Source organism: Samsonia erythrinae (assembly GCF_004342665.1).
Lineage (GTDB): Bacteria > Pseudomonadota > Gammaproteobacteria > Enterobacterales > Enterobacteriaceae > Samsonia > Samsonia erythrinae.
Window position 1 is genome coordinate 472,950 of the sequence record NZ_SMBY01000001.1, and the last position, 57,671, is coordinate 530,620.

At 47.8% G+C, this 57,671-nt stretch carries 52 protein-coding genes, 1 tRNA gene and 1 other RNA gene (2 of these 54 cut by a window edge); 34 read left to right on the plus strand and 20 right to left on the minus strand.

Features of this window, described 5'->3' with window-relative positions:
- Both EDC54_RS02140 and EDC54_RS02145 read left to right on the plus strand, forming a co-directional pair.
- A non-coding RNA gene (locus EDC54_RS02140) (RtT sRNA) lies at positions 1-75 on the plus strand; it begins 7 nt to the left of the window's first position.
- A gap of 267 nt (positions 76-342) precedes the next feature.
- A complete protein-coding gene (locus tag EDC54_RS02145) occupies positions 343-1,059 on the plus strand; it encodes a DUF554 domain-containing protein (RefSeq protein ID WP_132452769.1) in 717 nt (238 codons plus the stop codon).
- Positions 1,060-1,073: 14 nt separating this feature from the next.
- On the opposite strand, the gene EDC54_RS02150 is transcribed toward EDC54_RS02145, so the two are convergent.
- On the minus strand, positions 1,074-1,472 hold the full coding sequence (locus tag EDC54_RS02150) for a YjaA family stress response protein (RefSeq protein WP_132452771.1): 399 nt from the start codon (positions 1,470-1,472) through the stop codon (positions 1,074-1,076).
- Between the two features lie 216 nt (positions 1,473-1,688).
- Between EDC54_RS02150 and nadA the strand changes: the two genes are divergently transcribed.
- Entirely contained in the window at positions 1,689-2,750 is a 1,062-nt protein-coding gene (gene nadA, locus EDC54_RS02155; protein ID WP_132452773.1) for a quinolinate synthase NadA, read from the plus strand.
- 50 nt (positions 2,751-2,800) lie between these two features.
- Positions 2,801-3,526 (plus strand): nicotinamide riboside transporter PnuC, encoded by a 726-nt coding sequence (gene pnuC, locus EDC54_RS02160; protein WP_132452775.1) that lies wholly within the window; start codon positions 2,801-2,803, stop codon positions 3,524-3,526.
- A 10-nt stretch (positions 3,527-3,536) separates the two neighbouring features.
- On the opposite strand, the gene zitB is transcribed toward pnuC, so the two are convergent.
- The gene (gene zitB, locus EDC54_RS02165) at positions 3,537-4,484 is read right to left on the minus strand and encodes a CDF family zinc transporter ZitB (RefSeq protein WP_132452777.1); all 948 of its coding nucleotides are present in this window, start codon (positions 4,482-4,484) and stop codon (positions 3,537-3,539) included.
- Positions 4,485-4,744: 260 nt separating this feature from the next.
- Here zitB and aroG point away from each other — a divergent pair, with 260 nt between their 5' ends.
- Entirely contained in the window at positions 4,745-5,800 is a 1,056-nt protein-coding gene (gene aroG / locus EDC54_RS02170; protein WP_132452779.1) for a 3-deoxy-7-phosphoheptulonate synthase AroG, read from the plus strand.
- 103 nt (positions 5,801-5,903) lie between these two features.
- On the opposite strand, the gene gpmA is transcribed toward aroG, so the two are convergent.
- The 5 genes from gpmA to modE form a co-directional block, all read right to left on the minus strand.
- A complete protein-coding gene (gpmA, locus tag EDC54_RS02175; protein ID WP_132452781.1) occupies positions 5,904-6,656 on the minus strand; it encodes a 2,3-diphosphoglycerate-dependent phosphoglycerate mutase in 753 nt (250 codons plus the stop codon).
- 251 nt (positions 6,657-6,907) lie between these two features.
- Positions 6,908-7,984: a galactose-1-epimerase gene (gene galM / locus EDC54_RS02180; protein WP_132452783.1), complete on the minus strand. Its 1,077-nt coding sequence runs from the start codon at positions 7,982-7,984 to the stop codon at positions 6,908-6,910.
- Between the two features lie 116 nt (positions 7,985-8,100).
- Positions 8,101-9,117 (minus strand): UDP-glucose 4-epimerase GalE, encoded by a 1,017-nt coding sequence (gene galE, locus EDC54_RS02185; RefSeq protein WP_132452785.1) that lies wholly within the window; start codon positions 9,115-9,117, stop codon positions 8,101-8,103.
- Between the two features lie 197 nt (positions 9,118-9,314).
- Positions 9,315-10,790, minus strand: a complete 1,476-nt coding sequence (modF, locus tag EDC54_RS02190) for a molybdate ABC transporter ATP-binding protein ModF (RefSeq protein ID WP_132452787.1) — start codon at positions 10,788-10,790, stop codon at positions 9,315-9,317.
- 63 nt (positions 10,791-10,853) lie between these two features.
- The gene (gene modE / locus EDC54_RS02195; protein WP_132452789.1) at positions 10,854-11,645 is read right to left on the minus strand and encodes a molybdenum-dependent transcriptional regulator; all 792 of its coding nucleotides are present in this window, start codon (positions 11,643-11,645) and stop codon (positions 10,854-10,856) included.
- A 196-nt stretch (positions 11,646-11,841) separates the two neighbouring features.
- Here modE and EDC54_RS02200 point away from each other — a divergent pair, with 196 nt between their 5' ends.
- The 4 genes from EDC54_RS02200 (at position 11,842) to modC (ending at position 14,658) form a co-directional block, all read left to right on the plus strand.
- Positions 11,842-11,997, plus strand: a complete 156-nt coding sequence (locus EDC54_RS02200; protein ID WP_132452791.1) for an AcrZ family multidrug efflux pump-associated protein — start codon at positions 11,842-11,844, stop codon at positions 11,995-11,997.
- 149 nt (positions 11,998-12,146) lie between these two features.
- A complete protein-coding gene (modA, locus tag EDC54_RS02205) occupies positions 12,147-12,917 on the plus strand; it encodes a molybdate ABC transporter substrate-binding protein (RefSeq protein ID WP_132452793.1) in 771 nt (256 codons plus the stop codon).
- Positions 12,917-13,606, plus strand: a complete 690-nt coding sequence (gene modB, locus EDC54_RS02210; RefSeq protein ID WP_132452795.1) for a molybdate ABC transporter permease subunit — start codon at positions 12,917-12,919, stop codon at positions 13,604-13,606. Before modA ends, modB begins: the two co-directional genes overlap by 1 nt.
- On the plus strand, positions 13,606-14,658 hold the full coding sequence (gene modC, locus EDC54_RS02215) for a molybdenum ABC transporter ATP-binding protein ModC (RefSeq protein WP_132453620.1): 1,053 nt from the start codon (positions 13,606-13,608) through the stop codon (positions 14,656-14,658). The genes modB and modC overlap by 1 nt, the downstream gene beginning before the upstream one ends.
- A gap of 72 nt (positions 14,659-14,730) precedes the next feature.
- On the opposite strand, the gene EDC54_RS02220 is transcribed toward modC, so the two are convergent.
- Positions 14,731-15,552, minus strand: a complete 822-nt coding sequence (locus tag EDC54_RS02220) for a pyridoxal phosphatase (protein WP_132452797.1) — start codon at positions 15,550-15,552, stop codon at positions 14,731-14,733.
- Between the two features lie 259 nt (positions 15,553-15,811).
- Between EDC54_RS02220 and EDC54_RS02225 the strand changes: the two genes are divergently transcribed.
- Positions 15,812-15,899 (plus strand) — tRNA-Ser (locus EDC54_RS02225).
- Between the two features lie 86 nt (positions 15,900-15,985).
- Here the strand turns inward: EDC54_RS02225 and EDC54_RS02230 are convergent.
- Positions 15,986-16,351, minus strand: coding sequence for a DUF4186 domain-containing protein (locus tag EDC54_RS02230; protein ID WP_132452799.1), 366 nt, complete (start codon positions 16,349-16,351; stop codon positions 15,986-15,988).
- A 212-nt stretch (positions 16,352-16,563) separates the two neighbouring features.
- Between EDC54_RS02230 and pgl the strand changes: the two genes are divergently transcribed.
- Complete coding sequence (pgl, locus tag EDC54_RS02235) at positions 16,564-17,562, plus strand: 6-phosphogluconolactonase (RefSeq protein WP_132452801.1); 999 nt, start codon at positions 16,564-16,566, stop codon at positions 17,560-17,562.
- 43 nt (positions 17,563-17,605) lie between these two features.
- On the opposite strand, the gene EDC54_RS02240 is transcribed toward pgl, so the two are convergent.
- The 7 genes from EDC54_RS02240 to metG form a co-directional block, all read right to left on the minus strand.
- Positions 17,606-18,982 carry an esterase-like activity of phytase family protein gene (locus EDC54_RS02240; RefSeq protein ID WP_132452803.1) on the minus strand — a complete coding sequence of 459 codons (1,377 nt, stop codon included), beginning with the start codon at positions 18,980-18,982 and terminating at the stop codon, positions 17,606-17,608.
- Between the two features lie 130 nt (positions 18,983-19,112).
- Positions 19,113-20,363, minus strand: coding sequence for an LVIVD repeat-containing protein (locus EDC54_RS02245; RefSeq protein WP_132452805.1), 1,251 nt, complete (start codon positions 20,361-20,363; stop codon positions 19,113-19,115).
- 13 nt (positions 20,364-20,376) lie between these two features.
- Positions 20,377-21,453: a sugar ABC transporter substrate-binding protein gene (locus EDC54_RS02250; RefSeq protein ID WP_132452807.1), complete on the minus strand. Its 1,077-nt coding sequence runs from the start codon at positions 21,451-21,453 to the stop codon at positions 20,377-20,379.
- Between the two features lie 456 nt (positions 21,454-21,909).
- Positions 21,910-22,545: a formate dehydrogenase-N subunit gamma gene (gene fdnI, locus EDC54_RS02255; RefSeq protein WP_132452809.1), complete on the minus strand. Its 636-nt coding sequence runs from the start codon at positions 22,543-22,545 to the stop codon at positions 21,910-21,912.
- Positions 22,538-23,446, minus strand: a complete 909-nt coding sequence (gene fdxH, locus EDC54_RS02260; RefSeq protein ID WP_132452811.1) for a formate dehydrogenase subunit beta — start codon at positions 23,444-23,446, stop codon at positions 22,538-22,540. The genes fdnI and fdxH overlap by 8 nt, the downstream gene beginning before the upstream one ends.
- 12 nt (positions 23,447-23,458) lie before the next feature.
- Positions 23,459-26,506 carry a formate dehydrogenase-N subunit alpha gene (gene fdnG / locus EDC54_RS02265; protein WP_132452813.1) on the minus strand — a complete coding sequence of 1,016 codons (3,048 nt, stop codon included), beginning with the start codon at positions 26,504-26,506 and terminating at the stop codon, positions 23,459-23,461.
- Positions 26,507-26,776: 270 nt separating this feature from the next.
- Positions 26,777-28,807, minus strand: a complete 2,031-nt coding sequence (gene metG, locus EDC54_RS02270) for a methionine--tRNA ligase (RefSeq protein ID WP_132452815.1) — start codon at positions 28,805-28,807, stop codon at positions 26,777-26,779.
- Positions 28,808-29,026: 219 nt separating this feature from the next.
- On the opposite strand from metG, the gene apbC reads away from it, so the two are divergent.
- The 5 genes from apbC to dcuC all read left to right on the plus strand — a co-directional run bounded on the left by apbC (position 29,027) and on the right by dcuC (position 35,090).
- Positions 29,027-30,136 carry an iron-sulfur cluster carrier protein ApbC gene (apbC, locus tag EDC54_RS02275; protein ID WP_132452817.1) on the plus strand — a complete coding sequence of 370 codons (1,110 nt, stop codon included), beginning with the start codon at positions 29,027-29,029 and terminating at the stop codon, positions 30,134-30,136.
- A gap of 184 nt (positions 30,137-30,320) precedes the next feature.
- Positions 30,321-30,962 (plus strand): uridine kinase, encoded by a 642-nt coding sequence (udk, locus tag EDC54_RS02280; protein WP_132452819.1) that lies wholly within the window; start codon positions 30,321-30,323, stop codon positions 30,960-30,962.
- Between the two features lie 42 nt (positions 30,963-31,004).
- Positions 31,005-31,586: a dCTP deaminase gene (gene dcd, locus EDC54_RS02285; RefSeq protein ID WP_132452821.1), complete on the plus strand. Its 582-nt coding sequence runs from the start codon at positions 31,005-31,007 to the stop codon at positions 31,584-31,586.
- 59 nt (positions 31,587-31,645) lie between these two features.
- Positions 31,646-33,478: an outer membrane assembly protein AsmA gene (gene asmA, locus EDC54_RS02290; protein ID WP_132452823.1), complete on the plus strand. Its 1,833-nt coding sequence runs from the start codon at positions 31,646-31,648 to the stop codon at positions 33,476-33,478.
- Positions 33,479-33,737: 259 nt separating this feature from the next.
- Positions 33,738-35,090 carry an anaerobic C4-dicarboxylate transporter DcuC gene (gene dcuC, locus EDC54_RS02295; protein WP_132452825.1) on the plus strand — a complete coding sequence of 451 codons (1,353 nt, stop codon included), beginning with the start codon at positions 33,738-33,740 and terminating at the stop codon, positions 35,088-35,090.
- Between the two features lie 81 nt (positions 35,091-35,171).
- Here the strand turns inward: dcuC and EDC54_RS02300 are convergent, their stop codons facing one another.
- Positions 35,172-36,755, minus strand: a complete 1,584-nt coding sequence (locus tag EDC54_RS02300) for a TerC family protein (protein ID WP_132452827.1) — start codon at positions 36,753-36,755, stop codon at positions 35,172-35,174.
- 729 nt (positions 36,756-37,484) lie between these two features.
- On the opposite strand from EDC54_RS02300, the gene wecA reads away from it, so the two are divergent.
- The 17 genes from wecA (at position 37,485) to EDC54_RS02385 (ending at position 54,815) form a co-directional block, all read left to right on the plus strand.
- Positions 37,485-38,582 carry a UDP-N-acetylglucosamine--undecaprenyl-phosphate N-acetylglucosaminephosphotransferase gene (wecA, locus tag EDC54_RS02305; RefSeq protein ID WP_132453622.1) on the plus strand — a complete coding sequence of 366 codons (1,098 nt, stop codon included), beginning with the start codon at positions 37,485-37,487 and terminating at the stop codon, positions 38,580-38,582.
- Positions 38,583-38,698: 116 nt separating this feature from the next.
- Positions 38,699-39,835: a polysaccharide export protein gene (locus tag EDC54_RS02310; RefSeq protein ID WP_132452829.1), complete on the plus strand. Its 1,137-nt coding sequence runs from the start codon at positions 38,699-38,701 to the stop codon at positions 39,833-39,835.
- Between the two features lie 8 nt (positions 39,836-39,843).
- Positions 39,844-40,278 carry an arsenate reductase/protein-tyrosine-phosphatase family protein gene (locus EDC54_RS02315; protein ID WP_132452831.1) on the plus strand — a complete coding sequence of 145 codons (435 nt, stop codon included), beginning with the start codon at positions 39,844-39,846 and terminating at the stop codon, positions 40,276-40,278.
- Between the two features lie 16 nt (positions 40,279-40,294).
- Positions 40,295-42,463, plus strand: coding sequence for a tyrosine-protein kinase Wzc (gene wzc, locus EDC54_RS02320; protein ID WP_132452833.1), 2,169 nt, complete (start codon positions 40,295-40,297; stop codon positions 42,461-42,463).
- Between the two features lie 113 nt (positions 42,464-42,576).
- Positions 42,577-43,446, plus strand: coding sequence for a glucose-1-phosphate thymidylyltransferase RfbA (rfbA, locus tag EDC54_RS02325; RefSeq protein ID WP_132452835.1), 870 nt, complete (start codon positions 42,577-42,579; stop codon positions 43,444-43,446).
- Positions 43,447-43,456: 10 nt separating this feature from the next.
- Positions 43,457-43,876 carry a sugar 3,4-ketoisomerase gene (locus tag EDC54_RS02330; protein WP_132452837.1) on the plus strand — a complete coding sequence of 140 codons (420 nt, stop codon included), beginning with the start codon at positions 43,457-43,459 and terminating at the stop codon, positions 43,874-43,876.
- Positions 43,854-44,321 (plus strand): acyltransferase, encoded by a 468-nt coding sequence (locus tag EDC54_RS02335; protein WP_132452839.1) that lies wholly within the window; start codon positions 43,854-43,856, stop codon positions 44,319-44,321. The genes EDC54_RS02330 and EDC54_RS02335 overlap by 23 nt, the downstream gene beginning before the upstream one ends.
- Positions 44,318-45,430, plus strand: coding sequence for a DegT/DnrJ/EryC1/StrS family aminotransferase (locus tag EDC54_RS02340; RefSeq protein ID WP_132452841.1), 1,113 nt, complete (start codon positions 44,318-44,320; stop codon positions 45,428-45,430). Before EDC54_RS02335 ends, EDC54_RS02340 begins: the two co-directional genes overlap by 4 nt.
- Entirely contained in the window at positions 45,427-46,677 is a 1,251-nt protein-coding gene (locus tag EDC54_RS02345) for an O-antigen translocase (RefSeq protein ID WP_132452843.1), read from the plus strand. Before EDC54_RS02340 ends, EDC54_RS02345 begins: the two co-directional genes overlap by 4 nt.
- Before the next feature lie 48 nt (positions 46,678-46,725).
- Positions 46,726-47,676: a glycosyltransferase family 2 protein gene (locus tag EDC54_RS02350; RefSeq protein WP_132452845.1), complete on the plus strand. Its 951-nt coding sequence runs from the start codon at positions 46,726-46,728 to the stop codon at positions 47,674-47,676.
- A 42-nt stretch (positions 47,677-47,718) separates the two neighbouring features.
- Positions 47,719-48,750, plus strand: coding sequence for an EpsG family protein (locus EDC54_RS02355; RefSeq protein ID WP_165904249.1), 1,032 nt, complete (start codon positions 47,719-47,721; stop codon positions 48,748-48,750).
- Between the two features lie 62 nt (positions 48,751-48,812).
- Positions 48,813-49,598, plus strand: coding sequence for a glycosyltransferase family 2 protein (locus EDC54_RS02360; protein ID WP_132452848.1), 786 nt, complete (start codon positions 48,813-48,815; stop codon positions 49,596-49,598).
- Positions 49,599-49,639: 41 nt separating this feature from the next.
- On the plus strand, positions 49,640-50,386 hold the full coding sequence (locus EDC54_RS02365) for a glycosyltransferase family 2 protein (RefSeq protein ID WP_132452850.1): 747 nt from the start codon (positions 49,640-49,642) through the stop codon (positions 50,384-50,386).
- A gap of 138 nt (positions 50,387-50,524) precedes the next feature.
- Positions 50,525-51,691, plus strand: coding sequence for a nucleotide sugar dehydrogenase (locus tag EDC54_RS02370; protein WP_132452852.1), 1,167 nt, complete (start codon positions 50,525-50,527; stop codon positions 51,689-51,691).
- A 54-nt stretch (positions 51,692-51,745) separates the two neighbouring features.
- Positions 51,746-52,762, plus strand: coding sequence for a UDP-glucose 4-epimerase GalE (galE, locus tag EDC54_RS02375; RefSeq protein ID WP_132452854.1), 1,017 nt, complete (start codon positions 51,746-51,748; stop codon positions 52,760-52,762).
- Between the two features lie 339 nt (positions 52,763-53,101).
- The gene (locus tag EDC54_RS02380) at positions 53,102-53,845 is read left to right on the plus strand and encodes a glycosyltransferase family 2 protein (protein ID WP_230514448.1); all 744 of its coding nucleotides are present in this window, start codon (positions 53,102-53,104) and stop codon (positions 53,843-53,845) included.
- A gap of 10 nt (positions 53,846-53,855) precedes the next feature.
- Positions 53,856-54,815 carry an NAD-dependent epimerase/dehydratase family protein gene (locus EDC54_RS02385; RefSeq protein WP_132452856.1) on the plus strand — a complete coding sequence of 320 codons (960 nt, stop codon included), beginning with the start codon at positions 53,856-53,858 and terminating at the stop codon, positions 54,813-54,815.
- A gap of 57 nt (positions 54,816-54,872) precedes the next feature.
- On the opposite strand, the gene rfbD is transcribed toward EDC54_RS02385, so the two are convergent.
- The 3 genes from rfbD to rfbA (EDC54_RS02400) are packed head-to-tail and all read right to left on the minus strand — an operon-like array spanning position 54,873 to position 57,125.
- The gene (rfbD, locus tag EDC54_RS02390) at positions 54,873-55,718 is read right to left on the minus strand and encodes a dTDP-4-dehydrorhamnose reductase (RefSeq protein WP_132452858.1); all 846 of its coding nucleotides are present in this window, start codon (positions 55,716-55,718) and stop codon (positions 54,873-54,875) included.
- On the minus strand, positions 55,715-56,254 hold the full coding sequence (gene rfbC, locus EDC54_RS02395) for a dTDP-4-dehydrorhamnose 3,5-epimerase (RefSeq protein ID WP_132452860.1): 540 nt from the start codon (positions 56,252-56,254) through the stop codon (positions 55,715-55,717). Before rfbC ends, rfbD begins: the two co-directional genes overlap by 4 nt.
- A gap of 1 nt (position 56,255) precedes the next feature.
- Positions 56,256-57,125, minus strand: a complete 870-nt coding sequence (rfbA, locus tag EDC54_RS02400) for a glucose-1-phosphate thymidylyltransferase RfbA (protein WP_132452862.1) — start codon at positions 57,123-57,125, stop codon at positions 56,256-56,258.
- Positions 57,126-57,348: 223 nt separating this feature from the next.
- On the opposite strand from rfbA (EDC54_RS02400), the gene EDC54_RS02405 reads away from it, so the two are divergent.
- Positions 57,349-57,671 carry the 5' portion of a sugar phosphate nucleotidyltransferase gene (locus EDC54_RS02405; RefSeq protein ID WP_132452864.1) on the plus strand. 574 nt of this gene lie beyond the right edge of the window, so only the first 323 of its 897 coding nucleotides appear in the window; it begins with the start codon at positions 57,349-57,351; the stop codon falls past the right edge of the window.

A 57,671-nucleotide genomic window follows, 5' to 3' on the forward strand; every position in this document is an offset into this window, starting at 1 on the left:
TCAGGTTCGAGCCGAGCGAAGCGAGACAGCAACGCGGCAGCGTTGACCCCGAAGGGGCGAGGCCAAAGGCCGAGTTATCCTGCACGACCCACCATTCTCGCATGATTCCCCATTTAACTTAAATTCACCTGATGCAGCATATTGTGCGTGTCGTGTAGGTGAGATAAAGCCGTCGTCATTCCCGCCGGGGCGCGCTTTGAGGTATATTACCCGCTTTTCATCCACTCATGGCTATACCGCCCTATCTCAAACTGCATATGTGCTGGCTTTATGTTGTCGCATTCTGTTTAGCGGTATTCATTACTACAGGGAAGTGTGTGTCGCCCTGTTTCGGGAGATGTTATGGTCGGTCCGTTGATTAATGGTGCTGCTATCCTGATTGGTAGCGGTCTTGGTATTATTTTGCGTCGTTTTATCCCCCTGCGGTTGCAGGATGGGCTGCCTCCTGCGTTTGCTATGGTGTCGATTGCGATGGGGGTGACGCTGGTAGTTAAAGTCCAACAGTTGCCTGCGGTGGCGTTGGCTATTGTCATTGGCGTTGCGTTAGGTGAACTGCTGCGTATGGAATCCGGCGTGCAATGGGCGGGGATGATGATCCAGAAGGGATTAAATCGCATCCTGCCTGAGCAAAAGCATCGCTTGCTGCAGGATGTATTTAACCAGAATTTTACCGCGTTAATTGTCCTGTTTTGCGCCAGCGGCACCGGTGTCGTCGGGGCGCTGACGGAAGGGCTAACGGGTGATTATCAACTGCTTATCATTAAATCCGCTTTGGATATTTTCACCGCGCTGATCTTTTCTATCTCGCTTGGCATTGCGGTCATGTCGATTGCCATCCCGCAGATGATTGTCCAGACGCTGTTGTTTTTCTCCGCTAAATTAATCATGCCTTTCATGACGTTGACTACGATGGGCGATTTTTCTGCCTGTGGTGGTATTATCATGATCGCAGTAGGGCTTAGGATTGCGCAGATCAAAGCCTTTGCCGTGGTTAACTTCCTTCCTGCCTTGATTCTGGTTATCCCCATCTCTCTGTACTGGCACCGCCTGTTTGCCTGACGTGCGGCGTTTGGTTAGCGGCTGACGATCTTGAATGCGTCGCCGCGAAAAGCCTGCATGGCTTCCCGATCGGTAAGCGGCGTATTCTTGCTGCAAACATAAATATGTCTCCCTTTTGGGCTGATGCTTCTGGCCAGCTCAATATAGCTGGCAAATTCCACCTGACTGTAGCCCCCTTGGTTCATTTCCATGGCATGAATAATGACGTTATGAGCGGTAAAAAGATCGGTAAAACGCTTAGGGGCAACGTTGCGGGTGAGCAGCGCCAGTAGCTTCATCGCAGGGATCATCTGTCCCAGTAGCAGGCGAGAGGTAGTAAAAGGCATCTCCGATTTTTCTGTCACCTCCTGGCCGGTTTTGACATTCCGAACGCTCAGGGTATCGCGATAAATTCTGATATACAGGCTGGCCATGCCTTTTTTCTCCTTTGTCCCCTTGGGGAAATCGTACAGAGTTAACGATCCTTACGGCTCTGTTTTAAGCATATTAAACAAAACAGCCGCAAATCTGGAAAAACCCGCGCGACTTTGCGTATTTTTTTCGGTATTTTGTTTAGGATAAAAAACCTGTTTGCCGACTGTGAATCAGTGTCAGGTATTACAACCCGAGGCGTCATCGTGGAATCTATAATGCGTATTCGTTTTGATAGCAATGAGGCTATTTACCCTTTTCCGCCGAAGCCCAGACCTTTATCGGCTGATACAAAACAGTACTATCGTAGCAGGATTAAAACGCTGCTACGGGAAAAAAATGCCGTTATGGTCGCCCATTACTACACCGATCCTGACATTCAGGCTCTGGCGGAAGAAACGGGCGGCTGTGTCGCGGATTCGTTGGAAATGGCTCGGTTTGGCAGCAGCCATACGGCGTCTACGCTACTGGTCGCGGGCGTGCGCTTTATGGGGGAAACGGCCAAGATCCTTAATCCGGAAAAAACGATCCTGATGCCTACATTAGAGGCGGAATGTTCGCTTGATCTTGGTTGTCCTGCCGATGAATTCAGCCGTTTTTGCGATGCGCACCCGGATCGGACGGTGGTGGTATATGCCAATACGTCTGCGGCGGTAAAAGCGCGCGCTGATTGGGTTGTCACTTCCAGTATTGCGGTTGAGCTGATCGACCATCTTGACAGTCTGGGGGAGAAAATAATCTGGGCACCGGATCGCCATCTGGGACACTATGTGCAGAAGCAAACGGGGGCTGATGTATTGTGCTGGCAAGGCGCCTGCATTGTTCATGATGAATTTAAAACGCAGGCGCTAAAGCGTATGAAAATGCTTTATCCCAATGCGGCAATTCTGGTTCACCCGGAATCGCCGCAAAGCGTGGTAGACATGGCTGATGCGGTAGGATCAACCAGCCAGCTGATTCAGGCCGCGAAGACGCTGCCGCAGCGTGAGCTGATCGTGGCGACCGATCGCGGCATTTTCTACAAAATGCAGCAGGCCTGCCCGGAGAAGACATTGCTGGAAGCGCCGACCGCGGGAGAAGGCGCGACCTGCCGCAGTTGCGCCCACTGTCCGTGGATGGCGATGAATGGGTTAGAGGCCATTGCTAACGCACTGGAGCAGGGGGGAAGCGCGCACGAGATCCATGTTGATGCCGCTCTGCGAGAGGGGGCGCTAATTCCGCTCAACCGGATGCTGGATTTTGCCGCAGCATTCAACGTTCGTGTGAAAGGGAATGCCTGATAAAGGTTATCTGGCATCATAATAAACATTGATGAAGACAGGGTGGCGTAATGGATTTTTTTAGTACCAGTAATATGTTGATTCATATTCCTTTAGGAGAAGGGGGATACGATCTCTCCTGGATTGAGGCCATTGGTACGCTATTTGGCCTGCTGTGCATCTGGTTAGCGAGTCAGGAAAAAACCATCAACTATCTGTTTGGGTTGATTAACGTCACGCTGTTTGCCGTGATATTTTTTCAAATTCAACTGTATGCCAGCCTGTTGCTGCAAATTTTCTTCTTTGCCGCCAATATTTACGGCTGGTATGCCTGGACGCGCAAGACGGATACGCAGGAAGTGGAGCTACGTATCCGTTGGCTCCCGGTGCGGAAACTGATTGCCTGGTCGGTGGCGAGCGTTGTTGCGATTGGCCTGATGACGTTCTATATCGACGCGGTGTTTGCCGTGCTGACGCGTATCGCTGTTTCCGGCATGCAGGGGCTCGGGCTGTCGGTACAGATGCCGACTCTTCAGCCGGATGCGTTTCCGTTTTGGGATTCCACCATGATGGTGTTGTCGATCGTGGCAATGCTGCTGATGACGCGCAAATACGTTGAGAACTGGCTATTGTGGGTGGTGATTGATGTGATCAGCGTGGTCATCTTTGCTTATCAGGGCGTCTATGCGATGGCGGTTGAATACGCCGTTCTGACGCTGATTGCCCTGAACGGCTCCTGGCTGTGGATTAAGAGCGCGCAGGAAAATCGTGTCGAGACTGTGTCAAACGGCGTGTAATCTGATTTTTTTAATGCTTGTGGTGATGGCATCCTGCCCCTTGTATCGCTGGATGGTTTTCCTGATGATGAAATGAGCAGTGTCCATCATCACAGCGTTGATACTCCATCTGAATGGTCGCATGAGCGATCTGGTAATTTTTCAATAAATATTCCTGAATACGCTTCAACAGTGCATCGTGATCGTGAGGCGGCACGACCTGGGCGTGTAGCGTCATCATAGGTTTTTCGCCAACCTGCCACAGGTGTACATGATGGATATTTCTGATTTCAGGTATGTTCAGCGTCAGATCTTTCTGGAGTACCTCGACGCTGAACTGATTCGGCGTTCCTTCCAGCAGTTCGTGAATGCTCTCTTTCAACAGCGCCCACGCACTGCGCAATACCAGACAAGAAACCAGAATAGAGAGGATCGGATCAATCGGCGTCCAGTTGGTGTAAAGGATGATAACGGCGGCAATAATGGCGCCAACGGAGCCTAGCAGGTCTCCCAGAACATGCAGCGCGGCCGCACGGACGTTAATATTTTTTTCTTCGCTGCCGTGGTGTAACAGCCAAAATGCGGTGATGTTCGCCAGCAACCCGGCAACGGCGATAAGCAGCATGGGGAAGCCGGCAACGGGCTGAGGATCGTAAAAGCGTTGAATCGCTTCCCAGAAGATAAAGGCAGTCAGCACAATCAGCGTTAGCGCGTTTACAAACGCGGCGAGCGTGGTGAGTCGCAAATAGCCGAATGTGTGACGTGCGTTAGGCTTTCGTCGTGCAAAACGCACGGCGACGAGCGCGACGAACAGGGCGGCGGCATCCGTCAACATATGGCCTGCATCTGCGAGCAGGGCGAGAGAGCCGGAAAGCAGCCCGCCAATGACCTCAGCCACCATAAAGGCGGCGGTGATAATGAAGGCGGCCATCAAGCGCTTACTGTCGCCTGATCCCGAGTGGCTGTGGTTATGTGCCATAGAATCGTCCTGAGTTTGCGGTTATATCCCCGGGGCTGAAACCCACAGAGTGTCGTTGTGGTGGTGAAAATAGGACGTATACGCGATCTGAGAGCATTTGATCGCGTAAATCCTACAGATTTCAGCGCCCCGACGACACCAGCTTGACATATAATAACCAATCTTCAAGATGAAACATCTTATATCTTAAGCTGCCTGCCCCGGCGTGGTGGCGCGTATTGGATGGCTTTACCTACCGTTTCGAACCGATGGATCTATTTATGAATTATCAAAATGACGATTTAAGAATTAAAGAGATTAATGAGCTTTTGCCGCCTGTTGCTTTGTTGGAAAAATTTCCAGCCACGGAGAAGGCTGCGGAAACGGTATCGTTCGCACGTACGGCTATCCATAAAATTCTTAATGGTAATGATGATCGCCTGCTGGTCGTGATTGGCCCTTGCTCGATCCACGACACAAAAGCGGCGAAAGACTATGCGACGCGCCTGCTGGCGATGCGGAACGAATTAAGTGACGATCTGGAAGTGGTGATGCGGGTTTATTTTGAAAAACCACGCACGACGGTAGGCTGGAAAGGACTGATCAACGACCCGCATATGGATAATAGCTTCCAGATTAATGACGGCCTGCGTATTGCGCGCCAGCTGTTGCTGGAAATCAATGATATTGGGATGCCGGCAGCGGGTGAATTTCTGGATATGATTACCCCGCAATATGTGGCGGATCTGATGAGCTGGGGGGCTATTGGCGCACGTACTACCGAATCTCAGGTACACCGTGAGCTGGCGTCCGGCTTATCTTGCCCGGTGGGGTTCAAAAACGGCACTGATGGCACCATCAAGGTCGCGATTGATGCGATCAACGCAGCCAGCGCGCCGCACTGCTTCCTGTCCGTCACCAAATGGGGCCATTCGGCTATCGTGAACACCAGCGGTAACAATGATTGCCATATTATTCTGCGCGGTGGGAAAACCCCGAACTACAGCGCCGAGCATGTGAAAGAGGTTAAGGCCGGTCTGGAAAAAGCGGGTCTGGCGCCGCAGGTGATGATCGATTTCAGCCATGCGAACAGCAGTAAACAGTTCAAAAAGCAGATGGATGTTTGCACTGATGTCTGTGGGCAGGTTGCACGGGGCGAAAAAGCGATCATGGGCGTAATGGTGGAAAGCCATCTGGTTGAAGGAAACCAGAGTCTGGGCGGCAGCGAGCCGCTGGTTTATGGCCGCAGCATTACCGATGCCTGTATTGGTTGGGAAGATACGGAATCTCTGCTGCGCCAGTTAGCGTCTGCGGTACGCGAGCGCCGTAGTCAGTGACATCATTGGCGGCATAAAAACGCAGAGAGCGTTTGCGGCGGCCCGACGAACAGCATGCGATAAAAAACCCGGCCTGAGCCGGGTTTTCTCATGCAGCGGTAAATTATTTGGCTTTACCCTGATTTGCGACCGCAGCAGCTTTCGCGGCGATCTCATCCGCGTTGCCCAGATAGTAACGCTTGATAGGTTTGAAATTCTCATCGAACTCATACACCAACGGTACGCCAGTCGGGATGTTCAGTTCCAGAATCTCTTCTTCGCTCATGTTGTCCAGATATTTCACCAGCGCACGCAGTGAATTACCGTGAGCCGCGATGATCACGCGCTCGCCGCTTTTGATGCGTGGCAGGATGGTTTCATTCCAGTAAGGAACGACACGATCGATGGTCAACGCCAGACTTTCAGTCAGCGGCAGCTCTTTGTCGCTCAGCGAGGCGTAACGCGGATCGTGCCCAGGGAAACGCTCGTCATCACGAGTCAGTTCCGGCGGCGTAATCGCAAAACCACGACGCCATTGCTTAACCTGATCGTCGCCGTATTTCTCGGCGGTTTCAGCTTTGTTCAGACCCTGCAATGCACCATAATGGCGCTCATTCAGCTTCCAGGATTTCTCGACCGGCAGCCAGGCCTGATCCAGCTCGTCCAGTATATTCCACAGTGTATGAATGGCGCGTTTCAGTACGGAGGTATAAGCGAAGTCAAAGGAGAAACCTTCGTCTTTTAGTAGCTTACCTGCGGCTTTGGCTTCTGAACGGCCTTTGTCGGACAGATCGACATCGTACCAGCCTGTGAAGCGGTTTTCTTTGTTCCACTGGCTCTCACCGTGTCTTACCAGTACCAGCTTAGTTACAGCCATCGCTAAACTCCTTTCTATCCTAAGATTTCTGTGATAACTGACTTCATTATAGGGGTGGAGAACGGTTATCGGCAATCGATAGTCGTTGGCTGGCGTGATTTATCCGCAGGTTATTTGCGCAAAATCACGCTCAAGCTTTACCGTTTCAGCAAACCGGAATTCGCCTTATCCAATTGCGACGGTCGCTTTGTGCTCAGCTCGTTGCGTTTGTGCGGCTTGCCTTAATGACCGGGGGAGTCGCTATACCCATTTTATCGGGAGAACGATGTTTCGTTGTGTGGTTTCTGTACGAGAAACTGGTACGTGGTATCCGAGCGATAAACTTCACCCGGTTTCAGCCAGCAGTCGGGTTGCGGCCATTCGGGGTGATTCGGGCTGTCCGGCAGAAACTCACTCTCCAGTGCGACGCCTGCGTAGTTCTCATACTGGCCGCCGTCTCGTGAGGGCGTCCCGGCCAGAAAATTGCCGCTATAGAGCTGCAAGGCGGGGGCGTTGGTAAAGACGCTCATCAGCACACGACCGTCGGATGACCATAAATTGGCGGCCGGATTTTCGCTGGAACCGCAGATCCGGTGCACTAAGTAAGCGTGATCGTAGCCGCCGACGGCCATTTGGTCACCGTCACGCAGGAAATCCTCTTCCAGTGTTTTCGGTCGGCGGAAGTCCATACCGGTACCGCCGACCTGCGTCAGGCCGGCGTTGGGAATGCCCGAACTATCGACCGGTAAATAAGCGTCGGCAAACAATTGCAACTGATGTTTACGCACGTCGGTCTGTCCGCCATCAAGATTGAAATAGGCATGGTTGGTCAGGCAGACGGGACATGCTTTTTCCACCGTGGCCTGATAGCTAATCTCTAACGAATTATGCTCGGTCAGGGTATAGGTCGCCTGCACGTTGAGGTGGCCCGGGAAGCCCTGATCGCCATCCGGCGAATGCAACTGGTAAGTCACCTGCATAGCGTCTTTGCTGATAATGCGCCAGCGCCGGGCGTGGAAACCTTCCGGGCCGCCGTGTAACTGATGTTCACCCTGATTGGCAGCCAGATAAAAGGTTTGAGCGTCGTGACTGAATGTCGCCTTGGCGATGCGATTAGCATAGCGGCCAATAGATGCGCCGAGATACGCCCCCTGCTGTGGATATTGAACCGGCGATGCACAGCCTAACAGGACTTCTCGTACTTCGCCTTTTAGCAGGGGAAGTTCACAGGAAATCCAGGTTGCTCCCCAGTCCATAAGGCATACGCGCATACCGGCCTGATTCTGTAGCGTCGTTAATTGAAACGGCTGGCCGTCTGGCGCCAACGCACTCAGTTTTTCATTCAACATGATTTGCTCCTGTTAGCGCCTGACACACCACGAAAAGGTTGGCCGTTATGTTTCACGCCGGGGGCAGACCGTAGCAATAACTCTGCGCTGCCCATTGCTCGACGTGAGATACGCCACTATTCCGGATACCCATTGGGGTGGTTGGATTGCCAGCGCCAGGTGTCCTGCGCCATTTCCTGTAGTGAACGCGTGACTCTCCAGTCAAGATCTTTTGCCGCACGTTCGGCATCAGCCCAGTAAGCGGCTAAATCGCCCTGACGACGCGGAGCAAAATGGTAAGCCACCGGTTTGCCGCAGGCCTGACTAAAGGCTTCGACGACCTGTAACACACTGTAGCCTACGCCAGCCCCGAGATTATAAATATGCACGCCGGCACAATTTTGCAGGGCATTCATGGCGGCGATGTGCCCATCGGCCAGATCGACTACGTGGATATAGTCCCGCACGCCAGTACCGTCAACGGTGGGATAGTCATTACCAAAGATGGCCAGCGTGTCGCGACGCCCTACAGCAACCTGGGCGATATATGGCATCAGATTATTGGGCACACCCTGCGGATCTTCCCCCATTTCACCTGATGGATGCGCGCCAACCGGGTTGAAATAGCGCAGCAGCGCAATGCTCCATTCCGGCTCGGCATGTTGTAAATCTTGCAGAATCTGCTCAACCATCAGTTTGCTGCGGCCATAAGGGCTGGCAGGGTGCCCCGTCGGAAAACTTTCCTGATAAGGTATCTGGGGTTGATCGCCGTAGACGGTGGCCGAGGAGCTGAAAATCAGATTATTAACACCCGATTTCTTCATCGCTTCAACCAGCGTCAGCGTGCCGTAGACGTTATTATCGTAATAGCTGATGGGTTCCCGAACCGATTCTCCCACGGCTTTTAATCCTGCAAAGTGGATGACCGAATCAATGGCGTGCTTAGCGAAAATGTCGTCCAACAGTGCGCTGTCGCGAATATCTCCCTGATAAAAAACGGGTGTTTTACCGGTTAAACGCGCAATGGTTTTCACGACGCTGGCCTTACTGTTGCACAGGTTATCCAGAATGATGGGGGTATGTCCGGCGCTTAATAACTGTACACATGTGTGACTGCCTATGTAACCGCTACCACCTGTGACAAGAACGTTCATAATAACCTCTGTCTATCATGATTTTGCAAAATAACATGGTTGTACGCTGAAAAATGCGCAATGGCGAAAATCAGCGCCCTGTTATTAATGATTGTTTGCCTGTAAATCCAACACAGCGTAGGTAGAAATGCAAGGTCACATACATTTCTACCCGGCATTTTACCCCGTGGTAGCGTTATCATCCTTACTTTCAGGATTTATCCCTGTAATGAATCGATCTGATAACGGTAGATATCATGGTTGGGGACGAAGGTAAGTCGATGCGTAATGCAGGCTGGCGCATCTTCTGCATGATGGGATACAAACAGCAGTTGAGTTTCCCCTTCGCCAATCAGGATATCCAGCCAGCGGCGCACCAGTTGGCGGTTGAGGGGATCTAACCCCTGTAAAGGTTCGTCGAGAATCAGCAGCGCGGGGTGCTTGACCAACGCTCGCGCAATCAGCGTCAGTCGTTGTTGCCCCCAGGAGAGGGACTGAAACGGGGTGTCCGCAATGGGGCCATCAAGGCCGAGCAGCGCAAGCCACTGCTCTGTCAGATGATGTTGGCGATCGGATACCGCCTGATAGATCCCGATAGAGTCGAAGAAACCGGACAGGATAACGTTACGCACGCTGGTGCTGACGCGGTAATCGAGGTGAAAACTGCTGCTGACATAGCCGATATGGCGCTTGATGTCCCAGATGGTTTCACCTCTGCCGCGCTTACGGCCAAATAGCGTAAGATCGTTGCTGTAACCCTGAGGATGGTCGCCGGTTATCAGGCTGAGCAGGGTAGATTTTCCCGCGCCGTTCGGCCCGACAATTTGCCAGTGTTGGCCCGGTAGCACTTCCCAGGTCAGCCCGTGCAAAATAGGGCGATCGTTATATTGCACCACGCCGTTACGCAACGAAATTCGTGCTTCGTCAACGGGCAGCGTGGTATGGCGCTGTGGATCTTCTGGTTCCGGTAGTGAACTGTCTGACAGCTTTTCGCTGAAGGCGAGCTGTGCCACCAACGCTTCAGAGAGGATGGCTTCACGCGGGCCGACGCGGGTCAAGGTGCAGTCAGCCAGCACGCCGACATGATTGATAAAGTCAGGAATATCGTCAAAGCGATTCAGGATCAGCACCAGCGTATAGCCGGTTTCTGCGAGTTTTTGCAGTTCATCCGTGAGCTGCTGACGGGAAGCCACATCCAGCCCATCGAAGGGTTCGTCAAGAATCAGCAGGTCTGGTTGGGGCATCAGCGCCTGGCAGAGCATCGCCTTGCGTGTTTCACCCGTAGAGAGATATTTGAAACGGCGCGTCAGCAAAGGGGCAATGCCAAATTGTTGCGCCAGTTGATGGCAACGTTCGACGTTTTTCACCGTGTCCTGGATCACTTCCGCCGTTGTGCGGCCTGTGTCGTCTTCGCCTTCGCTCAACAGGTCGGTGTTATTACGCTGCCATTCGTCAGAAACCAGCTTTTGCAATTGTTCAAATGACAGGCGGACTGGGCGCTGAAACGTATTTGTCCGCTCACCGCTTAAAAGCGGTAATTCGCCGGATAGCGCGCGCGCCAGCGCCGATTTTCCGCTCCCGTTGGCGCCGACTACGGCCCAGCACTGATTTGCGTCGAGCGTCAGTTCGTCCAGACGCAGCATGCGTGTATCGCTGAGACGAAACAGCCCCTGTGTTATGTTCAACAATGCCATTTTCTATCCTTCGTCAAGTGGCCGTATGGCCTGCTGTCGTTGACTGCTTTGCCCCACACGGTATTAACACAGTGTGGCGATGATAACCCGGTCGGCGTTGAAGCTGGCATTGACGTCCGTTCCCTGTTGGAGCCTCTGCTGTTCCAGCACGGCGTTCGATACCGTGGCGCATAGGGGCTCTCCTCCGCTCAGCGCAATCAATATTTCGCTGTTCTCCGCGCCGCGCTGGATGGTTTGAACCCGCCCCGGAAGGACGTTATCTGCCGTAGGTGTGGCAGACGTTGCGGCGTGCACCTCAACCCAGGGAGCTTTAATCAGCGCCAGTACCTCTTTTCCTGCCTGAAGTTGCAGACGTTCGGCGCTTTGTTGCGTAATCAGCGCGTCGATCGTTGTTTTACCATCGGCGAGTAAAATCGTCAGATGTTGTTGTACCTGTTCTTCACTGCGTGCGAGCACGGTTCCAAAAAACTGGTTACGGGCGCTGGTTTGCAGCGAGAAACGCGCGATGGCTGCCAGCAGGCTATCCAGCGGTAGCCCGTCGTCCTGAAGGACATCAAAGGCTTTTTGCTGAACCTGCGCGAGCAGATCGTACAACTGGAGCAGACGCTCGCCATAGCGGGTGATCGCGGCGCCGCCGCCGCCTTTACCGCCGGTCATGCGTTCGACGATCGTCTGGTCCGCCAGTTGGTTCATCTCATTAATGGCGTCCCACGCGCTCTTGTAGCTGATTCCCGCCAGTTTGGCTCCCTGGCTGATTGAACCGGTATGGCGAATTTGCTTCAGTAATGCAATACGCCGCGGATCGGCGAATAACCGCTGTTGGAGTTTCAGGGTAAGAAGGATTTCAGCCTGCATAGTGAGCGCACCGTCGGTGAATTTAATTGGCTGTATTGTCGCTATTTTCTTGCGGAGGGGCAAATCGCACAAATAGCCGTACTATTTTCTACTACTACGGTAGACTACAAAACAATAATGACGATTCCGGTTTTTAGTGAAATAGTGTGTTATGTCGACTAAAGTAGCGGTAACCGTTGCAATAAGTGAGGTAAGCATGTTGGAGTTGTTAAAGAGCCTGCTGTTTGCAGTTGCCATGGTTCCGGTCATGATGGCCGTCATCATGGGGGCGATTTATGGTCTGGGCGAAGTATTTAACGTGTTGTCCAGAGTCGGCCATGCTGATGGTCAGCGCGCAAAAAATCAGCACTGATTCATACTCTCTTTTTCTGTTTTGATGTCCGGCTTTTGCCGGACATTTTTTTTATCGACGCCTCCGTATCTACCCCTTTAAAGCGCATGACACGGCTTGACAATTCGTTATATCATTATTTACATAACGATGATTGTCAGGAGAAAAAAATGAAACAGCAATGGTTGAAGTGGTGTGCGGCACTGACCCTCAGTGCCGGGATGGCGTTGCCTGCCGTCGCAGAAAATAACGTCACGGTGTTTGCCGCCGCGTCGTTGACTAATGCGTTGCAGGACATTGCAGCGCAATATCAAAAAGAGAAAAATGTCACCGTTGTGGCGTCTTTCGCGTCATCTTCCACGCTGGCGCGCCAGATTGAACAGGGCGCGCCTGCCGATCTGTTTATTTCAGCCGACCAGCAGTGGATGGACTACGCGCAGGATAAAAACCTGATGGATACCGCTACGCGTCACACGCTGTTGGGCAATGAGCTGGTGGTGATAGCGCCGAAGACGAGCACGCAAAAAAACATCAATATTGACAATAACACTGACTGGAAAAGCCTGCTGAAAGACGGACGTCTGGCCGTTGGCGATCCGGATCACGTGCCTGCCGGGATCTATGCTAAAGAAGCCTTGCAGAATCTGAAAGCCTGGGATGAACTTTCACCACGGATGGCGCGGGCAAACAACGTGCGTGCAGCCATGGCGCTGGTGGAACGTGAAGAAGCGCCGTTGGGCATCGTTTACGGTTCCGACGCCGTCGCCAGCGACAAAGTCAAGGTTATCGGCACGTTCCCGGCGGCGAGTCACAAGCCTGTCGAATACCCGATGGCCATCGTGAAAGAGCATAAAAATCCTGCCGTGACCGGGTTTTATGCTTATCTGAAAACGCCGGAGGCGGCGGCGGTGTTTAAACGTTATGGCTTTACGCCGCGTTAATGATGCTGAGTGATTACGAATGGCAGGCGGTTGAGCTGAGCCTGAAGGTTTCTATTATGGCTGTCGCGTGCAGCCTGCCGTTTGGCATTCTAACCGCGTGGATTTTGGTGCGTTGCCGCTTTCCCGGCAAATCATTGCTGGATAGCGTTATTCATTTACCGCTGGTATTACCGCCAGTAGTTATCGGGTATTTGCTGCTGGTGGCAATGGGAAGACGCGGTGTAATCGGTTCCTGGCTCTATGACTGGTTTGGCTTCAGCTTTAGCTTTAGCTGGCGAGGGGCGGCATTAGCGTCAGCGATTGTCGCCTTCCCGCTGATGGTTCGGGCGATCCGGCTATCGCTTGACGCAGTCGATACGCGTCTGGAACAGGCTGCCCGCACGCTGGGGGCGACGCCGTGGCGCGTGTTTTTCACTATCACATTACCCCTCTCTTTTCCCGGCATCGTGGTTGGAACCGTACTGGCATTTGCCCGCTCCTTGGGGGAATTTGGCGCGACCATCACCTTTGTTTCTAATATTCCCGGTGAAACCCGAACGATTCCGCTGGCGATGTATACCCTGATTGAAACACCCGGCGCAGAGGCGGATGCCGCTCGGCTCTGTATGATTGCCATTGCCTTGTCGTTGGTATCGCTGCTGGCATCAGAATGGTTGACAAACTGGAGCCGCAAGCGGTTGGGGGGATGATGCTGCAACTCGATTTTCATCAACGGCTGGGAGATCTTGAGCTCCGCGTACAGTCTGAACTGCCTGCGAAGGGCATTACGGCGATTTTCGGCGTGTCCGGCGCGGGGAAGACGTCATTAATCAACGCGGTAGTAGGTCTGACACGGCCCGACGCCGGGCGTATCGCGCTCAACGACCATGTGTTGGTGGATACGCAGCGGCATATTTTTCTGCCGCCGGAGAAGCGGCGTATCGGCTACGTGTTTCAGGATGCGCGGTTGTTCCCCCATTATCGCGTGCGGGGTAATTTACGCTACGGCATGGCGTCGGCAATGGCGACGCAGTTTGATGACGTCGTGAATTTGCTGGGTATTGAGCACCTGCTGAACCGCTATCCGTTGACGTTATCCGGCGGGGAAAAACAGCGCGTTGCTATTGGCCGGGCATTGTTGACCGCACCCGCACTACTGCTGATGGATGAGCCGCTGGCATCGCTCGATTTGCCCAGAAAGCGTGAATTGCTGCCCTATTTAGAACGTCTGGCGAAAGAAGTGAATGTTCCCATCCTGTATGTCAGCCACAGCCTGGAAGAAATGGTACGGCTGGCAGATCGTGTTCTCGTGCTTGATAACGGTAAAGTGAAAGCGCAAGGGCTACTGGAAGAGGTATGGGCCAGCAGCGCGCTGCGCGCTTGGTTTGATGAGCAAAGCAGTATTCTGAACGCGCAGGTGCTGACTCAGCATGCGCATTACGCGATGACGGCGCTGGCGTTGGGCGACCAACGGCTATGGGTCGGAAAAACGGGGTTGCCTCAGGGGGCAATGTTGCGCATCCGCGTGAATGCCGCCGATGTCTCTCTGGTGCTACAGCCGCCGGAAAAAAGCAGTATTCGCAATGTGTTGCACGCCAGCGTGGTAGAGTGCCTTGACGTTGACGGGCAGATTGAGGTGAAGCTAGCCGTCGGCCAGCAGATCCTCTGGTCCCGCATTACGCCGTGGGCACGCGACGATCTGGCGCTTTATCCGGGACAACCCCTGTATGCGCAGATTAAAAGCGTGTCGATTACGGCGTAAAGGAATTCCGCGGTGAGTCATCATCACCGTCAACGTGCGCAATGAGGAAAGGGCCTGATTGCGCGATATCCGCTATGCCAGCACGCGAGAGCGGATAACGTCCGCGATGCTAGGCTCTTCATTGCTGCCGATCACCAGATTGGCGCGCGCCTTGATTTCATCGGCGCTGTTGCCCATTGCCACCCCCAGGCCTGCGCCTTCCAGCATGCTGATATCGTTGAAATTGTCACCAAAGGCGACGACCTCTTTCATACTTATACCCTGCTCGCCGAGCCATTGCCGGAGCAGTTTGCCTTTGCTGTTGCCGGTTTGCGCGATATCAACCTGATCCTGCCATGACCATTCGCAGGCCAGCCCTAGCCGTTTTTCCACTTCTGATGAGAAATGGTTTAGTGTCGGGATATCTGCGTGCGAAGTCGCAAATTTCCAGATCGCGTGGGACGTTTCCGCCTGACGCGTCAGATTTTCTACTTGTGCAAAACGCGGGCGCTGTTGTTGCGGCAATGTGGAAGCCCAAGCCTGCGTGCGAACCACGTGCCCGGTAGGATATTGATAATACATATCGTCGTCGGCATACATCAGTCCATGAATATCAAATTCCTGCAATAGCGCGATGACATTTTTGGCCTGTTCGGCGGAGAGCGGATTAGCGTGTGATGCCTGACCCCGCTGATAATCGTAGACGTAAGTACCGTTACAGCAGATCGCGGGCGTATCCAACTGCAATGCCTGATAAAAAGGATGGATCGCGGAATGGTGGCGGCCGGTCACGATAACGATTTTTATGCCTTGCTGACGCGCCAGTGTGAGTGCGTTAAGGGATTCGGGAAGGATTTTTTTCTGCTGATTCAACAGGGTGCCATCAAGATCAAGAGCAATTACGCGGTAGGTCATCGTTGTCTCGTCAATAAAAGAGGTGAATATCCATGGCCGCTTACGATATCGGACGTGGCGAAAAATAAACAGACAACCGCAGGATAAATGTGTTTGCGATCGCTGTTAGCGACAAATGCTCCCCGCTACCGCGGTGATATAAACGTACCATCATTGGCTGTTTTCTATACTTTCAACGAGTTGTCATCTGTTTTTTGAGCAATTGGCCATCACACCGCTTTACAAGACTCAACGTACTGTTTATAGTGCGCGTCGTTGCGGAGGAGTGGCCGAGTGGTTGAAGGCACCGGTCTTGAAAACCGGCGACGCGAAAGCGTTCTAGAGTTCGAATCTCTACTCCTCCGCCACTTCCGCATTCTCTCTCCATTTGTTGTATCTCATTTATTTCTCTTACGTCTGTCTCGTAGTGATTACCCGGTAGATCATCGCTACATCATTCGTGATGTTTAGCCAAATCTTTTTCCAGCCAGTACAGAATCACGTCGACGACATAGCGTTGCTCCTCATCGCTGAGCGGACGATGCTGAGCGATATGATGCCATTTCTCCAGACATCCCCGACAGCAGGTCGCGGTAGCGTGCTGCGCGATAAACACCGGGTGGCCGCGCATAGGCGTCTGTTTGCCATCGTTGGTCGGATCGGCTGGCGCCAGCCTGTGAGCGATAAAATCGGCGGCATGAGAGGCGATCGTTTCCTTACCTTTTTGGTAGCAATAGCTGCGTTCTTTCATGCCTAATCGAAAGCGCTGGCGGAAAGGGGAACGGGCAAGCCGGGAAAATAGCGTATCAAACGTGATCATAACCTTAAGTCCGTGAAACCAGAATGATGAAAGAACAGATAAGCGCGTATGCTGGCGCAGAAATCAATAGTAGCCTTGTTATGCCTCTGTAGAATAGAGTGACTGGCATTTAGGGTATACCGTGCGTCAGGTTGAGCAAGTGCGTTATTTTTTATCACTCTCTTCTTCGCTTTCCTGAGCCGCTACATTCGCGTGAAATTAAGGAGAATACGATGCAGCAAGTTGTTTATGTCGCCAGCCCGGAAAGCCAGCAGATCCACGTCTGGCAACTCGGTACTCAGGGAAATCTGACATTATTGCAAACCGTTGACGTTCCGGGACAGGTTCAGCCGATGGTGATTGCGCCGAACAAGCGTCATCTGTATGTGGGCGTTCGTCCTGACTTCAGGGTGTTGAGTTATCGTATTGATGCGCAGGGTAAACTGACGCAGGCTGGCGCCGCTTCTCTGCCGGGCAGCCCGACCCACCTGTCTACCGATTGCGACGGGCGCTTCCTGTTCAGCGCGTCATACAGCGGCGCCTGTGTGAGCGTTAGTCCGATTGGCGCTGACGGTATCGTCGGCGAGCCGATTCAGCAACTGGACGGGCTGGAAGGGTGCCACTCCACCAATCTTGATCCAACTGACCGTGTTTTGTGGGCGCCTTGTCTGAAAGAAGACCGTATTCGCCTGTACGATCTCAGCGCGGATGGAAAACTGAGCGTGCATCGTCAGGCAGAGATGACGACGACACCCGGTGCCGGCCCGCGCCATATGGCTTTTCATCCCAATCAGCGCGTTGCCTATTGCGTCAACGAACTGGACAGCTCGGTGGATGTGTACCAATGGGATGCAGCCAGCGGCGAATGGCAGAACGTGCAAACGCTGGATGCTATGCCGGCAGGCTTCCGCGACACGCGCTGGGCGGCGGACATTCACATGACGCCAAATGGCCGTTTTCTCTACACCAGCGACCGTACAGCCAGCCTGTTGAGCGTTTTCCAGGTGTCTGAAGACGGCTGCACGTTAACGTTGACCGGCCACCAGCCGACCGAAACACAGCCGCGCGGTTTCAATATCGATCATACCGGCGAGTTCCTGATTTCAGCGGGACAGAAGTCTCAGCACATTGAGGTATACCACATCGCCCAACAAACGGGCGAACTGCAACCGCTGGCGCGTTATGCCGTTGGTCAGGGACCGATGTGGGTGACGATCCTGGCAATAGACTAAGTATGTCAGGTTGCGCTCCCCGAGAGACGGGGAGCGTAATAACTCACCGGGTGAGGAAATCTTTAACGTCCAGCAGGATAAACTCATTATCATCGGCCTCATTGGGCTGACGGCTGGATGAAAACGGGAAGTTATTATCATTGCCGACGATGATATGGCGATCGTCAACGACATCGACGTTCTCGATCGTCATGAACGGGAACGTCAACACCCCGTTTGTCAGTGGCTTGCGTGCCAGCTTCTTCGGATCCTGAATATTCATCAGGTCGAGGTAGGCGGATTTATCGACGGGCTTACCGACGTTGTCATCTGAAAATGCTATTTTATAGATTCGTTTAAATCGCGCCGGTGCGCTGAAACATTTCGTGGTTGCGGCACCCGGCTGGCAGGCTTTATCCACGGTGCCTTCATTGCTGTCCCGTTCGATCACTAAACCCTGTCGATCGTCGATCATATTGAAATCGCCAATGGCATTTTGATTGTCTTCCAGCACATATTGCCAGCTACGGCCGGTCCAGACTTGCTTTTTCACATCAAATTCCAGAATGTGCAGGTAACGCTTGCCGGCAACATTTTCGTACTCCTGACGATCCGCATCCCACAATGCGCCCTCCAGCAGTGGATACAGCTTTGAACCGTCTTTTGACGCTGCCATGCCTTCAAAGCCTTTTGAGCGAGACACCTGAAAACTCAGTTTGCCATCCGGCGTGCCGGGAGAGGCTTGTGTTGGGTTATCGGGCGATTTCACGATGTGACCATTGACGCGGGTATCGAATACCGCCTGTATTTTTCCATTCAGGTCGGCTTTGATTAAGTACGGGCCGAACTCATCACCAATCCATAAGCTGTTATCGGCAAACTGAAAACTTTCAGGGTCGAAGTCGGCGCCGGTAAGGTAACGTTTGTCTGTACTCTCATTGACGATATGGAACGGCACGCGTTTATCCGGGTCGTGCAGGAAGCGCGTTTCCAGCCGGTTAACGGTATTGTTTTTAAAATCTATTTGATAGCGATTCAGGTACAGGAGTGAATCGGGAGAATTCGCTTTTGTGCCGTAGCCGTTGTCTGTCAGCACCCAATAGGTGCCATCGGGCATCTTTTTGATGCCGGAATGGCCTTGCAGCGGCTGCCCTTCTACAGGCAGTGCCAACCCTGTTATCCGGTCAGCCGATTTTGCAGGCACGCCGTTTAGGGCCGTGACGCGTGAACCGGTGGTGTATTTACCGCTGATCTTCATATCCGCAGGCGCATCATCGGGCGCGGGGATAAAGGATTTAACCGGCATGACCGCGTGGCCCGCCAGTTCAGCGGGGGCGGCTGACGTCGGCGATGGCTGGGCGGCAAGTGAATGATTCAATCCCAGAAGCGTGGTGAATGCCAGTACTGGCCAACGTAGGGAGAAATAGGGATGCGTTTTCATTACGATTCCTTTTGATTATGGTGAATAAGCCATAAGGCAAGCCACTATAGAAATCGACAATGACAGCAAGATGAAACCGGCGCGGTAAGGTGAATGCCGCGCCGGAAGGGGAGTGCAAAGCGTGGGAGGGTTATCCGCGATACTCGATAATCGATAACCCGGCGTTGTAGTCGGTGCTGTAAATGAGGCCATCGGCATCGACAAACACATCACAAGACTGAATAACCTGCGGTCTGCCGGGACGTTTATCCACCATTCTGGTCGGTGCCGCGGGCACCAGCGCGCCGGTCTCTTTCGGCTGATACGGATTACTGATGTCGTAAGCCCGTACGCCGGCGTTTTGGTAGGTCGCGAAAATCAGTGACGAACTGATGAAGCTGCCGGGACGGTTTTCATGCAGGTTATGGGGGCCGAAATGTGCGCCCTTCTTCACATAATCCGCCTCTTTCGGCTGCGGAAAGGTTGCGATACTGACCGGATTACCCGGTTCCCGAATATCGAATACCCATATTAATTTTTCACCGTCTTCCTGATTATCCAGCACGGCTTCATCCAGCACGATCAGGAGGTTGCGATCCGGCAGCGGTAGCGCCGTGTGTGTGCCGCCGCCAAAGGGGGGGCTCCAGTTGCGGTGACTGATGAGCTGCGGATGAGTACGATCGCGCACATCCAGCAGCGTCAGGCCGCCATCGCGCCAGCTGGCGTAGGCGGTGTCGCCGCTAACGATGGCGTGGTGCAGCGCATAACGCTTGCCTTCCGGCCAGTCTGGGGTTTCTCCGCCAGCGGTATGCATGCCGGGCAACCCGTAGCGGCCAGCGACTTCCGGGCGTAGGGGATCGGCCAGATCGATCGTCAGAAAGATGTAATCGCTGTAGCCATCGAGCAGCGCGGAGACATAAGCCCAGCGTCCGCCCACGTACCAGATGCGGTGAATACCGATGCCGTCCAGTGGCAGGAAGCTGATTTCGCGCGGTTTATCCGGCGTAGAGATATCGAAAATACGCAATCCGGCGCTCCAGCTTTTTCCCTGCGGTTTGGTACTGACCGTGTCAGCGACGGAGCGGGTGTAATAGACCTTTTCTTCGGCAAAGCTGGCGTCGGCAAATAAATCACGCGCATTGACGACAAGCAGAAGGTCGTCATGGGTTTGCAGGTGGATGTTCCAGGTGCCGGGCGGGGCGGCGATAAATCCCGCTGGTTTGGGGTTTTTGGCATCGCGAACATCCACTATCGACACGCCCTGTGAAATCATGTGCCCGATATAAGCGTAACCGCGATGCACCATCACCTGCACGCCGTCAGGTCTGCCACCTTGATCGCTGTGTCCAATCAGCCGCATATTGCGGCTGTAATCGGGCGTTGGCAGAGGAATCGATGCCATACGTTTCTCCGTATTATTTCGCTTGTTTGGCTTCCAGTGTAGCAAACCACGGGGCGATAAAATCATCCGTATGTTCCCAGCCAGGGATGATTTTCGCGAGTCCCGCGACATTAACCGGCCCCGGCTGGCTGGCTAACAACGCCTGTGGAATGGCCGCAGCACGAAACTCGTAGGTTGCGGGCGTCGGTTCACCGGCGATCTTGTTAGCCACCAGCCGCAGGTTAACTTTACCAATCAGTTTCGGATCGACGGCCACGCTGACTTTCCACGGGCTGTTCGCTTCACGCATGAGCTGGAGATCCTGATTGGAGATGTCGATGCTGTACAGTTTAATTTCAGTCCGGCCATTTTCTTTCAATGCCTTATAAGCCCCCTGGCTGAAGGCATCCCAGGCTCCCCAGATGGCATCGATTTTGCCTTTCGGGTATTTCGCCAGCACGGCCCCGACTTTATTGGCCGTATCGCCCTGTACATCGGAAGACACGGCGCCAATCGATTCCAGCTCCTTGATGCCGGGGTTCGCTTTCAGGATTTGCTGATAGGCGAGCTGGCGGCGCTCCATCGGTGGGAAACCGGCGACCCACAGCTTGATGATATTGGCTTGGCCGTTGAAATCTTTCACCAGTTGGCCGAATGATTCATTCGTCAGCGACGCGTCATCCTGTTGCGTGACGGTCACTCCCGGGATTTCACCATTTACGGCGGTATCGAACACCGAGACCGCGATGCCGCTGTCGACAATGCGCTTAATCAAATCGGTAGAGTAGGGATCGCGCCCCTGAGACAGGATGATGCCATCATATTTCTGGCTAATGGCCTGATTGACGAAGTCCTGAAAACGGGCGTCGTCGCCGTTGCTCAGGAAGGTACTGATCTTGAAGCCCAGCTTTTTGCCTTCTTCCAGCACGCCGGAAACAAACTGCGTGGTGTTGTCGTCCGATCCCAGATTGCGGATCACGGCGATGCGAATTGGGCCGTCATGCCTGGCAATCGCCGCCGGAACAGGCGTGATAGCGGCATTCTGATTAGCCAAAGTTGGTAATGCGGTCAGCAGGCTCAGTGCAAGCAGGGCGGGCGTAAAAGTCTTCATTATCAGCTCCATGGCGTTTTATAACGGGATCTTGTGTTGATCAAGTGTTGTGTCGATGACGGTATTGTTATGTTATCGTCACTTTATAGCTGTCTTTATGTCTGGATGTCTATTTAAAAGTGATACCGCATCATAGCGATATCGTGACAGTCGAGGAAGAGGGGCGGGTTATGACTTTTAGGCTTAAGTTATAACGGTTAATGCTGACGACGGAGAGTAAAAATGCCCGCGAGGCGGGTATTTGAAGTTGCTGACAAAGTCCGTAGAGCGAGAGTAACGGATAGATCGTAAAGACGCTGCAAGTACTTCCCTGTAAGCTCGGATTGCGCCATCCCTGGCGCAAACGCTTTACTCTTCTATTCCGTTACTCCCGTTTTCATTCGGTAAATAGGATTGTCAACTGTCTGCAATGCCCGCGAGGCGGGCATTTGATGTGAGGAGAGGAGGAGGAGCGGGTTACTTCTCCGCTTCTTTTTCTTTCATTTCTCGCGCCCAGCGTGGGTGATGCTTACGCGCCCAGCGTTCGGAGACTTTGCCTTCTATCATCCCTTTGATCGAACCTTTGACCCAGAATGCCATGTACATATGGATCAGGATCGCGTGGATCAGCACAATCGCCGCGACCGCATGGATCAGAATGGCGTAACGCACAATATCAATCGGGAACAGGTGGGCAAAATAGGGGCGCCACATGATCACCCCGGTAATCAGCAGGACCAGCGTCAGCCCCATGATGCTCCAGAACATCAGTTTCTGACCCGGGTTGTATTTACCCACTTCAGACACTTCGTGCTCATTGCCTTTCAGGACCTCAATGATGTTGAGGAACCACGGCAGATCGCGTTTCTTCGGAATGTTATGACTAACAAAGCGGAAAAACATCGGGATCAGGCAGATAACGATCAGCACGCCGAAGAACGGATGCAGAATACGCCCCATCTGCGGTGTACCAAATGTCTGCGTCAGCCATTGCAACGTCGGGAAGAACAGGGCAATACCAGAGAGCGCGACCAGGAAAAAGCTAATCACCACAATCCAGTGACAGATGCGATCGATAAACTTGGTACGCAGAATCATTTTTGGCTTACTCATGTTTGTCTCCCCCTTCTTTGTGCTCCTCATCGTGCTCATGCTCCATTTCTTCTGTGTTCGGGCCAACACCGACGTAGTGGAACATTAACCCGGCGAATGTCGCGACAAACCCCAACGCAGATAGCGGCTTCAGTATGCCTTTCCACAGGTTGACCGGCGTGGAAATCTGCGGGTTATCAGGCAGATTGTGGTAGAGAGAAGGCCTGTCTGCGTGGTGCAACACGTACATCACGTGTGTACCGCCCACGCCCTGCGGATCGTACAGACCGGCATGTTCGTAGCCGCGACTTTTCAGATCGGCAATGCGCTCTTCCGCCAGATGTTTCATCTCTTCTTTGGTACCGAAACGAATGGCGCCGGTCGGACAGGTTTTCACGCAGGCTGGCTCTTGCCCGACGCTGACTCTGTCGACGCACAGCGTACATTTATAGACGCGGTTATCCTCTTTGTTCAGACGCGGAATATTGAACGGGCAGCCGGCGATGCAATAGCCGCAGCCGATGCAGTGTTCGGACTGAAAATCGACAATACCGTTGGCGTACTGGATAACGGCGCCGGCTGAAGGACAGGCCTTCAGACAGCCTGGGTCGCTACAGTGCATACAGCCGTCTTTACGAATCAACCATTCCAGACGGTTGTTCTCTTCCACTTCGGAAAAGCGCATCAGCGTCCAGGATTTGGCGCTCAGATCGGCCGGGTTGTCGTAAACGCCGAGGTTATGGCCGACTTCATCACGAATGTCATTCCATTCAGAGCAGGCCACCTGACAGCCCTTACAGCCGATACAGGTGGTGACATCGATCAGCTTTGCCACTTCGCTTTTATCGTTGCGCACATGCGGAGGCGGTGTGAAGCCGTTGGTGGCCGAACGTTTAATAATATCTTGTGATTGCATTGACATAGTTGGCTACCCTTACACCTTCTCTACATTAACCAAAAACGCTTTGTACTCAGGCGTTTGTGAATTAGCGTCGCCGACGCTCGGGGTGAGTGTATTAGCCAGGAACCCTTTACGAGTGGTGCCCTCAAAACCCCAATGGCAGGGAATACCCACGGTTTCCACGCTGCGTCCGGCAATTTCCAGCGTTTTAATACGCTTGGTGACCACCGCTTTGGCTTTAATGTAGCCGCGCTGGCAGGAGATTTTGACTTCATCGCCTGCTTTAATGCCCTTGCTTTTCGCCAGATTTTCACCGATCTCCACGAATTGCTCTGGCTGCACAATGGCGTTCAGGCGCGCGTGTTTCGTCCAGTGGCGGAACAACTCGGTAATTGAGTATGTCGTTGCAACGTAAGGGAAATCCTTCGCTGTCCCCATCGTTTCCGCGTCACGGGCAAATAAACGCGCCACCGGACTGGAAATGACCGACGGGTGCAGCGGGTTGGTGCCAATTGGCGATTCGATAGGTTCGTAGTGTTCCGGGAACGGCCCGTCGACCAATTTGTCCACGGAGAACAAACGGGCCAGCCCTTCCGGCTGCATGATGAACGGTCCGGTGTCTTTGCCCGGTGGAACGGTGGCGGCAAAATCAGGCACATCAATACCTTGCCATTTCTGCCCGTTCCATTCCAGCAGCTTGCGTTGGCTGTCCCAGGGTTTGCCGTGCAGATCGGCGGAAGCGCGGTTATAAAGGATGCGACGGTTTTGCGGCCAGCACCACGACCAGTTTGGCGTGCAGCCCAGACCCGCATCCGCATTATCGCGTCTATCCATCTGGTTGCCAGCTTCCGTCCAGCTTCCGGTATAGATCCAGCAGAAGCTGGACGTGGTGCCGTCATCACGTAATTGTGAAAAATCAGCCAGCTGCTGGCCTTTTTTCAGGATCAGTTTCCCGCTGTCGTCGTAGAGATCGGCCAGCGCCATTCCGTTGGCCTCGCGGGCGATCTCTTCCGGCGTCGGATCTTCCGGGTCTTTATAATTCCAGTTGATATTCATCAACGGATCGGGATAGGCGCCGCCTTCTTCTTTGTACAGTTCGCGCAGGCGCATCAACAGCTTGCCGAGGATTTTACCATCGTGACGCGCTTCTCCCGGTGGCTCGGCCGCAGCCCAGTGCCATTGCAGCCAACGTCCGGAGTTGGCGATAGAACCATTCTCTTCGGCAAAGCAGGAAGAGGGCAGACGGAAAACTTCAGTCTGAATGGATTTCGTATCCACGTCGTTGAATTCGCCGTAGTTCTGCCAGAAGGTTGAGGTTTCCGTTACTAACGGATCGATAATGACCATGTATTTGAGCTTGGAGAGCGCTTCGGTCGCTTTATTTTTGTTGGAGAAAGCCGCAACGGGGTTAAAGCCCTGAACGATGTAGCCGTTCATTTTGCCTTCCACCATCAGTTCGGTTTGCACCATAACGTCGTAGCTACGATCCCACTTCGGCAACCAATCATAACCCCAATTATTCGCGGCCTGAGCCTTATCGCCATAGAAGCTCTTCATCATGCTGATGAAGAATTTTGGCGTGTTTTTCCAGTAGTTAACCTGATCGGGCAGCAGCGCCGTCGGCGTGATTTGCGTGAGGTACGTTTGCAGGTCCGGCTGTTTTTCTGACGGCAGCGGCATATAGCCCGGCAGGTTTGTCGTTAACAGACCGAGGTCGGTATAGCCCTGAATGTTAGAGTGGCCGCGCAGCGCGTTGATACCGCCGCCCGACATGCCGATGTTCCCCAACAGCAGCTGAATCATCGCTGCTGTCCGGATGATCTGCGCGCCGTTGGTATGGTGAGTCCAGCCCAATGCGTACATGAAGGTCGCCGTTTTGTTCGGGACACAGGTTTCCGCCAGACTACGGCAAATCTCTTCGTAATCTTTGGCCGGCGTGCCGCACAGCGATGTCACCATTTCCGGCGTATAGCGCGAGACATGCTTTTTCAGCAGGTTCCAAACGCAGCGCGGGTGGGACAACGTGGTATCGCGTTTGGCAAAACCAGACTCATCAAGTTCATAGTGCCAACTGGATTTATCGTATTGGCGCGTTTGTTCGTTGTAACCGCTGAACAGCCCCCCATTGAAGCTGAAATCATCACGTACAATCAGGCTGGCGTTAGTGTAAGACACCACATAGTCATGATGAATCTTATCGTTTGTGATGAGGTAATTAACGATACCAAGCAGGAATGCGGCATCGGAACCCGCGCGTAAAGGGGCATAAAGGTCGGCAACGGCTGCGGAGCGGTTGAAACGCGGATCGACGACAATCAGCTTGGCTTTGTTTTGCGTTTTCGCTTCAACGGCCCATTTAAAACCAACCGGGTGGGCTTCTGCCGGGTTTCCGCCCATCACAATAATGACATTGGCGTTTTTGATATCAACCCAGTTGTTTGTCATCGCGCCACGACCGAATGTCGGCGCTAACGCGGCAACGGTTGGGCCGTGGCACAGGCGAGCCTGACAGTCGATGGCGACCATACCGAGCGCACGGGTGAATTTCTGGTCGAGAATACCGGTTTCGTTGCTGGCCGCAGAGGAGCACAGCATACCGGTCGTTAACCAGCGATTGACGGTCTCGCCTTTGGCGTTGGTGCGCTGAAAGTTGGCGTCGCGGTCAGCCTTCATCAGGCGCGCGATGCGATCAATGGCGTCGTCCCAGCTAATCCGCTGCCATTTGTCTGAGCCCGGCGCGCGGTATTCAGGGTAGAGCAGGCGGTTTTCGCTGTGAATGTAGTCAACCAGACCTGCGCCTTTCGGGCAGAGAGAACCGCGGCTGACTGGGTGATCGGCATCCCCTTCAATATGAAAAATAGAAGGTTTTGCATTCTTGGCGCCATCGCCCAGGCTATACATGAGTACACCACAGCCAACCGAACAGTACGTGCAATTGTTACGCGTCTCTTTCGCGCGTAACAGCTTATATTGACGTACAGACGCCATCGCTTCCGTGGGTGTAAAGCCCAATACCGCGAGAGTGGTTCCAGCCATCCCCCCCGCGCAAACTTTAAAGAAACCTCTTCTATTCAGTTGCATTAGTTTCCCTGTGTCATTATGTGTCATTTTTGTTGCGAGCAATTTAACAACACATAAATTGTGGGTTTTGCGCAAAATCAAAATTTAAGTATTTAAACCCCCATTACACCTACAAAGAGGTATGTTTTTCTCTCGCTATATATTGTAATATATAGCGAATTTGTTATTTCATCGTTACAAACTATGCTGATCGACGGGAAAATTAGCGTGGAGTTGGGAAGCGTTGTTGCAAAAAGAAAAGCCGGATAAAAATCCGGCTTGTGGTGATGATTATTTGACCTGCATACCCGGTTGGGCGCCGCTGTCTGGGCTCAACAGGAAGATGTCTTTCCCGCCGGGCCCTGCCGCCATCACCATGCCTTCCGAAAGCCCGAAGCGCATCTTACGTGGCGCCAGATTGGCGACCATCACCGTTAAACGGCCTTCCAGTTTGGCCGGATCCGGATACGCTTCACGAATACCGGAAAAGACCTGACGAGTCTCGCCGCCCAGATCCAACGTCAGCCGCAATAGCTTGTCAGAACTGTCAACCAGCTCGGCCTGTTTAATCAGCGCGATGCGCATATCGACTTTGGCAAAATCGTCGAAGTTAATGGTGTCCTGCACCGGGTTATCCGCCAGCGGCCCGGACATGACTTTTTGCGTCGTGGTCATGTCTTCTTTAGAGGCGTCAACCATGGCGCTGACTTTCTCCAGATCGATGCGGTTGAACAGCGCCTTGAATGGATTAACCTGATGATTCAGCAACGGGGCGGCAATCGCATCCCAGCTCAGCTCAGTGTTCAGGAACGCCTCTGCACGCAGTGCCAGTCCAGGCAGAACCGGTTTCAGGTATGTCATCAATACGCGGAACAGGTTGATGCCCATGGAGCAAATTGCTTGAAGATCGGCCTCCCGACCTGCTTCTTTTGCCACCACCCACGGCGCCTGCTCATCGACATAGCGGTTGGCGATATCGGCCAGCGCCATAATTTCACGAATAGCACGACCAGACTCGCGGCTGTTATAGGCCTCCGCAATGCTGGCGGCGGCATCGATAAAGGTTTGGTACAGCGCTGCGTCAGCCAGTTTGTCCGCCAGCTTGCCGTCAAAACGTTTATTAATGAAACCGGCATTACGTGAGGCCAGATTCACCACTTTGTTCACAATGTCGGCATTGACGCGCTGGACGAAGTCTTCCAGATTAAGGTCGATATCGTCAATGCGCGAAGACAGTTTTGCCGCGTAGTAATAGCGCAGGCAATCGGCGTCCAGATGTTGCAGATAGGTGCCGGCTTTAATAAACGTGCCCCGCGACTTGGACATTTTGGCGCCGTTGACCGTGACGTAGCCGTGGACAAACAGGTTCGTCGGTTTACGGAAGTTGCTGCCTTCCAGCATGGCTGGCCAGAACAGGCTGTGGAAATAAACGATGTCTTTACCGATAAAGTGATACAAATCGGCCTTGGAGTCTTTTTCCCAGAAGTCATCAAAATTCAAATCGCCACGCCTGTCGCACAGGTTTTTGAACGAGCCCATGTAGCCGATTGGCGCATCCAGCCAGACGTAAAAATATTTGCCCGGCGCGTCAGGCACTTCAAAGCCGAAATAGGGGGCATCGCGGGTAATATCCCACTGTTGCAGCCCAGCGTCGAACCACTCCTGCATTTTGTTGGCGACTTGATCCTGCAAGGCGCCGGAACGTGTCCAGGCTTGCAGCATCTCGCTGAACGCCGGCAAATCGAAGAAGAAGTGCTCTGATTCGCGCATCTCCGGCGTCGCGCCGGAAACCGCTGATTTGGGGTCAATCAGCTCGGTCGGGCTATAGGTCGCTCCGCACACTTCACAGTTATCGCCATATTGATCGGCTGCCTGACACTTCGGGCAGGTGCCTTTTACGAAACGGTCCGGCAGGAACATGCCTTTTTCTGGATCGTAGAGCTGGGAAATCGTGCGGTTTTTAATGAACCCATTCTCTTTCAGGCGACGGTAAATCAATGCGGACAGCTCGCGGTTCTCTTCACTGTGCGTGGAGTGATAGTTGTCATAGCTGATATTGAAACCGGCGAAGTCCTGCTGGTGTTCCTGACTCATCGCCGCAATCATCTGCTCTGGCGCAATCCCCATTTGCTGCGCTTTCAGCATGATTGGCGTGCCGTGGGCGTCGTCTGCGCAGATAAAGTGAACCTGGTTGCCGCGCATTCGCTGGTAACGAACCCAAATGTCCGCCTGAATATGTTCAAGCATATGACCGAGGTGAATCGAACCATTAGCATAAGGCAGCGCGCACGTTACCAAAATTTTCTTTGCGACTTGAGTCATGAGGAACTTGCTTTCTTTTATGAATAGAGGGGCATTGATGTTAACCGATAGCCCCTTGCTGCGTAAACCGCTGGCAGCCTAAAACGGCAGGAAACCCAATGGCGGGGTATTTTTGCGTAGCGTTTCCACGTTTTTGATGATGGAGAGCGTCAGGCTTTATTGGCTCTGGTATGCTATACCCGGTTTAACGGTTAAATATGAGAATTTCAAGGAGCCGGAATGAACGCTACACTCCCCGAACAACGTCCTGAAGCACTGCGTGCGATGGTCGCCGGGGTCCTATCTGCTTTTCAGCACCCGACGTTGAAAAACAACCTGACGACACTGAATGCGCTGCGCCATTGCGCGCTGCTCAATGATGTGTTGCACATCGAATTGACGATGCCGTTTGCCTGGCTCAGCGGCCTGGCGGTACTAAAAGAGACGGTTAGCGATGAGTTATTGCGTTTATCCGGCGCGAAGGCCATCGAATGGCGGTTAACGCATGAGATCGCCACGTTGCGTCGGGTTAACGATCAGGCTGGCGTGAAAGGGGTGAAAAACATCATTGCCGTCAGTTCCGGCAAAGGCGGCGTCGGCAAATCCAGCACGGCGGTCAATATGGCGCTGGCGCTGGCGGCAGAAGGCGCGAATGTCGGTATTCTGGATGCCGACATTTATGGCCCGTCGATACCCACCATGCTTGGATCTGCCAGCGAGCGCCCGACCTCGCCGGATGGTCAGCATATGGCGCCGATTATCGCGCACGGTCTGGCGACGAACTCGATTGGTTATCTGGTCACGGATGATAACGCCATGGTATGGCGCGGACCGATGGCAAGCAAAGCGCTGTTGCAACTGCTACAGGATACGCTTTGGCCGGATCTGGACTATCTGGTACTCGATATGCCGCCGGGAACCGGGGATATCCAACTGACGCTGGCGCAGAATATTCCGGTTACTGGCGCTGTGGTGGTGACGACGCCGCAGGATATCGCGTTGATGGATGCCATGAAGGGCATCGCGATGTTCGAAAAAGTCAGCGTGCCGGTGCTGGGTATCGTTGAGAACATGAGCGTGCATATCTGTAGCAACTGCGGTCATCTGGAGCCCATTTTCGGTACGGGCGGCGCGCAGAAACTGGCGGAAAAATACCATTGCGCCCTGTTAGGGCAACTTCCGCTGCACATCTCCTTGCGTGAAGATCTCGATCGCGGTGAGCCGACGGTGGTCAGCCAGCCGGACAGCGAGTTCACTTCTCTGTATCGTGAGTTGGCGGGGCAGGTTGCGGCCCAGCTTTATTGGCAGGGCGATGTCATCCCCGGTGAGATATCTTTCCGGGCGCTGTAATTTTCCGCGCTTTTTACCTGGCCGGGAACCACCCCGGCTTGACGCCTGCTTCGGCGAGCGGTTTCCCCCGGCGCAATGCGCGGAAAGGGTGGCGTGACGGGGGCTAACTCCCTATAATTGCCGCGTTAAAGCGCTATTGGCGCGTTCCCCTCTCTTTATTTATGTTATTCAGGTCGTTAATACCATGACTGATCAGTCTCACCAGTGCGTCATCATCGGGATCTCAGGAGCATCCGCTTCGGGTAAAAGCCTTATTTCCAGCACCATGTATCGCGAATTACGCGATCAGGTTGGCGACCAGCATATCGGGGTGATATCTGAAGACTGCTATTATAAAGATCAAAGCCACCTGACAATGGAAGAGCGGGTAAAAACCAACTACGACCATCCAAGTTCTATGGATCACAGCCTGTTGCTGAAACATTTACAGATGTTGAAAGCGGGTCAGGCGATCGAAGTACCGCAGTACAGCTACGTTGAGCATACTCGGAAGCAGGAAACCGTGCACATTGAACCGAAGAAAGTCATTATTCTGGAAGGTATTCTGCTGCTGACGGATGCGCGCCTGCGCGATGAGATGCACTTCTCTATTTTTGTCGACACGCCGCTGGATATCTGTCTGATGCGCCGCATGCGTCGTGACGTCAATGAACGTGGCCGTTCTATGGATTCCGTGATGGAACAGTACCAGAAAACGGTGCGCCCAATGTTCCTGCAATTTATTGAGCCATCCAAGCAGTACGCCGATATTATCGTACCGCGTGGTGGGAAAAACCGCATTGCGATTGATATCTTAAAAGCCAAGATAAGCCAGTTCTTTGAATAAGTCGTGGCATTATGTGATCGATACCGGCGAAGGGAGAATAAAATGAGACTGTGTGACCGTGACATTGAAGCCTGGCTGGATGATGGCCGACTGGTGATTACACCCCGTCCGCCATCAGAACGAATTAATGGCGCGACGGTTGATGTTCGGCTCGGAAATCAGTTTCGTGTTTTCCGTGGGCACACCGCGCCTTTCATTGATCTAAGCGGCCCGAAAGATGAGGTCAGCGCCGCGCTGGATCGCGTCATGAGTGACGAAATTAATTTGCCGGAGGGCGAGGCCTTCTTCCTGCACCCCGGCGAGTTGGCGCTGGCGGTCACGTTTGAGTCGGTGACGCTGCCGGATAATTTGGTTGGTTGGCTGGACGGCCGCTCCTCGTTGGCGCGCCTGGGATTGATGGTTCACGTTACCGCACACCGTATTGATCCCGGTTGGCAAGGAAGAATTGTGCTGGAGTTCTATAATTCAGGTAAGTTGCCGCTGGCATTGCGTCCCGGCATGATGATTGGCGCTCTGAGTTTTGAACCGCTTTCCGGTCCGGCGGCTCGTCCGTACAACCGCCGTCAGGATGCCAAATACAAAGATCAACAAGGTGCGGTAGCGAGCCGGATCGATAAAGACTGAGCATCCGGGCAGTCTGCTTGCGCGAAAGCAGTCGCCGTACGTTTCACAATGAGGATGGCATGAGAAGATTTCTGACAACGCTGGCAATTTTGCTTGTGGTGCTGGTGGCAGGAATGGTGGCCTTGGTTGCGCTGGTTAACCCCAATGACTTCCGCGCCTATATGGTGAAGCAGGTTGAGGAACGTAGCGGCTATCGTCTTCAACTGGATGGCGATTTGCGCTGGCATGTGTGGCCGCAGCTAAGTATTTTATCCGGCGGTATGTCGCTCAGCGCGCCGGGGGCTGGCGCGCCGATTGTCAGCGCGGAGAACATGCGTCTTGATGTCGAGCTCTGGCCGTTGTTATCACACAAACTGGCGGTAAAACAGGTGATGCTGAAAGGGGCGATCGTTCGCCTTACGCCGGAAAGCGCAGCGCAGCAGGCCAACAATGCGCCGATTGCGCCAGCGGGAACGGCGCTGCCTGTTGAGGAACGACGTTGGCGGTTAGGCATTGATAAAATAAAAGTTGCCGATAGCCTGCTGATTCTGCAACGCAGCAACAATGAACAGGTTAATATTCGCGATATCAACCTTTCCATGGAGCAGAACCGCGACCGTCAGATTAGCCTCGATTTATCCAGCCGCATTAATCGCGATCAGCGTGATATTGCCTTTTCTCTTGCCGCTGATGTCGATATGCAGCATTTCCCCCAGCAGGTTAATGCCAATATCACCCGGCTGGATTACCAGCTTCAGGGCGCAGGTATCCCGGCCAATGGGATCAGCGGGACGGGAAGCGTACAGGCAAGCTACCAGCAGCAGCCTGAAAAAATTACATTTACCCAGCTCTCACTCAACACCAGTAATAGCCAACTTTCGGGCGCAGGTAGCGTAACGCTGGGGGATATCCCGCATTACGAACTGGATTTGCTCGCTGAAAACCTGAACCTGGATTCACTGCTGGGGACCGTTTCGGTAAAAGAGAACAACGCCACTTCTACGCCTGTGAAAGTCTCTGCGCCCGTCATTTCCAGAGAGGGGGGGGCATCCAGTCTGGAGAGTGGCTTACAGGCGTTTACGGCGCGTCTGTCGTTACAGGCTGCGACACTGGTCTACCGTGGGCTTGATATCCGGCAGTTTACGTTACGGGCAGACAATCAGCCGGGACGACTGGATATTACGGCCTTGAGCGGTGAGCTGGGGGGCGGACGTTTTTCTATACCCGCTAAAGTCGTAACGACATCTGCGCCCAATATCACGCTGTGGCCGGATATTAAAGACGTTGAATTGTCTCAGGTGATGCCAGCGCTTGCGTTGCCGGAAACCCTCAGCGGTCAGTTTTCCATGAAGGGACAATTCGAAAGCAATAGCCTTGAACTCCCTGTACAGATGCAGAAGTGGCATGGAGCGGCGACGTTGCAAGCCAACAATGTTCGTCTACAGGGTCTGAATATTCAGCAGATGGTGCAGATGGCCGTCGCGCGCAGTAACGGCAATGTGCGGGGGCAAGAGCGATACGAACGCTATACTGAACTGCAACAGTTTACGGGAAAAGCGCAATTGAACGCGGGAAAATTACGGCTGACCGATCTCCATGGCCGCTCAGAATTATTGTCGCTTAATGGCATAGGACAGTTCGATTTGCCAGCAAGATCGTGTGATGTCAATTTGAACGTGTCTATCACGCAAGGGTGGCAGGGGAATGAACAGCTGGTCAGCGTGCTGAAAAACACGGTTATTCCGCTGCGTGTCTATGGCGAATGGGGTAAGCTGAACTATCAGTTACAGGTTGATCAACTGCTGCGTAAACGCCTCCAGAATGAACTGAAGAAACGTTTGAATGACTGGGCCAGTCAAAATCAGCAGAGCCAGAAAGGGAAAGATCTGAAGCAGTTGCTCGACCGCCTTTAGTTTTCCCTGCGCGGTTCCCTCTACGCCGATTTGCAGAGTCTCGTCAGCAAATCGGCGCTGTTATCCGATGCCTTCCTTACGTTTGTTCTATGCCTCGCGTCTGACTTTGTGCCAGGCGTCTCTTTTTTAACTCCGTATATGAATATTTTTCTCTTTTTTTATTTCCTAAGGCAGTAAAATCCGCCCTTCTTTTGGGCTCGGCACAAGCTGCTGCTGGCGATTTTTCAGGTTATTCATTGCTCAGGTATCGAAACCAACTATGCTCGAACTTTTGATTGGTGTTGCTGTAACGGTTCTGGTAGGGCGTTACATTATAAAAGGGTACTCCGCCACCGGTGTATTACTGGTTGGCGGATTATTGCTGCTGGCAATCAGTGCCATGCTGGGGAAAAACGTATTGCCGGCCAGCGCGAAGGCGACGGGCTGGAGCGCAACGGATATTGTTGAATACGTAAAAATTTTGCTGATGAGCCGCGGCGGCGATCTCGGCATGATGATTATGGTGCTGTGTGGATTTGCAGCTTATATGACGCATATTGGCGCAAATGATGTCGTCGTCAAGCTGGTCTCCCGTCCGCTAAAAATGATTAACTCGCCCTATTTGTTAATGATTGCGGCCTATTTTGTCGCCTGTCTGATGTCGCTGGCGGTGTCATCAGCAACGGGATTGGGAGTGCTGTTGATGGCAACCTTGTTCCCGGTCATGGTGAACGTGGGGATCAGTCGTGGCGCCGCCGCGGCAATCTGTGCTTCTCCCGTGGCGCTGATCCTGTCGCCGACGTCGGGCGATGTTGTGCTGGCTGCGCAGGCTTCACAAATGAAGCTGGTAGACTTCGCTTTTAAGGTCACCTTGCCCATTTCCATCATGGCTATCGTGTGTATGGCTGTGGCGCACTTCTTCTGGCAGCGCTATCTGGACAATAAAGCCAATGTCAGCCATGAAATCCTGGATGCAAGCGAAATCAAGACGGATGCTCCGCGTTTTTATGCCATCCTTCCTTTTACGCCGATTATAGGAGTGCTGGTGTTTGACGGTAAATGGGGGCCGGAGCTGCATATCATTACCGTATTGGTTATCTGCATGGTGCTGGCTGCGGCGCTGGAATTTATGCGTTCGTTCAGTGCGCAAAAGGTGTTTGCCGGACTGGATGTGGCTTATCGTGGGATGGCGGATGCGTTCTCTAGCGTGGTGATCCTGCTGGTGGCTGCAGGCGTTTTTGCTCAGGGACTTAGCACGATTGGCTTTATCAGCGGCCTGATAGGTCTTGCGCAGTCATTTGGCAGCGGCGGGCTGGTGATTATGCTCGTACTGGTGGCGATCACGATGTTGGCCGCGATGACGACGGGATCGGGTAATGCGCCGTTTTATGCGTTCGTTGAGTTGATTCCCAAACTGGCGTCACAGATGGGGATCAATCCGGCCTATCTGGCGATTCCGATGCTTCAGGCCTCCAATTTGGGGCGCACGATTTCTCCGGTATCCGGCGTGGTGGTCGCCGTTGCCGGCATGGCGAAAATATCGCCTTTCGAGGTCGTGAAGCGTACTTCTGTTCCGGTTCTGGTGGGGCTGGTCGTGGTCATTGTTGCTACAGAGATTATGGTGCCAGCCTGATTCTTAACGGCAAACCACCCCTGCCTGCCGGCAGGGGCGATGGGGAAGCCCGGCATCTGAGAGGGCGTTGTCCCGCCGTTATTACACTTCAAAATCCGACGATGAGTTATGATTGGGAGTGATACGAACCTCCACGATACGGTGGCTTTCCACTGCCAGAATGGTGAAATCATAGTCATCAATGGATACGGTATCACCTACTTGCGGTATGCGCTGAGCATGCTCCATCAGCAGCCCCGCCAACGTATAATATTCACGTTTTTCATCTAATTTCAGCGGGACATACATCGTCAGGTCTTCGAGCGGGATGTAGCCGTTTACGGTCCAACTACCGTCGTTATTCTGCTGAATGCTGTGGCGCGCATCGCGATCTTCGCCTTCACGCGGCAGATTGCCGGCAATGGTTTCCATTACATCGCTCAGAGTGATAATACCTTCCATCGAACCAAATTCATCGACGACAAACGCAAAGTGCGTCCTTCCTTCTCTAAACTGTTCCAGCGCCTGTAAAAGAGAAAGTTGCTCAGGAAAAACCAGCGGCTGGCGGATTAGAGCGCGCAGGTTAAACGGCTCGCTGTTTAGCTGCTGCTGGAGTAAATCCGCAACGTGCACGATGCCGAGTGGTTCGTCGGATGCATTGCTGTCAGTGATTACGAGGCGGGAATGCGGGTTGGTCTTTAGCCATTGAGCCAGTTCATCTTGTTTAATGTCCAGTTCTACTGGCTCGATATCATGCCGCGACGTCATAATGCTGCTGATGGTTCGCTGTGCCAACCCCAATACCCGTTTTATCATCCGGCGTTCCTGGAGGTTAAAGACTTCCTGACCTGCCTTTGTGTTGTCTGCAATCATTGACGAGGTTTGATTATCCAGCTCGGCTTCTTCATGGTTACCGCGTAAAATGCGCAAAACGGCTTCGGCGGTGCGTTGGCGCAGTGGAATAGAAGAAAGAAAACGCCGACGGTTAAACAGGGAAACCTGATTCAACATCTCAATCAGTACCGAGAAACCTATCGCGGCGTAGAGGTAGCCTTTAGGAATGTGGTAGCCAAACGCGTCTGCAACCAGACTGAAACCAATCATCAGCAGAAAACTGAGGCACAGGATAACGATAGTCGGATGCTCAGCAACAAAGCGGGTCAGCGGTTTGCTGGCCAACAGCATCAGGAAGATGGCAATCGTTACGGCGGACATCATGACCAGTAGATGGTCGGTCATACCGACGGCGGTAATCACGGAGTCCAGTGAAAAAATGGCATCCAGCACCACGATCTGTGCCACAACTGGCCAGAAGCGCGCGCCGCTACGCTGAGCATGCTGCTCTTCATCTTTTCCTTCTAGCCGCTCATTGAGCTCCATCGTGGCTTTAAACAGCAGGAATAAACCGCCAACCAGCATGATGACATCGCGCGCGCTGAAGGTGTGTCCCAGGAGCGTGAACAGAGGGGTTGTCAAAGACACCAGCCAGGAAATAGACGACAGCAAAATCAGCCGCATGACCAGGGCGAGCAGCAGACCGACCACTCTGGCTTTATCACGTTGTTCTTTCGGTAATTTTTCAGCCAGAATGGCGATGAAGATAAGATTATCAATGCCCAGAACCAGTTCCAGGACAACCAGCGTGGCCAACCCGGCCCATATCGTTGGATCTGCGATCCACTCCATATCTCTTTTTCACCTTTAAATGACGATAACCCCTGTAGCGTATCAGGGCATGTGCAGATGAACCAGAATTTGTGGGGATAAACTTTTGCTATGAGGGGTATGCTCAAAACCAACGCACACTGCGTTCGTGGCTACGTGCAACAAATCGCGCGGAAATGAATTTAATGTTAAAAAAACAGGTTGCCGATCTTAAGCAAAATTTTATGCTGTATAACAGGGATAGAGATCGTACCATGAGCATGTTACGAAACAGGGTATAGAATGGCGCGATGTTGTTAATCTTCATGTAATTATGTAATTTTATATTCCAGACGGCGTTTTTAGCGCCGGACTGAACCAAATTTATTCTTTTAGTCGGTTTTTTATACTGATGGAGGTTTTGTAACAGTGGATGCCCGTAGTCTTATTCTGAAAAAACCCTTCCTAAACATCTTGTCCTTGTACTCTTACTTAGGTCGTCAATACTATGTTAGCCATTGAGGCTGAGTATTCCCCCTTTACACCTGAGGGGCCGGGTCTGGATCAAAAAATGTCTCTGTTGTCATCAAGGCATTCATCCGGCGACTTACTTTTGTCGTACAACAAAAATGATAATAAATCTGTAACCTAAAGTTTTAAAATTTAAATCACAGGACGGGAGCCGTACTTTGATAGTGCGTTGGTAGCTACAAGCCAAGGGCGGTAGCGTGCCTGATGCAGAAACCTACAACGGTTGATGGTGGTGTAAAAATGCAAGAGTTCGTAGCGATATTTATCAGCGCCTTTTTAGCGCTTTTCTTAGCCAGAAAGGCGGCGATTCGCGTTGGATTAGTGGATAAACCCAATGTGCGTAAAAAGCATCAAGGCCACATTCCTCTCGTTGGCGGTGTGTCCATTTATTTTGCGCTGTGGGTTTTGTATGTGCTACAACCCGGCTGGTTACCTGACTTTTCCCTCTACATGGTTTGTGCGACTGCGCTTTTGGTTGTTGGTGTACTGGATGACCGTTTTGACCTCCCCGTTTTACCCCGTGTAGGGCTGCAGGCTGGTGTTGCGGCTTTAATGATGTATGCGGGGTTGTACCTGGAAACGTTAGGGAATGTTCTCTTCGGGTATGAGCTTGTTCTCGGCGTCTTCGGCTACACGGTAACGTTATTTGCCGTATGGGGCGCTATCAATGCTTTTAATATGGTTGATGGCATTGATGGCTTACTGGGTGCCCTTTCCTGTGTTACTTTTGGTGCGCTTGCAATTGTATTTTATCTGGACGATCGCAACGAATTGGCGCTCTGGAGCGTGTGTCTGTTAGCGGCGACCTTGCCTTATATCCTCCTTAACTTGGGCATCGTGTGGGGGAGAAAGTTTAAGGTGTTTATGGGAGATGCGGGTAGTACGCTAATCGGCTTTACGGTTATATGGCTCCTGATACTGGCCACGCAGGGGGAAAAAGCGGTGATTCGCCCGGTCACTGCGCTTTGGTTTATCGCTATTCCGCTGATGGATATGGTTACAATTATGGTGCGCCGCGTTCGGCGAGGCGATAGTCCGTTTAAACCCGACCGTGAGCATTTGCACCATATATTAATGCGTGCAGGTTTAACACCCCATCAGGCGTTGGTGCTTATCCTTTTTGTTGCCATGATATTTTCGGCTATAGGCATTTTTAGCGAGCGTGTTGGCGTAACTGAGCCTATCATGCTGGGGAGCTTTTTGCTGGTTTTCTGCGGTTATTTCTGGATGATTAACCGCATATGGCGTGTGTTGACATGGTTTAGAAAGACAACCCGAGACCCGCACTCTATTGTATCGGGCGCGGAGAAGAATAGTTCTACACCATTAAAACGGTGAATTAGCCGTTTTTACACCTTACATCGAAGGGTAATTTGATCATTTATTCTCTATAATAACGAGCTATTTTGTAGGGGTTTGCACAATCTTTAATCAAGAGCGGCGGCATAGACAGGATGATAAAGCACAAGTTAAAACTGATATCGTTGACGGTATCAGTAGCGCTACTTAGCGGTTGTACCATAATTCCGGGATCTCATCTTTCTACCAGTGGTAAAAATGTAATAGAGCAGCAAGATGCTGATTTTAATATTGATAAGCTAGTCAACGTTTATCCGCTGACGCCTTATCTGGTCGATAAAATGCGACCAAAACCATTGATTGCACAAACCAACCCTGCGCTGGAACGTGAACTCCAACAGTATGAGTACCGTATCGGTATTGGCGACGTCATCATGGTCACCGTGTGGGATCATCCCGAACTCACCACGCCGGCAGGAACCTATCGCACGGCTGCCGATACGGGGAACTGGGTGCATTCTGACGGTACAATCTTTTATCCTTATATCGGTAAGGTCAAGGTTGCGGGTAAAACAGTAACGCAGGTGCGCGAAGAAATTGCATCCCGATTGGCGACGTATATAGAATCCCCTCAGGTTGATGTCAACATCGCGGCGTTCCGTTCTCAAAAAGCATATGTAACGGGTGAAGTGAAAACTTCAGGCGAGCAACCTATCACCAACGTACCATTAACCATCCTTGATGCGATTAACAAGGCGGGCGGGTTAAGCGAAAACGCAGACTGGCGTAATATTGTTCTGACGCATAACGGTCAGGAGAAACGTATCTCTCTGCAGGCGCTGATGCAAAATGGTGACCTATCCCAAAATACTTTGTTATACCCTGGCGACATCCTCTACATCCCACGTAATGACGATCTAAAAGTGTTCGTTATGGGGGAAGTGAAGAAACAAAGTACGCTAAAAATGGATCGCAGCGGTATGACGCTGACAGAAGCGCTGGGTAATGCCGAAGGCATGGATCAATCTCTCGCAGATGCGACTGGTGTCTTTGTCATTCGTCCTCTTCGCGGCACGCAAGGGCCGAAACTGGCTGATATTTATCAACTCAACGCAGCTGATGCTACCTCACTTGTCATGGGCGCTGAATTCCAGTTGCAGCCCTATGATGTGGTTTATGTTACTACTGCACCGGTCGCTCGCTGGAATCGCCTGATTTCACAACTCGCACCGACGATCTCAGCCTTTAACGATTTGAGTGAGGGTAGCCTGCGAATCCGTACTTGGCCATAGAGATAACTATGTTTGATTCAATCTTAGTAGTTTGTGTGGGCAATATTTGTCGGTCACCAACGGGTGAGCGTTTGCTGAAGAAGGCATTACCGACGAAGAAGATTGCTTCAGCTGGGTTAGGGGCATTAGTAGGCAAGCCTGCGGACTCTATGGCTACTGATGTGGCGACTCAACATGATCTTTCCCTTGAGGGGCATGAGGCGCAGCAGTTAACCTCAGCGCTTTGTCGCCAGTACGATCTGATATTGGTGATGGAAAAAGGGCATATTGATGGCGTATGCCGTATTGCACCTGAGGTACGCGGGAAGACCATGTTATTCGGCCATTGGCTGAATCAGCAGGAAATTGCCGATCCGTATCGTAAAAGCCGCGAAGCTTTCGAATTTGTTTACTCGCAACTTGAGCTGTCTGCGCAAAAATGGGCGCAGGCACTAAGCCGTTAATAAGTCAGGGAACTCCATGGCAGAGAAAATTTCAGTTAAGACCCCCGAAACGAACACGGATGAAATTGATTTAGGGCGTCTGTTGGGGACATTGCTAGATCATCGCTGGTTAATTATTGGCGTTACTGCATTATTCACGATTATCGGTATTCTTTATGCTACTTTCGCAACGCCGATCTATAAGGCTGACGCGTTAATTCAAGTTGAGCAAAGTTCAGGAAATTCTTTACTGAAAGATATTTCCAGTGTTTTGCCTGATGCCAAGCCAGAGTCAGCAGCAGAAATTGAGCTGATTAAGTCTCGTATGGTGCTTGGTAAAACCGTTAATGATTTGGCGCTGGATATTTCTGTTCAGCAGAAATATTTTCCGGTTTTCGGTAAAGGGTTTGCTCGTTTATCTGAAGAAGAACCGGGAAAGATCGCGGTATCAAGACTTGAAGTTCCTCCATCCTGGCAGGATGAGACCATTGAATTACGCATTATTGATAGTCAGAACTATTCGATAGAGGCGGCTGATGCTGTCAAGTTTGATGGAAAAGTCGGACAAATTGAGAAGCACAATGGCTTATCTATATTGGTTAGTGACATCAAAGCAGAAGAGGGCACCGTTTTTCGTCTGACAAAGCTTAATACAATTACAGCTATCAATAATATATTGGAGGATCTGACGGTTGCAGACAAAGGTAAAGATACCGGCGTGCTGTCGCTTAGCTATGAAGGCGAGGATCCAGAGTTAACTAATAAGATCTTGAATAGCATCGGTCAGAATTATTTACAGCAAAATGTTGAGCGTAAATCGGAAGAAGCAGGTAAAAGCCTGGAATTCTTAAAAGAACAGCTTCCGAATGTGCGTTTAACGCTGGATGACGCTGATAACAAATTAAACAGCTATCGCCAGAAAAATGAATCTGTTGATTTGTCACTAGAAGCCAAAGCGGTTCTGGATACGATGGTTTCGGTTGAATCTCAATTAAATGAATTAACATTTAAAGAAGCTGAGATTTCAAAACTTTATACCAAAGAACATCCCGCTTATCGTGCTCTGATGGAGAAACGAAAAACGCTGGAAGAAGAGCGCGATAAAATTAACAAGCGTGTAAGCGTTATGCCCAAGACCCAACAGGAAATTTTGCGCTTAACGCGCGATGTGAATGTAGGGCAGGAAGTTTACATGCAATTGCTGAACAAACAGCAAGAGCTCAGTATTAATAAAGCCAGTACGGTAGGGAATGTTCGCATTATTGATGCCGCGGCGCTGCAGCTAAAACCCGTTAAACCGAAAAAAATGCTTGTCGTTCTATTGGCAATGATTGTCGGCGGAATGATTTCTGTTGCATTTGTGGTGATTAAAGCAATATTGCATAAAGGCATTGAAAGCCCAGAGCAATTGGAAGAGTTAGGCATTAACGTGTACGCCAGCGTACCGCTATCAGAATGGCAACAGAAGAAAGATCGTGCTCTGATTGGGAAGAAAACGAATACGCGCTCGACAGAACTATTGGCTGTGGGGAACCCTGCCGATCTGGCGATCGAAGCAATCAGAAGCTTACGCACCAGCCTGCATTTCGCCATGATGGAAGCGAAAAACAATGTACTGATGATTTCCGGCGCCAGTCCAGCAATTGGTAAAACTTTTGTGAGTGCTAACCTGGGAGCCGTGGTCGCGCAGTCAGGGCAGCGAGTACTGATTGTTGACTGTGATATGCGTAAAGGTTATGCACATGAACTGATGGGATGTCAGGGAACGGATGGGCTTTCCGATATTTTGTCGGGGCAAATCGCTATTGAAAAAAGCATCCGTAAAACTGCGGTTGGGAATATGGAATTTATTCCCCGTGGACAAATTCCACCTAATCCGTCTGAATTGTTAATGCACAGTCGTTTTGCTGAATTTATCAAATGGGCGGGCGATCATTACGATCTGGTGTTGTTGGATACTCCGCCAATTTTGGCCGTGACTGATGCGGCGATTATTAGTCGTCATGCGGGGACTTCGTTATTGGTTGCTCGTTTTGAAGTCAATACGCTCAAAGAAGTTGAAGTCAGTATCCGTCGTTTTGAGCAGAATGGTACGGAAATTAAAGGCGTGATTCTGAATGCGATTGTGAAACGAGCGGCGAGTTATTACGGGTATGGAAATTATAATTATTATGCCTATGAATATAAGTCGGAAAAAAATGGTTAAGATTTTTATTTTAATGTGAAATCTATTTTAGTGAAACCGGATTAAAAGTCCGGTTTGTTTTGAATATTTCTCGATGATATTTATCAAAAATTTATTTTTAATTGGAGTTAGCCGTGAAAGGTATAATCCTCGCTGGTGGTTCAGGGACGCGACTTTATCCCATTACATTAGGTGTTTCCAAGCAATTACTGCCCATTTATGACAAACCAATGATCTATTATCCACTGTCTGTCCTTATGCTGGCTGGAATTCGGGATATTTTAATTATTACTACACCAGAAGATCTGGGCGCTTTTCAACGATTATTGGGTGACGGTGAAACTTTTGGTATTAACCTTTCTTACGCTATCCAACCAAAACCAGACGGATTAGCACAAGCTTTTATTATTGGGGAGGAATTTTTAGCTGGCGATGGTTGTAGTTTGATGTTAGGGGATAATATATTTTTTGGTCAAGGTTTTAGCCCGGTATTAAAACGGGTTGCGAATAATAATACAGGTGCAACTGTATTTGGTTATCAAGTAATGGATCCAGAAAGATTTGGCGTTGTTGAATTTGACGAAAATAAAAAAGTTATATCCATAGAAGAGAAACCTAAAAAAGCCAAATCAAATTGGGCTGTCACAGGGTTGTATTTCTATGATAATCAAGTTGTTGATTTTGCCAAAAAGATAACCCCGTCGGAAAGGGGAGAGCTAGAAATCACAACGCTTAATGAAATGTATCTTGAGCGCGATCAATTATCGATTGAATTTTTGGGGCGTGGTTTTGCCTGGCTAGATACAGGCACGCATGATAGCTTAATTGAAGCCTCTACTTTTGTTGAAACTGTAGAGAAGAGGCAAGGGATGAAAATTGCCTGTTTGGAAGAAATTGCCTGGCGTAATGGTTGGTTGGCAGATAAACAATTAATAGATGCAGCTAACAGGTTGATTAAGAATCAATATGGCCAGTACTTAGAGAGATTAGTTAAAGAATCATGAGGCGGACTTAATGAAAGTAAAACTTATACAATTGCAAACTCATGGTGATGAGCGTGGGGCATTAGTTGCACTAGAACAGGGTAAAAATATCCCATTTGAAATTAAGCGTGTGTATTATTTGTTTAAAACTAAGGATGGTGTGCGAAGAGGGTTCCATGCCCATAAGACCTTAAAACAGGTTGCTATCTCTGTCCGTGGTTCATGCCGATTTTTATTAGATGATGGTCAAGAAAAAATTGAGGTAGTACTCGATAACCCTGCTCAAGGCATTGTTATCGAACCTCATTTTTGGCATGAGATGTATGACTTTTCTGAAGACTGTGTTCTGATGGTACTCGCTGATCAATCTTATGATGAAACAGACTACATTCGTGACTATGATGTTTTTCTGGATAGGGTAAAATCTAATGCTCATTCATCCATTAAGTGATGTTCAATCTAATAATATTGGAAATGGAACTCGAATATGGCAGTTTTCTGTAATATTGCGAGGTGCAGTAATCGGCCAGAATTGTAATATATGTGCCCATACATTAATAGAGAATGATGTCACTATTGGAGATAATGTTACGGTAAAGTCTGGTGTCTACATATGGGATGGTATTTCCATTGAAGATAATGTTTTTATTGGACCTTGCGTTGCATTTACCAATGATAAAAATCCCCGATCAAAAATTTACCCCGAAAGTTTTTTAAGAACAATCATTAAGGAAAATGCTTCTATTGGAGCTAATGCAACGATACTTCCTGGTGTCACAATTGGTGAAAATAGTATGGTTGGTGCAGGGGCTGTTGTAACCAAAGATGTTCCCGAAAATTCTGTTGTTGTCGGTAACCCTGCTCGAGTTATTAGATATATTGGAAATAAAAAATGATTAATTTTCTCGATCTTAAAGAAGTTAATGCGAATTATAAAAATGAATTGAATGCTGCCTTTTCAAGAGTATTGGATTCTGGTTGGTATATCTGTGGGCATGAGCTGTCTGCTTTTGAGAGTGAGTTCGCTCGTTATTGTGAGACAAAATATTCAATAGGAGTTGCTAATGGATTAGATGCTCTTGTTTTAACGTTAAGAGCATGGAAAGAGTTGGGGAAATTAAATGATGGTGATGAAGTTATTGTGCAGGCAAACACTTATATTGCATCTGTTTTAGCCATTACTGAAAATTCGTTAACACCAGTATTAGTTGAACCTAATCCTCTCACTTATAATTTATCTCCTGAGTCTATAAAAGCAGCAATTACACCTAGGACTAAAGTTATTTTACCTGTACATCTCTATGGTCAAATAAGTCCTATGGATGAAATAATGGAGATTGCAGCAAAACATAAACTTCTTGTTCTTGAAGATTGCGCTCAGGCCCATGGTGCGGTGTTAAATAATAAAAAAGCAGGAGCGTGGGGTGATGCTGCAGGGTTTAGTTTTTATCCGGGGAAGAACCTTGGTGCATTAGGCGATGCCGGTGTTATTACAACCAATGATGATGAACTAAATGATGCATTAAAAGCGATAAGAAATTATGGTTCACATAAAAAATATGAAAATCTTTATCAAGGCGTAAATAGCAGGCTAGATGAACTTCAGGCGGCTTTTCTAGCGGTGAAATTAAAATATTTGGATGAAACGAATAATAGAAGAAAAAAAATAGCAGAAGCCTATTGTACTGGTATTAAAAATAATTTGATTTCATTACCTTCACTTCCTGCATCTGTAGATGAGCATGTATGGCACCTTTTTGTCGTTCAGTGTAAGAACAGAAACGTCCTGCAAAAATATCTCACAGATAGAGGAATCCAAACGTTAATCCATTATCCTAAGCCACCGCATCTTCAAAATGCTTATAAAGAATGGGGTTTTAGCGAAGGTGCTTTTTCTATCACTGAATCCATACATAAAAAAGTGTTAAGTTTACCAATGGGACCTACGTTATCAGACACAGAAGTAGAAAAAATAATTTCAGTGCTAAATGAGTATCAGGGATGAAAAAGCTACTCTCAGTAACCTTCTTTAGTGGACTACTGACATTAGCAAAAATGGGAAGTGGGTTTGTTATTGCTAAGATAGTTGCTATTTATACGGGCCCATCAGGAATGGCTATGTTAGGTCAAATTCAAAGCATAGTGACGAGTCTTAATGGTATTGTAAATGCCCCTGTTAGTAGTTGTATTGTACGTTATACTGCTGAATTTGAAAAAGAAGGTCTGGAAGCATGTACTCCTTGGTGGAAAGCTAGCTTATGGTGGCTAGCTATTATACTTTGCGTTTTAATGCCTGCTGGATTTTTATTAGCGCCAATCTTGTCCGAACTTTTGCTTGCCGATGCTGGCTATGCGTGGGTCATATGGGCGGCAACTGCAGTATTACCTATAGCGGCGCTTGGTACGTTGGTTAATTCAGTAATTAATGGACATCAACAATATCGCCGTTATATTGCACTAGGTGCGATATCAACTGCAATTTCATGTGTATTAATGATTACATTAATTATCAGTTTTGGTATAAAGGGGGCATTGCTAGCTGCGGCCATACAATCAGGGTTGATTGGACTAGTTTTGATCTTTAGCGTGTTGCATCTGCCTTGGGCTAAATTTCATTATTGGTGGGGTAAAACCGACAAAGACCATAAAAAGAAAATCGGTGGTTACATATTAATGGCAATCACTAGCGCCTTAACTGTGCCTATTGCATTGATTGGAGTAAGGACCATTCTGATTAGCAATGTAGGTTGGCAGGCGGCTGGACAGTGGCAGGCAGTTTGGAAGATTTCTGAGGTTTATCTTGGCGTTATCACTATTGCTTTAAGTACCTATTACCTGCCAAAATTATCAACCTTAAAAGGACTAGATGTTATTAGGAAAGAAATTAATCAGACCGCTCTGATCGTTCTGCCAATTGTTGCGTTGATGGCGCTATGTGTTTTTTTATTTAGGGATATAGCCATTAAAATTCTCTTTACTCAAGAATTTAGAGAAGCCAGAGATCTCTTCGCGATTCAACTTATTGGTGATGTAATTAAAATTGCGAGCTGGTTATATGCCTATCCTATGTTATCTCGTGGAGCGGCTAAATGGTTCGTTTCTACAGAAATCTTTTTTTCTCTAAGTTTAGTTGTTTTGAGCTGGTTTTTTATTCCATTATATTCTGCACAAGGGGCTAACATAGCTTATGCAGTGAATTATATTTTTTATTTTATTTTCGTTGTGAGTTTCATCGGGCGATATGCGCGTTAATTTTTAATTTTTTATCCATTGTTTTTATTATATTGATGGCCAGAGTAAATGAATAATCAGGAATTAATTTCAGTATGTGTTATTACGTATAATTCTGAATGTACCGTAAAGGAGACATTAGATAGTATATATAATCAAACATATGGTACAAAAAACATTGAGTTAATAATAAGTGACGATGCATCGAAAGATAATACTGTATTAGTTATAAATGAATGGTTGAAAGAGAAGACGGCATTTTTTTCTACTGTTCACTTTTATAATAATCCGGAAAACTTAGGGGTTCCCGGAAACTGTAATACAGCATGGAAAGCAGCTACCGCTGAATGGATAAAAACAATAGCTGGAGATGATATATTATTACCAAATTGTTTGGCTGAAAATTATGGTTTTTCTAAAACAGCAAAACCTGATGTAGGTGTTATATTCTCATACATGCAACCATTTTCTCTTTCAGAACAGGGAATGAAAGTTTTCAAAAAAACTCTGCCAACAAAGATTCAATCGGATATTTTAAAAGAATCCGCTCATAAACAAAATACGTATTTGCGTGTTTGTGATCTGGCGGTTGCTCCGACAAGTTTTATCCGAAAAAAGGCTTTAGAAGAAATTGGATATGCGGATAAAAGATTTCGGTTAATCGAAGATCTTCCATTATGGTATAAATTTACAAAAAATGGATGGCGGCTTTCTTTTTTGGACCAGAAGACGGTTTTATACAGAGTAAGTAATTCAATTATGTATTCTGATAAGCGACTGGTTAATGTCAATTTGATTCATGATTTGCTAAAAATCGATTATGAGCTATGTAAAGATGATGTAGTATATGGTGGGAGAATTTTACATGTTAGGAAACTGTTGTGGTTAAGATCAAGCCTATTGATTGCATTTTTATTTAATAATAAAGCGAATACAGTGTCTAACTTTTTTATTATGCTATCTAAATTTTTAAAACCATACGGACCTAGCCACTTTTTTTTGAAGCTTAGAGGAAAGTGAGTTATTATTTATAATAATTCGATTTTGATGGTGAGGATAAATGTGATATATTATTTTAGTTTTCTTTTCATTGTTTCATTTTATTTATTTTTGTCATATAAGTTTAAATCAACGACTTGTTTTTTTATTATTCCTGTTATAATAACTGCTGTTTTTTCAGCTGTTCGGTATGATGCGGGTAATGATTTCTTTACTTATTATGCGATGTTGAATGATCTTTATTACTATGGGAATTTAGAGTTTTTACCAAGAAATATTATTACTTATTCTAAAAGTATTAGTTACCCACAGTTTTTCTTTATTATCACTTCTTTTTTATATGTTTTTTGCATTGCATTTCTTTGCAAGAAAAATACAAAATATCCGGAGCTGGCTTTTTTAATTTTTATACTTTTCCCTTTGTCATATTTAACCTCTTTTGGATATGTGCGACAGTATTGTGCTATTGGATTTTTTAGCATTGCAGCCATTATGTTTCTAGAGAAAAGGTTTTTCTTTTTCATTCTATTTTATGCAATAGCTATTTTATTTCATTCTTCAGCATTTTTATTTTCTTTTGTTTTTTTATTATATAAATTTTTTTCAAAACGATTATATCCTTGGTATATTTATTTAATATTCATGGTTATTGCTTATCTGTCATCACAGATTGTTTTAAATTTTTCCTACCTGTTGGGAAGTTATTCTTCTTATCTTGATGAAGATAGAATGATCGAGGCAGGCAAAAAAATAGGTTATGTAAGTATTATTTTTTTTTGGTTTTTCTGGTTGGGAAGAAAAAATCTAATTACTGATAAAGCGAGATTTTTCTTTAATTTATATTATGTTTTTGTCTTGGTCTATATAATGCTGATGGGCTTTGGTGAGTATGTAGTAAGAATATCTTATTATCTATTTCCTGCAGCATATGTGACGGCTGCAAATGTAATCTTTGAAGATAAAAAGATAAAAATGCTTCAGGTTTCCTTTCTTTTATTGTCCGGGTTGTTTTTATTCTATACAACGTTGTATTTGGCAAAAAATAATCCAATAAGAGATTTTTTAACAAATTACTCTATCTATTTATTTAATTAAAACATCTTTTTCATAGGCGAAATTCATATAATGAATTTAAAATTTTTAGACGGAAGTAAATTATGAAAATAGAAGTGCTTATTTCTACTATGAATGAAGGGTTAAAAAATATAAATTTAGTTAATTACTGGGATTACTTGATTATTCATCAAGTGACAGATAATAAAAATGTAGAGTATCAACTTTTTTATGAGAGTGTTTTGGCTTCAACAAACGTAAGATATATCCAAATGGATGCGGTTGGTCTTTCTATTAGTCGCAATAAGGCATTAGAAAATTCAGTGGGAGATTTTTTATGGATCATGGATGATGATGTTATAATTCATGATGATGCTTTTAAAAGAATTTGTGAATTAATTGAGAAAAATTGTAATTATGATGTATTTGTATTGAATCATTCTGATGACGTAAATATAAAAAAAACAAATAAAAAATATAGAGAACACAATATGTTTTCGTCAGCAAGTATTTCTTCTATTGATATTTTAATGAATAGAAAACTTGTAGAGAGTGGTATCAGGTTCGATCGACGGTTTGGGCTTGGCACAACTCTTCCTTCTGGTGAAGAGTATATTTTTATAACAGATGCTTTGAAAAAAAATTTTTGTGTTCTACAAACCGATTTAGTCGTTTCATACCATCCTCCATTTTCATCTGGACTTGATTTTTTTTCATCGGAAAATAAAATTGCTGCAAAAGTAGAAATGTTTAAACGCATATTCGGCTTTAAAGGTCGTTTATTAGCAATTGCTTTTTTTATCAAAAAATTCCCTAAATATGCATTCAGTGGGAGTTTTAATAGAGTATTCAAAGTAGTGCTAAAGCGAGCGCTGTTCAGATATCCTTAAAAATATACATTATAAATTTAATGTTACCTTTGGAATAAATTATGTCTTTAGTTTCTATAATAATGCCAACGTACAATTCTGAGAGCACTCTTGAAGAAAGTATCAATTCTATTTTATTACAAACTTATAATAATTGGGAATTGATAGTAACTGATGACTGTTCAGATGATTCTACGCTGGAAATTTTAAAAAAATTTTCAGAAATAGATAACAGAATAAAGTTTTTTTTAAATGAAAAAAATATGGGGGCTGGTTTTTCGAGAAATAAATCCATAGAGGCTGCCAAGGGAGATTATATTGCTTTTTTAGATAGTGATGATCTTTGGCTTCCTGAAAAATTAGAAAAACAGATAAATTTTATGCGTAATAATAATTACGCTTTAACCTATACAGCGTATAAGAAAATTGATGAGCAAGGCAACGTAATAGGGCGTTTTATTCCGCCTATGGTAACAACTTATAATAAATTGCTCTATAGTAATGTTATCGGTTGTTTGACTGCTATCTATGATGTCAGAATTTTAGGTAAATGTTTTATGCCTCTAATACGAAAGAGGCAAGATATGGCCTTGTGGCTTAGTATTTTGAAGTCTTATCCTGCTGCATACTGCCTGCAGGAAGAATTAGCATTGTATCGGATGAGTAAAAATAGTATATCTTCTAATAAATTCAAGATCCTTAAACACCAATGGATTTTCTATAGACGTGTTCTTGGGTTTAGCCGGATTAAATCTGTTTATTATTTCTCTGTGTATGCTCAGAAAGGTTTGATTAAGTTTTTAAATTGAAAGCTAATCTTTTATTTCTTTTGCTTTAACTGCGCTAAATCTTTTTTTATTAAATATTTTAATCGTTAAGTAGGATGATGATTTTTTAGATTCAGCTTTATTATTTGGTAAATGTAACAATTTTTCGGGTTTAAATATATGAAAATAGCAATTGCTGGTACAGGATATGTTGGGCTATCTAACGCTATGTTGTTGGCACAACATAATGATGTTATTGCTTTGGATATTCTTGAAGAGAAAGTAAATCTATTAAATGAAAAAATATCTCCTATTGAGGATAAAGACATTGACTTTTTCTTAAAAAACAAAAGTCTCAATTTTTCTGCAACAACTGATAAGTATACAGCTTATCAAAATGCTGATTTTATTATTATAGCCACGCCAACTGATTATGATCCAAAGAGAAACTATTTCAATACTGAATCAGTAGAAATGGTTATTAGAGATGTGTTGGAAATTAATCCAAAAGCTACAATGATAATAAAATCGACAGTGCCGGTTGGATATACAAAAAAGATCCGTGAATTTTTTTCAAGCGATAATATTATATTCTCACCTGAGTTTTTGAGGGAGGGTAAAGCTTTATATGATAATTTGTACCCATCTCGCATTGTTATTGGTGAGCAGTCAGAGCGTGCTGAAATTTTTGCATCGTTATTAATTGAAGGAGCGAATAAGAAAGATATTAAAGTCTTATATACTAATTCTACCGAAGCAGAGGCAATTAAATTATTCGCTAATACCTATCTTGCAATGCGTGTTGCTTATTTCAATGAATTAGATACATATGCACAAACTCATAACCTGGACACCAGGCAGATTATTGAGGGTATTGGTTTAGATCCTCGAATTGGGAGCCACTACAATAATCCCTCTTTTGGCTACGGAGGATATTGTCTACCGAAAGATACAAAGCAACTGTTAGCTAATTATGAAAGTGTTCCTAATAACATTATACATGCTATTGTAGAAGCAAATAGAACACGTAAAGATTTTATTGCAGACTCGATTATTAAACTATCTCCTAATGTTGTAGGAGTGTATCGCTTGGTAATGAAAGCCGGTTCAGATAATTTTCGGACTTCTGCTATTCAGGGGGTTATGAAAAGAATTAAGGCTAAGGGAATTGAAGTTGTTATTTATGAACCTAAGCTTGAAAATGACAGTTTCTTCAATTCACGTGTGATACGGGACTTTTCTGAATTTAAAAAAATATCTGATGTGATTTTGTCTAACCGAAATTCAAAAGAGTTACGCGATGTTTCTGGTAAAGTTTATACACGTGATATATTTGGAGAGGATTGATATTTTTTAATCGTTGATTTTTAATCATAACCGCTTTTATTTTATGGGGTAAGTATGGCTATTCTGGTTACTGGCGGAGCGGGTTATATTGGCTCACATACTGTGTTGACTTTATTGAACAGTGGTAAGGAAGTCGTTGTTATTGATAGTTTTTTCAATTCATCTCCTGAAGCACTTAAGCGTGTAGAAGGCATTACAAAAAAAAATATCATTTTTTATAAAGGTGATGTTTGTGATAAATGCTTGCTCACTAAAATATTTTCAGAGAATAAAATAGACTCCGTAATCCATTTTGCTGGGTTAAAGTCAGTGAGTGAATCTGTAAAATTCCCTCTTAAATATTATAATAATAATTTAATTGGTATGCTTTCTCTTTTAGACGAAATGGTTAAGCATAATGTAAAATCCTTAATTTTTAGTTCTTCAGCAACGGTTTATGGCGAACCAGAAAATATTCCGTTGAATGAGAATTGTAAAGTTGGAGGAACAAGCAATCCATACGGTACTTCTAAATACGTCTCTGAGTTAATTTTGAGAGATCTTTGCCTGTCCGATGATGATTTTTCTGTAATCGCTTTACGTTATTTTAATCCTGTTGGTGCTCATTCATCAGGTTTGCTTGGCGAAGATCCTAGAGATGTCCCAAATAATCTTGTTCCTTATATTTCACAGGTGGCTGTTGGAAAATTACCAGAGTTGCTAGTTTATGGTGGAAACTATCCAACAATTGATGGAACTGGTGTAAGGGATTATATCCATGTGATGGATTTGGCTGAAGGGCACTTGCAAGCATTAGGAATCAGCGATAGAGTTAAAGGTTTGAAAACCTATAATTTAGGAACAGGTAAAGGATATTCAGTTCTGGAGATAATTAGGGCCTTTGAAAAGGCCTCTGAGAGGAAGATACCATATAGGATTATATCTCGTCGTGATGGTGATGTTGCAGAATGTTGGTCTGATCCTTCGCTTGCACACATTGAATTGAATTGGCGAGCTGTACGCGGATTAGAAGAAATGATGAATGACACATGGAGATGGCAAAAAAATAATCCTAATGGATATTCTGGTTGACCTATGCGGCTTTTTGCGTAAGCTACTCAGCTGGTTTCTTTTGTGTAGCAAATAATGATTCTAAATTAGTTGGACTTTTTTATTGTAGATTGATATCGTAGTATTATTTTTAATCGAAGATTTTTTTCAAGTTATTATCAAGGATTTTAATTATTATTGTGGAAATAAAAATATATTGCATGGAAAAGAGCAAATAGACCTTACTGCCTCAGCAACCTGATGTTATGAAAGCCTCTTCTGGATATGGGATTGCAAGGAGATTTTAGCAAAATTCACTCATATTTTGATGAATGTAAGAATGCTATCATAATTTCGCACTTTAATATTTCGAGAGCATATATGGACGAGACGTTTTCTATTATAATGCCTGCATATAATGCAGGGTTAACATTAGATAATAGTGTTCAGTCTGTTTTAAAACAATCTTTTGGCAATTTTAGGTTATATATAGTTGATGATTGCTCAACTGATAATACCAAAGATATTATCAGCAGTTATTTTGATTCTAGAATTATCTGTATGAAAACGGAGAGAAATTCAGGTGTTGCTGAAGCCAGGAACAAAGCTATTGAAATTGCCCATGGAAAGTATATTGCATTTATAGATAGCGATGATATTTGGCGAGATGATAAGTTAGAGAAACAGTATTGCTATTTTAATAAAAATTATGATGTCGTATGCTCAAATTATGAAACATTCTTTTCTTCTGTTGATCTTGGTCTCGGCGTTAGTAGAGTCTCCCCTGAAAAAATCACTTATAAAGATATGCTGAAAAGTAATTTTATTGGTAACCTGACGGGGGCTTATAATGCTGAGAAATTAGGGAAGTTCTATCAAAAGAAAATAGGTCATGAGGATTATGTCATGTGGCTTAATATCATGCAAAAAGCTCAGTTTGCCTATTGTATACAAGAAAATTTAGCATACTATCGCGTATCGCCGACGTCTTTGTCTGGTAATAAATTTAGGTCTATGCTTTGGCAATGGAATGTTTATCGTAATGAAATTAATCTTTCCTTGATAGCGTCATGCTATTTCTTTTTATGTTATGTTTTTTATGCGTTACAGAAAAGAAAAAATTAAAGGTAAATATATGAATAAATCGATAGCTATTATAGGTGGTTCTGGTTTCATTGGTACGGTTTTAGCCAGAAGATTAAAGAAAGAAAATCTTAGTTTCAAAATATTAGATAAAAACAAATCACAAGAATTCCCAAGTCACTGGGAATATTGTGATGTGACTAAAATTGATACTTTGATACCTGTTTTAAAAGATGTTCATACGATCATTAATCTTGCAGCTGAACATAAAGATAATGTAAATCCCATCAGTCTTTACTACGATGTGAATGTTGATGGAGCAAGGAATGTTTGTGATGCGGCAAAAGTAAATGCCATAAAAAATATTATTTTTACATCATCTGTTGCAGTCTATGGATTCGTAGAAAAAGAAACTGGGGAAGGTGGAGAGTATCATCCATTTAATCACTATGGTAAATCAAAATTAGAAGCGGAACATGTATATGATGCATGGTGTGCTGATGATTCAACAAATAAATTAGTGACAATTAGGCCAACTGTCGTATTTGGAGAAAACAATCGTGGGAATGTGTACAACCTATTCCGACAAATTGCATCTGGTAAATTCTTGATGATTGGTTCGGGTAATAATCAAAAATCGATGGCATACGTCGAAAATATTGCTGCTTTCATTCATTACGTAGTTGGCTTGTCTAACGGTAAATATGTATTTAATTATATTGATAAACCCGACTTTACGATGAATGAGTTGACAGGAATAATAACAAAGGCATTAGGAAGAAAGGAAAGCAATATTAGAGTCCCCTATGCGATTGGTTTGCTTGGTGGTTACTGTTTTGACGTATTAAGTAAGATTACGGGAAAAGAGTTTCCTATTAGTAGTGTTCGTATTAAGAAATTTTGTGCCAGAACACAATTCAAATCTGATTTTATTAGCGATTTTGATTTTGTTGCGCCGGTTCCTTTGTCTGAAGGTATTGCCAGAACTGTTAGAAACGAATTTTCTAATTAGTTTACTAAATCAGATTATCCTATAATACCTGCCTTGATCGCGAAGGCAGGTTATTTTTTAAATAATCGTATTGATTTTTTTCAACCAGTTTGATTGGGGAATGTCCAGTTCATTAATTTTCAAACAGTTTAATGCTGAATATTTCGGGCGCTTTGCCGGTGTAGGGTATTCCCTGGTTTTTATTGCTGTTAATATAGGTATCGGCGAGATAGCATTCTTCTTTCTTATAGTTTTAAAAATCACTTCAGCAAATTCATACCAGCTTACCTCCTTATCCCCACAGTAGTGATAAATTCCACCTTCTGCGTTTTCCTTAAGAAGAGAAATAATCGCCAGTGCTAAATCGCCAGCATAAGTCGGGCAGCCGCGCTGGTCGTTAACAATGCTTAATGTATCCCGTTCTTTGGCGAGTCGGAGCATCGTTTTAACGAAATTATTACCGTATTCGCTAAATACCCAGGCGGTACGCACAATGATTGCTTCCGGGGAGGCTTGTGTTACGGCTTGCTCGCCTGCAAGCTTGGTTTTTCCGTAAACGCTTAGGGGGTTTGTAGGGCTATTTTCGTTGTAAGGTTCTGTTGCCGTGCCATCGAAAACATAGTCGGTGGAAACATGAACTAATCGAATGCCGTGCTGGTTGGCGACGGTAGCTAAATTTTCTGGCCCTGTAACATTGATTTTCTCAGCGCGATCCGGTTCTGATTCCGCTTTGTCAACCGCGGTGTAGGCCGCGGCATTCACGATAACATCAGGTTTAAATTGCGTGACCGAACACATGATTTGGTTAATATCTGTAATATCAAGCTCACCAGAGCCGGTTGCCAGTATTTCCCATCCTACAGGAAGACGATCCTGGAAACAGCGCCCCAATTGGCCATTTGCGCCTGTCAGCAATATTTTCATTTTACCATTAGTTCCTTGAATAATTTTCCTGCCTTATCTTTCTCGGATAACAGTGGCGTTTGAATTGGCCATTTAATACCAATTTCCGGATCGTTCCATAATAAGCAGCCTTCATCGCTCGGGTCGTAATAATCCGTGCACTTGTACTCAAAATCGGCGATATCAGAAAGCACAACAAAACCATGTGCTAAGCCGGGTGGCAGCCAAAATTGAGTTTTATTTTCTTCCGATAGAATTACACCGCTCCATTCCCCGAATGTGGGTGAGTCCTGACGAATATCGACTGCGACATCAAAAACCTCGCCGCGTACAACACGAACCAGTTTCCCTTGTGGGGTGGTTTTCTGAAAGTGCAGACCTCGTAAGACGCCTTTACTGGAACGGGAATGGTTGTCCTGCACAAAGTCCAGGTTGATATTCAGCATGTCTTGATAACGTTTTTTCTCGTAGGTTTCTAGAAAGAATCCACGCGCGTCGCCAAATACTTTGGGCTGAATGATTTTTGCCCCATGAATTTTTGAATCAGTAATCTGCATCTTATTTTTCTGCAATTAATCGTGAGAGATAGTGTCCGTAAGGGGTTTTTGCCATCACAGCTGCTTCCTCGGCAACTTGCTGAGCTGTTATCCATCCTTTTTTAAAGGCAATTTCTTCCAGACAAGCAACCTTAAAGCCCTGACGTTTTTCTATGGTGTGAATAAACTGCGATGCCTCAATCAGGCTGTCGTGTGTACCCGTATCCAACCATGCAAAGCCGCGACCAAGTAATTCTACATTCAACGTACCTTGCTCAAGATACATTTGGTTTAAGGCGGTAATTTCCAATTCACCGCGAAGTGACGGTTTTACTTGTTTTGCCATCTCTAAGACGTTTTCGTCATAGAAGTAGAGTCCGGTTACCGCCCAGTTTGATTTCGGCTTCGCCGGCTTTTCTTCTATCGATAACGCTTTGAAGTCGCGATCGAATTCAACAACACCAAAGCGTTCGGCGTCGGTTACCTGATAGCCAAAAATCGTTGCACCTTTTTCTCTTGCCGCCACGGTTTCGAGTTTCTGGCCAAAGCTCTGGCCGAAATAGATATTATCACCGAGCACCAGTGCGCAACGTTCGCGATTGATAAATTCCTCACCAATAATGAAGGCTTGGGCAAGTCCATCAGGACTCGGCTGAATCGCATAGCTAAGCTCAATACCAAAGCGGCTGCCATCGCCCAAAAGGCGCTGAAATGCAGGCATATCCTCGGGGGTCGTAATGATCAATATTTCACGGATACCCGCGAGCATGAGAACCGAAATGGGGTAATAGACCATCGGTTTATCATAGATGGGGAGTAATTGTTTGGATGTTCCACGAGTAATTGGATAGAGCCGCGTACCCGTTCCGCCCGCAAGTACAATCCCTTTCATCTTTTTCTACCTTTTGTGTTTAAACGAGTATGACTTAATGTTATTCGTGCAGTATATCGCACGACACCCCAAATTGTCTGAGGCATCAGAAAAAACCACGACCGGAGATCGCTTTAGACCTGATTAGGTGTAATCTTAGTGTCATGCGTGGCGTTGTGGTATTACGCTACCAAATGAAAATGATACGCCGAATCAACATAATCAGATTGAAGAGAGTCAATCCATGACATCATTGAAAGCCATTATCCCTGTTGCGGGTTTAGGGATGAACTTGTTACCAGTGACCAAGGCCATTCCGAAGGAAATGCTGCCGCTGGTTGATCGCCCGGTGATTGAGAAGATCGTCAACGAGTGTGTCAATGCGGGGATTAAAGAGATCGTGTTGGTAACGCATGCGTCTAAAAATGCGATTGAAAACCACTTCGATACCTCGTTCGAGCTTGAATCGTTGCTTGAGGAGCGCGCTAAGCGCCAGCTGCTGGCCGAAGTTCAGTCTATTTGCCCGAAAGGCGTGACGATCATGAACGTGCGGCAGGGCGAAACCCT

Bases quoted from the DNA above. Each gene is read 5' to 3' on its own strand.
- aroG (WP_132452779.1), top strand. From the start codon at position 4,745: ATGAATTATCAAAATGACGATTTAAGAATTAAAGAGATTAATGAGCTT.
- zitB (WP_132452777.1), bottom strand. From the start codon at position 4,484: ATGGCACATAACCACAGCCACTCGGGATCAGGCGACAGTAAGCGCTTG.
- EDC54_RS02385 (WP_132452856.1), top strand. From the start codon at position 53,856: ATGAATAAATCGATAGCTATTATAGGTGGTTCTGGTTTCATTGGTACG.
- wzc (WP_132452833.1), top strand. From the start codon at position 40,295: ATGGCAGAGAAAATTTCAGTTAAGACCCCCGAAACGAACACGGATGAA.
- EDC54_RS02345 (WP_132452843.1), top strand. From the start codon at position 45,427: ATGAAAAAGCTACTCTCAGTAACCTTCTTTAGTGGACTACTGACATTA.
- pgl (WP_132452801.1), top strand. From the start codon at position 16,564: ATGCAGCAAGTTGTTTATGTCGCCAGCCCGGAAAGCCAGCAGATCCAC.
- dcd (WP_132452821.1), top strand. From the start codon at position 31,005: ATGAGACTGTGTGACCGTGACATTGAAGCCTGGCTGGATGATGGCCGA.
- modB (WP_132452795.1), top strand. From the start codon at position 12,917: ATGATGCTGAGTGATTACGAATGGCAGGCGGTTGAGCTGAGCCTGAAG.
- udk (WP_132452819.1), top strand. From the start codon at position 30,321: ATGACTGATCAGTCTCACCAGTGCGTCATCATCGGGATCTCAGGAGCA.
- pnuC (WP_132452775.1), top strand. From the start codon at position 2,801: ATGGATTTTTTTAGTACCAGTAATATGTTGATTCATATTCCTTTAGGA.
- rfbD (WP_132452858.1), bottom strand. From the start codon at position 55,718: ATGAAAATATTGCTGACAGGCGCAAATGGCCAATTGGGGCGCTGTTTC.
- EDC54_RS02220 (WP_132452797.1), bottom strand. From the start codon at position 15,552: ATGACCTACCGCGTAATTGCTCTTGATCTTGATGGCACCCTGTTGAAT.
- gpmA (WP_132452781.1), bottom strand. From the start codon at position 6,656: ATGGCTGTAACTAAGCTGGTACTGGTAAGACACGGTGAGAGCCAGTGG.
- rfbC (WP_132452860.1), bottom strand. From the start codon at position 56,254: ATGCAGATTACTGATTCAAAAATTCATGGGGCAAAAATCATTCAGCCC.
- EDC54_RS02380 (WP_230514448.1), top strand. From the start codon at position 53,102: ATGGACGAGACGTTTTCTATTATAATGCCTGCATATAATGCAGGGTTA.
- EDC54_RS02150 (WP_132452771.1), bottom strand. From the start codon at position 1,472: ATGGCCAGCCTGTATATCAGAATTTATCGCGATACCCTGAGCGTTCGG.
- EDC54_RS02360 (WP_132452848.1), top strand. From the start codon at position 48,813: ATGAAAATAGAAGTGCTTATTTCTACTATGAATGAAGGGTTAAAAAAT.
- fdnI (WP_132452809.1), bottom strand. From the start codon at position 22,545: ATGAGTAAGCCAAAAATGATTCTGCGTACCAAGTTTATCGATCGCATC.
- EDC54_RS02300 (WP_132452827.1), bottom strand. From the start codon at position 36,755: ATGGAGTGGATCGCAGATCCAACGATATGGGCCGGGTTGGCCACGCTG.
- EDC54_RS02340 (WP_132452841.1), top strand. From the start codon at position 44,318: ATGATTAATTTTCTCGATCTTAAAGAAGTTAATGCGAATTATAAAAAT.
- EDC54_RS02145 (WP_132452769.1), top strand. From the start codon at position 343: ATGGTCGGTCCGTTGATTAATGGTGCTGCTATCCTGATTGGTAGCGGT.
- EDC54_RS02370 (WP_132452852.1), top strand. From the start codon at position 50,525: ATGAAAATAGCAATTGCTGGTACAGGATATGTTGGGCTATCTAACGCT.
- metG (WP_132452815.1), bottom strand. From the start codon at position 28,807: ATGACTCAAGTCGCAAAGAAAATTTTGGTAACGTGCGCGCTGCCTTAT.
- EDC54_RS02330 (WP_132452837.1), top strand. From the start codon at position 43,457: ATGAAAGTAAAACTTATACAATTGCAAACTCATGGTGATGAGCGTGGG.
- EDC54_RS02250 (WP_132452807.1), bottom strand. From the start codon at position 21,453: ATGAAGACTTTTACGCCCGCCCTGCTTGCACTGAGCCTGCTGACCGCA.
- fdxH (WP_132452811.1), bottom strand. From the start codon at position 23,446: ATGTCAATGCAATCACAAGATATTATTAAACGTTCGGCCACCAACGGC.
- EDC54_RS02240 (WP_132452803.1), bottom strand. From the start codon at position 18,982: ATGAAAACGCATCCCTATTTCTCCCTACGTTGGCCAGTACTGGCATTC.
- EDC54_RS02335 (WP_132452839.1), top strand. From the start codon at position 43,854: ATGCTCATTCATCCATTAAGTGATGTTCAATCTAATAATATTGGAAAT.
- dcuC (WP_132452825.1), top strand. From the start codon at position 33,738: ATGCTCGAACTTTTGATTGGTGTTGCTGTAACGGTTCTGGTAGGGCGT.
- wecA (WP_132453622.1), top strand. From the start codon at position 37,485: ATGCAAGAGTTCGTAGCGATATTTATCAGCGCCTTTTTAGCGCTTTTC.
- EDC54_RS02315 (WP_132452831.1), top strand. From the start codon at position 39,844: ATGTTTGATTCAATCTTAGTAGTTTGTGTGGGCAATATTTGTCGGTCA.
- galE (WP_132452785.1), bottom strand. From the start codon at position 9,117: ATGAACGTTCTTGTCACAGGTGGTAGCGGTTACATAGGCAGTCACACA.
- EDC54_RS02200 (WP_132452791.1), top strand. From the start codon at position 11,842: ATGTTGGAGTTGTTAAAGAGCCTGCTGTTTGCAGTTGCCATGGTTCCG.
- EDC54_RS02310 (WP_132452829.1), top strand. From the start codon at position 38,699: ATGATAAAGCACAAGTTAAAACTGATATCGTTGACGGTATCAGTAGCG.
- modF (WP_132452787.1), bottom strand. From the start codon at position 10,790: ATGGCATTGTTGAACATAACACAGGGGCTGTTTCGTCTCAGCGATACA.
- asmA (WP_132452823.1), top strand. From the start codon at position 31,646: ATGAGAAGATTTCTGACAACGCTGGCAATTTTGCTTGTGGTGCTGGTG.
- galM (WP_132452783.1), bottom strand. From the start codon at position 7,984: ATGTTGAATGAAAAACTGAGTGCGTTGGCGCCAGACGGCCAGCCGTTT.
- fdnG (WP_132452813.1), bottom strand. From the start codon at position 26,506: ATGCAACTGAATAGAAGAGGTTTCTTTAAAGTTTGCGCGGGGGGGATG.
- galE (WP_132452854.1), top strand. From the start codon at position 51,746: ATGGCTATTCTGGTTACTGGCGGAGCGGGTTATATTGGCTCACATACT.
- EDC54_RS02365 (WP_132452850.1), top strand. From the start codon at position 49,640: ATGTCTTTAGTTTCTATAATAATGCCAACGTACAATTCTGAGAGCACT.
- nadA (WP_132452773.1), top strand. From the start codon at position 1,689: ATGCGTATTCGTTTTGATAGCAATGAGGCTATTTACCCTTTTCCGCCG.
- modC (WP_132453620.1), top strand. From the start codon at position 13,606: ATGCTGCAACTCGATTTTCATCAACGGCTGGGAGATCTTGAGCTCCGC.
- EDC54_RS02230 (WP_132452799.1), bottom strand. From the start codon at position 16,351: ATGATCACGTTTGATACGCTATTTTCCCGGCTTGCCCGTTCCCCTTTC.
- modE (WP_132452789.1), bottom strand. From the start codon at position 11,645: ATGCAGGCTGAAATCCTTCTTACCCTGAAACTCCAACAGCGGTTATTC.
- rfbA (WP_132452862.1), bottom strand. From the start codon at position 57,125: ATGAAAGGGATTGTACTTGCGGGCGGAACGGGTACGCGGCTCTATCCA.
- apbC (WP_132452817.1), top strand. From the start codon at position 29,027: ATGAACGCTACACTCCCCGAACAACGTCCTGAAGCACTGCGTGCGATG.
- EDC54_RS02350 (WP_132452845.1), top strand. From the start codon at position 46,726: ATGAATAATCAGGAATTAATTTCAGTATGTGTTATTACGTATAATTCT.
- EDC54_RS02245 (WP_132452805.1), bottom strand. From the start codon at position 20,363: ATGGCATCGATTCCTCTGCCAACGCCCGATTACAGCCGCAATATGCGG.
- modA (WP_132452793.1), top strand. From the start codon at position 12,147: ATGAAACAGCAATGGTTGAAGTGGTGTGCGGCACTGACCCTCAGTGCC.